The sequence below is a fragment of the Calidithermus timidus DSM 17022 genome (assembly GCF_000373205.1).
Lineage (GTDB): Bacteria > Deinococcota > Deinococci > Deinococcales > Thermaceae > Calidithermus > Calidithermus timidus.
This window is the reverse complement of record NZ_KB890700.1, coordinates 1-53289: the sequence shown is the minus strand read 5'-3', so window position 1 is coordinate 53289 and position 53289 is coordinate 1. Positions and strand designations below refer to the sequence as shown.

General features: G+C 66.3%; 62 protein-coding genes, 1 tRNA gene and 1 riboswitch (1 of these 64 only partly in view). Of the genes, 30 read left to right on the top strand and 33 right to left on the bottom strand.

The features are described from left to right. Positions 1-340, top strand: the 3' portion of a protein-coding gene (locus B047_RS0113245; protein ID WP_018467451.1) for a DUF6812 domain-containing protein. Its footprint begins 230 nt before the window's first position; the window shows 340 of its 570 coding nt (coding positions 231-570); its start codon lies off the left edge, out of view; its stop codon occupies positions 338-340. 8 nt (positions 341-348) lie between these two features. Here B047_RS0113245 and B047_RS0113240 read toward each other — a convergent pair whose 3' ends face one another. Then, on the bottom strand, positions 349-1107 hold the full coding sequence (locus B047_RS0113240) for a carboxypeptidase-like regulatory domain-containing protein (protein WP_026234882.1): 759 nt from the start codon (positions 1105-1107) through the stop codon (positions 349-351). Between the two features lie 119 nt (positions 1108-1226). After that, positions 1227-1333, top strand: a riboswitch (TPP riboswitch). A 59-nt stretch (positions 1334-1392) separates the two neighbouring features. On the opposite strand from B047_RS0113240, the gene thiE reads away from it, so the two are divergent. The 10 genes from thiE to dxs all read left to right on the top strand — a co-directional run bounded on the left by thiE (position 1393) and on the right by dxs (position 10059). Next, positions 1393-2019, top strand: coding sequence for a thiamine phosphate synthase (gene thiE / locus B047_RS0113235; RefSeq protein ID WP_018467450.1), 627 nt, complete (start codon positions 1393-1395; stop codon positions 2017-2019). Continuing rightward, positions 2006-2212, top strand: a complete 207-nt coding sequence (gene thiS, locus B047_RS0113230) for a sulfur carrier protein ThiS (RefSeq protein ID WP_018467449.1) — start codon at positions 2006-2008, stop codon at positions 2210-2212. Before thiE ends, thiS begins: the two co-directional genes overlap by 14 nt. 2 nt (positions 2213-2214) lie before the next feature. Further along, positions 2215-3003: a thiazole synthase gene (locus tag B047_RS0113225; protein WP_018467448.1), complete on the top strand. Its 789-nt coding sequence runs from the start codon at positions 2215-2217 to the stop codon at positions 3001-3003. After that, on the top strand, positions 3000-3929 hold the full coding sequence (locus B047_RS0113220) for an NAD(P)/FAD-dependent oxidoreductase (RefSeq protein ID WP_018467447.1): 930 nt from the start codon (positions 3000-3002) through the stop codon (positions 3927-3929). Before B047_RS0113225 ends, B047_RS0113220 begins: the two co-directional genes overlap by 4 nt. Then, entirely contained in the window at positions 3926-5233 is a 1308-nt protein-coding gene (gene thiC, locus B047_RS0113215) for a phosphomethylpyrimidine synthase ThiC (protein ID WP_018467446.1), read from the top strand. Before B047_RS0113220 ends, thiC begins: the two co-directional genes overlap by 4 nt. After that, positions 5230-6006 (top strand): bifunctional hydroxymethylpyrimidine kinase/phosphomethylpyrimidine kinase, encoded by a 777-nt coding sequence (gene thiD, locus B047_RS0113210; protein ID WP_018467445.1) that lies wholly within the window; start codon positions 5230-5232, stop codon positions 6004-6006. Before thiC ends, thiD begins: the two co-directional genes overlap by 4 nt. Positions 6007-6082: 76 nt before the next feature. Next, positions 6083-6745, top strand: coding sequence for a PspA/IM30 family protein (locus tag B047_RS0113205; RefSeq protein WP_018467444.1), 663 nt, complete (start codon positions 6083-6085; stop codon positions 6743-6745). Positions 6746-6802: 57 nt separating this feature from the next. Then, positions 6803-7264, top strand: a complete 462-nt coding sequence (locus tag B047_RS17985) for a hypothetical protein (RefSeq protein ID WP_018467443.1) — start codon at positions 6803-6805, stop codon at positions 7262-7264. 217 nt (positions 7265-7481) lie between these two features. After that, complete coding sequence (locus tag B047_RS0113195; RefSeq protein WP_018467442.1) at positions 7482-8159, top strand: hypothetical protein; 678 nt, start codon at positions 7482-7484, stop codon at positions 8157-8159. A gap of 37 nt (positions 8160-8196) precedes the next feature. Continuing rightward, positions 8197-10059 carry a 1-deoxy-D-xylulose-5-phosphate synthase gene (dxs, locus tag B047_RS0113190; RefSeq protein WP_018467441.1) on the top strand — a complete coding sequence of 621 codons (1863 nt, stop codon included), beginning with the start codon at positions 8197-8199 and terminating at the stop codon, positions 10057-10059. Positions 10060-10081: 22 nt separating this feature from the next. Here the strand turns inward: dxs and fmt are convergent, their stop codons facing one another. The 4 genes from fmt to cdaA are packed head-to-tail and all read right to left on the bottom strand — an operon-like array spanning position 10082 to position 13325. Continuing rightward, positions 10082-11089 (bottom strand): methionyl-tRNA formyltransferase, encoded by a 1008-nt coding sequence (gene fmt, locus B047_RS0113185; protein ID WP_052606142.1) that lies wholly within the window; start codon positions 11087-11089, stop codon positions 10082-10084. A 14-nt stretch (positions 11090-11103) separates the two neighbouring features. After that, on the bottom strand, positions 11104-11700 hold the full coding sequence (def, locus tag B047_RS0113180) for a peptide deformylase (protein WP_018467439.1): 597 nt from the start codon (positions 11698-11700) through the stop codon (positions 11104-11106). Between the two features lie 6 nt (positions 11701-11706). Next, entirely contained in the window at positions 11707-12552 is an 846-nt protein-coding gene (locus tag B047_RS0113175) for a CdaR family protein (protein WP_018467438.1), read from the bottom strand. Beyond that, entirely contained in the window at positions 12549-13325 is a 777-nt protein-coding gene (cdaA, locus tag B047_RS0113170; protein ID WP_018467437.1) for a diadenylate cyclase CdaA, read from the bottom strand. The genes B047_RS0113175 and cdaA overlap by 4 nt, the downstream gene beginning before the upstream one ends. Before the next feature lie 102 nt (positions 13326-13427). Between cdaA and B047_RS0113165 the strand changes: the two genes are divergently transcribed. Continuing rightward, positions 13428-14576, top strand: a complete 1149-nt coding sequence (locus tag B047_RS0113165) for an MFS transporter (RefSeq protein ID WP_018467436.1) — start codon at positions 13428-13430, stop codon at positions 14574-14576. 8 nt (positions 14577-14584) lie between these two features. Continuing rightward, positions 14585-15466: a pyridoxal kinase PdxY gene (gene pdxY / locus B047_RS0113160; RefSeq protein WP_018467435.1), complete on the top strand. Its 882-nt coding sequence runs from the start codon at positions 14585-14587 to the stop codon at positions 15464-15466. 5 nt (positions 15467-15471) lie between these two features. Here pdxY and B047_RS0113155 read toward each other — a convergent pair whose 3' ends face one another. Together B047_RS0113155 and B047_RS0113150 are read right to left on the bottom strand one after the other, a co-directional pair. Further along, entirely contained in the window at positions 15472-16647 is a 1176-nt protein-coding gene (locus tag B047_RS0113155) for a hypothetical protein (protein ID WP_018467434.1), read from the bottom strand. Next, positions 16647-17153 carry a DUF4384 domain-containing protein gene (locus tag B047_RS0113150; protein WP_018467433.1) on the bottom strand — a complete coding sequence of 169 codons (507 nt, stop codon included), beginning with the start codon at positions 17151-17153 and terminating at the stop codon, positions 16647-16649. Before B047_RS0113150 ends, B047_RS0113155 begins: the two co-directional genes overlap by 1 nt. A 71-nt stretch (positions 17154-17224) precedes the next feature. Here B047_RS0113150 and crcB point away from each other — a divergent pair, with 71 nt between their 5' ends. The 3 genes from crcB to B047_RS0113135 are packed head-to-tail and all read left to right on the top strand — an operon-like array spanning position 17225 to position 18591. After that, positions 17225-17599: a fluoride efflux transporter CrcB gene (gene crcB, locus B047_RS0113145; RefSeq protein WP_018467432.1), complete on the top strand. Its 375-nt coding sequence runs from the start codon at positions 17225-17227 to the stop codon at positions 17597-17599. 2 nt (positions 17600-17601) lie between these two features. Then, positions 17602-17934 (top strand): DUF190 domain-containing protein, encoded by a 333-nt coding sequence (locus B047_RS0113140; protein ID WP_018467431.1) that lies wholly within the window; start codon positions 17602-17604, stop codon positions 17932-17934. A 57-nt stretch (positions 17935-17991) separates the two neighbouring features. After that, a complete protein-coding gene (locus tag B047_RS0113135) occupies positions 17992-18591 on the top strand; it encodes a sulfite oxidase-like oxidoreductase (RefSeq protein WP_018467430.1) in 600 nt (199 codons plus the stop codon). A gap of 79 nt (positions 18592-18670) precedes the next feature. Here B047_RS0113135 and B047_RS0113130 read toward each other — a convergent pair whose 3' ends face one another. Further along, positions 18671-19132 (bottom strand): hypothetical protein, encoded by a 462-nt coding sequence (locus B047_RS0113130; protein ID WP_018467429.1) that lies wholly within the window; start codon positions 19130-19132, stop codon positions 18671-18673. Between the two features lie 79 nt (positions 19133-19211). On the opposite strand from B047_RS0113130, the gene B047_RS0113125 reads away from it, so the two are divergent. Next, the gene (locus tag B047_RS0113125; RefSeq protein ID WP_018467428.1) at positions 19212-20303 is read left to right on the top strand and encodes a BMP family lipoprotein; all 1092 of its coding nucleotides are present in this window, start codon (positions 19212-19214) and stop codon (positions 20301-20303) included. 45 nt (positions 20304-20348) lie between these two features. On the opposite strand, the gene B047_RS0113120 is transcribed toward B047_RS0113125, so the two are convergent. The 3 genes from B047_RS0113120 to B047_RS0113110 form a co-directional block, all read right to left on the bottom strand. Beyond that, positions 20349-21479, bottom strand: a complete 1131-nt coding sequence (locus B047_RS0113120; RefSeq protein ID WP_018467427.1) for an ABC transporter permease — start codon at positions 21477-21479, stop codon at positions 20349-20351. 59 nt (positions 21480-21538) lie between these two features. Continuing rightward, positions 21539-21922, bottom strand: coding sequence for a 3D domain-containing protein (locus B047_RS0113115; protein WP_018467426.1), 384 nt, complete (start codon positions 21920-21922; stop codon positions 21539-21541). 416 nt (positions 21923-22338) lie between these two features. Beyond that, positions 22339-23109 (bottom strand): hypothetical protein, encoded by a 771-nt coding sequence (locus B047_RS0113110; RefSeq protein WP_018467425.1) that lies wholly within the window; start codon positions 23107-23109, stop codon positions 22339-22341. Positions 23110-23198: 89 nt separating this feature from the next. Here B047_RS0113110 and B047_RS0113105 point away from each other — a divergent pair, with 89 nt between their 5' ends. Beyond that, on the top strand, positions 23199-23843 hold the full coding sequence (locus tag B047_RS0113105; protein ID WP_018467424.1) for a hypothetical protein: 645 nt from the start codon (positions 23199-23201) through the stop codon (positions 23841-23843). 36 nt (positions 23844-23879) lie between these two features. Here the strand turns inward: B047_RS0113105 and phnE are convergent, their stop codons facing one another. The 3 genes from phnE to B047_RS0113090 all read right to left on the bottom strand — a co-directional run bounded on the left by phnE (position 23880) and on the right by B047_RS0113090 (position 27259). Then, positions 23880-25526 carry a phosphonate ABC transporter, permease protein PhnE gene (gene phnE, locus B047_RS0113100; RefSeq protein WP_018467423.1) on the bottom strand — a complete coding sequence of 549 codons (1647 nt, stop codon included), beginning with the start codon at positions 25524-25526 and terminating at the stop codon, positions 23880-23882. After that, entirely contained in the window at positions 25523-26281 is a 759-nt protein-coding gene (gene phnC / locus B047_RS0113095; protein WP_018467422.1) for a phosphonate ABC transporter ATP-binding protein, read from the bottom strand. Before phnC ends, phnE begins: the two co-directional genes overlap by 4 nt. 87 nt (positions 26282-26368) lie before the next feature. Then, the gene (locus B047_RS0113090; protein WP_018467421.1) at positions 26369-27259 is read right to left on the bottom strand and encodes a phosphate/phosphite/phosphonate ABC transporter substrate-binding protein; all 891 of its coding nucleotides are present in this window, start codon (positions 27257-27259) and stop codon (positions 26369-26371) included. A gap of 189 nt (positions 27260-27448) precedes the next feature. Here B047_RS0113090 and B047_RS0113085 point away from each other — a divergent pair, with 189 nt between their 5' ends. After that, complete coding sequence (locus tag B047_RS0113085) at positions 27449-28114, top strand: HAD family hydrolase (RefSeq protein WP_018467420.1); 666 nt, start codon at positions 27449-27451, stop codon at positions 28112-28114. Between the two features lie 13 nt (positions 28115-28127). Here the strand turns inward: B047_RS0113085 and gltX are convergent, their stop codons facing one another. The 5 genes from gltX to B047_RS0113060 all read right to left on the bottom strand — a co-directional run bounded on the left by gltX (position 28128) and on the right by B047_RS0113060 (position 33965). Beyond that, positions 28128-29558, bottom strand: a complete 1431-nt coding sequence (gene gltX, locus B047_RS0113080; RefSeq protein WP_018467419.1) for a glutamate--tRNA ligase — start codon at positions 29556-29558, stop codon at positions 28128-28130. Between the two features lie 29 nt (positions 29559-29587). After that, a complete protein-coding gene (locus B047_RS0113075) occupies positions 29588-30796 on the bottom strand; it encodes an MFS transporter (protein WP_040779924.1) in 1209 nt (402 codons plus the stop codon). 62 nt (positions 30797-30858) lie between these two features. Next, positions 30859-32355, bottom strand: coding sequence for a bacillithiol biosynthesis cysteine-adding enzyme BshC (gene bshC / locus B047_RS0113070; RefSeq protein ID WP_018467417.1), 1497 nt, complete (start codon positions 32353-32355; stop codon positions 30859-30861). Between the two features lie 96 nt (positions 32356-32451). Beyond that, complete coding sequence (locus B047_RS0113065; RefSeq protein ID WP_018467416.1) at positions 32452-33090, bottom strand: Crp/Fnr family transcriptional regulator; 639 nt, start codon at positions 33088-33090, stop codon at positions 32452-32454. 62 nt (positions 33091-33152) lie between these two features. Further along, complete coding sequence (locus tag B047_RS0113060) at positions 33153-33965, bottom strand: menaquinone biosynthesis family protein (protein WP_018467415.1); 813 nt, start codon at positions 33963-33965, stop codon at positions 33153-33155. Positions 33966-34013: 48 nt separating this feature from the next. On the opposite strand from B047_RS0113060, the gene B047_RS0113055 reads away from it, so the two are divergent. Further along, a complete protein-coding gene (locus tag B047_RS0113055) occupies positions 34014-34277 on the top strand; it encodes a hypothetical protein (protein ID WP_026234876.1) in 264 nt (87 codons plus the stop codon). Here B047_RS0113055 and B047_RS0113050 read toward each other — a convergent pair whose 3' ends face one another. Further along, complete coding sequence (locus B047_RS0113050; protein WP_018467413.1) at positions 34278-35168, bottom strand: diacylglycerol/lipid kinase family protein; 891 nt, start codon at positions 35166-35168, stop codon at positions 34278-34280. Positions 35169-35277: 109 nt separating this feature from the next. Between B047_RS0113050 and B047_RS0113045 the strand changes: the two genes are divergently transcribed. Together B047_RS0113045 and tgt are read left to right on the top strand one after the other, a co-directional pair. Then, positions 35278-36141 carry a GNAT family N-acetyltransferase gene (locus B047_RS0113045; protein WP_026234875.1) on the top strand — a complete coding sequence of 288 codons (864 nt, stop codon included), beginning with the start codon at positions 35278-35280 and terminating at the stop codon, positions 36139-36141. Positions 36142-36266: 125 nt separating this feature from the next. Continuing rightward, positions 36267-37421, top strand: coding sequence for a tRNA guanosine(34) transglycosylase Tgt (gene tgt, locus B047_RS0113040; RefSeq protein ID WP_018467411.1), 1155 nt, complete (start codon positions 36267-36269; stop codon positions 37419-37421). Between the two features lie 82 nt (positions 37422-37503). Here tgt and B047_RS0113035 read toward each other — a convergent pair whose 3' ends face one another. The 3 genes from B047_RS0113035 to B047_RS16830 form a co-directional block, all read right to left on the bottom strand. Beyond that, positions 37504-38745, bottom strand: coding sequence for a glycerate kinase type-2 family protein (locus B047_RS0113035; protein ID WP_018467410.1), 1242 nt, complete (start codon positions 38743-38745; stop codon positions 37504-37506). Positions 38746-38902: 157 nt separating this feature from the next. Continuing rightward, positions 38903-39433: a DUF4384 domain-containing protein gene (locus B047_RS0113030; RefSeq protein WP_018467409.1), complete on the bottom strand. Its 531-nt coding sequence runs from the start codon at positions 39431-39433 to the stop codon at positions 38903-38905. 28 nt (positions 39434-39461) lie between these two features. Further along, positions 39462-40091 (bottom strand): ribonuclease HII, encoded by a 630-nt coding sequence (locus tag B047_RS16830; RefSeq protein ID WP_018467408.1) that lies wholly within the window; start codon positions 40089-40091, stop codon positions 39462-39464. 98 nt (positions 40092-40189) lie between these two features. Between B047_RS16830 and B047_RS0113020 the strand changes: the two genes are divergently transcribed. The 3 genes from B047_RS0113020 (at position 40190) to B047_RS17680 (ending at position 41248) form a co-directional block, all read left to right on the top strand. Further along, positions 40190-40618 carry a CBS domain-containing protein gene (locus tag B047_RS0113020; protein ID WP_026234874.1) on the top strand — a complete coding sequence of 143 codons (429 nt, stop codon included), beginning with the start codon at positions 40190-40192 and terminating at the stop codon, positions 40616-40618. A 202-nt stretch (positions 40619-40820) separates the two neighbouring features. Beyond that, a tRNA-Pro gene (locus tag B047_RS0113015) sits at positions 40821-40897 on the top strand. Positions 40898-40939: 42 nt separating this feature from the next. Continuing rightward, positions 40940-41248: a hypothetical protein gene (locus B047_RS17680; protein ID WP_084784995.1), complete on the top strand. Its 309-nt coding sequence runs from the start codon at positions 40940-40942 to the stop codon at positions 41246-41248. Here B047_RS17680 and B047_RS18470 read toward each other — a convergent pair. From B047_RS18470 to B047_RS0112990, 6 genes are all read right to left on the bottom strand, one after another. After that, positions 41245-41397, bottom strand: a complete 153-nt coding sequence (locus B047_RS18470; RefSeq protein ID WP_018467406.1) for a hypothetical protein — start codon at positions 41395-41397, stop codon at positions 41245-41247. The two genes, B047_RS17680 and B047_RS18470, sit on opposite strands and share 4 nt — an antisense overlap. After that, positions 41387-41683: a PIN domain-containing protein gene (locus tag B047_RS17975; protein WP_157205932.1), complete on the bottom strand. Its 297-nt coding sequence runs from the start codon at positions 41681-41683 to the stop codon at positions 41387-41389. The genes B047_RS18470 and B047_RS17975 overlap by 11 nt, the downstream gene beginning before the upstream one ends. Before the next feature lie 137 nt (positions 41684-41820). After that, positions 41821-42321, bottom strand: coding sequence for a hypothetical protein (locus B047_RS0113005; protein ID WP_018467405.1), 501 nt, complete (start codon positions 42319-42321; stop codon positions 41821-41823). 6 nt (positions 42322-42327) lie between these two features. Next, on the bottom strand, positions 42328-42558 hold the full coding sequence (locus B047_RS0113000) for a type II toxin-antitoxin system antitoxin (protein ID WP_018467404.1): 231 nt from the start codon (positions 42556-42558) through the stop codon (positions 42328-42330). 72 nt (positions 42559-42630) lie between these two features. Continuing rightward, positions 42631-43527: an SPFH domain-containing protein gene (locus B047_RS0112995; RefSeq protein WP_018467403.1), complete on the bottom strand. Its 897-nt coding sequence runs from the start codon at positions 43525-43527 to the stop codon at positions 42631-42633. 43 nt (positions 43528-43570) lie between these two features. Continuing rightward, a complete protein-coding gene (locus B047_RS0112990; RefSeq protein WP_018467402.1) occupies positions 43571-44542 on the bottom strand; it encodes an alpha/beta hydrolase in 972 nt (323 codons plus the stop codon). Between the two features lie 93 nt (positions 44543-44635). Between B047_RS0112990 and B047_RS0112985 the strand changes: the two genes are divergently transcribed. Beyond that, complete coding sequence (locus tag B047_RS0112985; protein ID WP_018467401.1) at positions 44636-44851, top strand: hypothetical protein; 216 nt, start codon at positions 44636-44638, stop codon at positions 44849-44851. Between the two features lie 48 nt (positions 44852-44899). Here B047_RS0112985 and B047_RS0112980 read toward each other — a convergent pair whose 3' ends face one another. Beyond that, the gene (locus tag B047_RS0112980; protein ID WP_018467400.1) at positions 44900-45481 is read right to left on the bottom strand and encodes a Uma2 family endonuclease; all 582 of its coding nucleotides are present in this window, start codon (positions 45479-45481) and stop codon (positions 44900-44902) included. A 195-nt stretch (positions 45482-45676) separates the two neighbouring features. Here B047_RS0112980 and typA point away from each other — a divergent pair, with 195 nt between their 5' ends. Beyond that, the gene (typA, locus tag B047_RS0112975; RefSeq protein WP_026234873.1) at positions 45677-47461 is read left to right on the top strand and encodes a translational GTPase TypA; all 1785 of its coding nucleotides are present in this window, start codon (positions 45677-45679) and stop codon (positions 47459-47461) included. Between the two features lie 76 nt (positions 47462-47537). On the opposite strand, the gene B047_RS16825 is transcribed toward typA, so the two are convergent. Beyond that, positions 47538-47966: a VOC family protein gene (locus B047_RS16825; protein WP_018467398.1), complete on the bottom strand. Its 429-nt coding sequence runs from the start codon at positions 47964-47966 to the stop codon at positions 47538-47540. A 110-nt stretch (positions 47967-48076) separates the two neighbouring features. Between B047_RS16825 and B047_RS17970 the strand changes: the two genes are divergently transcribed. From B047_RS17970 to B047_RS0112955, 3 genes are read left to right on the top strand one after another with little or no spacing between them, the layout of a single operon-like run. Then, a complete protein-coding gene (locus tag B047_RS17970; protein ID WP_018467397.1) occupies positions 48077-48235 on the top strand; it encodes a hypothetical protein in 159 nt (52 codons plus the stop codon). Continuing rightward, on the top strand, positions 48232-49212 hold the full coding sequence (locus tag B047_RS16820) for an amidohydrolase family protein (RefSeq protein WP_018467396.1): 981 nt from the start codon (positions 48232-48234) through the stop codon (positions 49210-49212). Before B047_RS17970 ends, B047_RS16820 begins: the two co-directional genes overlap by 4 nt. A gap of 7 nt (positions 49213-49219) precedes the next feature. After that, complete coding sequence (locus tag B047_RS0112955) at positions 49220-50953, top strand: glycoside hydrolase family 125 protein (protein WP_018467395.1); 1734 nt, start codon at positions 49220-49222, stop codon at positions 50951-50953. Positions 50954-50975: 22 nt separating this feature from the next. On the opposite strand, the gene B047_RS0112950 is transcribed toward B047_RS0112955, so the two are convergent. Beyond that, on the bottom strand, positions 50976-51506 hold the full coding sequence (locus B047_RS0112950) for an LOG family protein (protein WP_018467394.1): 531 nt from the start codon (positions 51504-51506) through the stop codon (positions 50976-50978). Between the two features lie 82 nt (positions 51507-51588). Further along, positions 51589-52920, bottom strand: coding sequence for a hypothetical protein (locus tag B047_RS0112945; protein ID WP_018467393.1), 1332 nt, complete (start codon positions 52918-52920; stop codon positions 51589-51591). Positions 52921-53289 lie beyond the last annotated feature (369 nt).

Genomic DNA, 53289 nt, shown 5'->3' with positions numbered 1-53289 from the left:
ACAGCTGCGTTGGCTGGTGGGGGGCCGACCGGCCACGCTGCGCACCTCCAGGGCCATGCTGGAGAAAAAACGGCTGGCCCTGCTGTATGGCTCGTACTTGCTGGCCGGAGATCTGGAGATCCCTAAGGGAGTGCGGCTTTCGGACTATCTTTCCTCCACCAAGCCCTTCCAGACGCTCTACGCGGCGGGCCTATACCTTTTGCAGCCACAAAAACCCGTCGTGGAGCTCGAGCCCTACGAGACCTTCGAGTTCGTGACGGTCAACCTACACCAGACGGCGGGGGTGATCGAAGCCCCCGCCCCTTCCGGTCAGGATACGCGGCTTACCCTGTTTGGCTGAGTGGCCGGCTACTGGCGCTTGAGCAGGTAAACGGTCAGCTCGCGGTTGTTGCGCAGCTGAAGTTGGAACTCGAAGGGCTGGTACCCGGCGGCCTCGATGCGAAGGGTGTATTCGCCGGCCTCGAGCCCCTGAAACACCACCTCCGCCCCGCTCCGGGTGTCGACCGCGAGGCCAGCGCGGCTCAGCTCGACCTGGGCACCCTCAATCCCCGTGACCACCTTGAGCAAGCAGGGGCACAGCGCGTCGCTGCTGACCACCCCCACCCGCTCTTGCGGCATCGTGGGCTCAGGGGCGGAGGTTTCGTCGGTGGGCGGTGAGGTCTGCGGGGTTTGGGCAGGGGTTTGAGGGGCTGGCGCGGGCGGCTCGGTGAGAGTGGGCTGCGTGGGGGGCGGGGTCTGGGGTTCTGTCGCGGTGGCGGGGGGGTTCTCGAGCAAGGCCACCGGGTTGGTGTTCCAGGGCTGGGCGACGTTGAGAGCGGGAAACAAAAACAAAGCCAGCACCAGACCCACGAACATGGTGGTCATTTTTCCCCGCACCCTCGAGGGCAGAAACAGCGCCAGCAGGAAAAGACCCACCCCCGCCAGGCCCACGATCAAATAGGCCTGGCCTTGACGCCACAGGCCCAGCGAGGGGATCAGCAGCGAACCCAGGGCCAGCCCGATCAACAGGAGCACCGCCCCCACCCTGGGATTGCGCGAGAGCGTGAGCAGGCTGACGAGGAACAGGAGCGCTCCGAGAATTCCACCGAACCAAAAGACCATTTCCATGCGCAACCTCCTCGAATGGCCGCTGGTTTACTTATAACACACAGCAGCTCGGGTGAAACTCTTGCTGGTTACAGGGTTGCCATCCTTGACGGGGGTGTTGACGGCCTGATAACGTTGATCTGATCGGCTAGGGGTGCCCCCGCGGGGGCTGAGAACAGGGTGACCCCTGTAACCCTTGGAACCTGATCCGGTTAGTACCGGCGGAGGGAAGCCCATGGAGAAATCTTTCCAACCCAACATATACCCCATTCCTCCTGGCCCTTCGCCGGTCCAGGAGGTGGTTTTTTGTTAGGAAAGCTGTATCTGGTCGCGAGCCCCCGACCCGGCCAGCCGGAGGCGGAGTTGCTGGGCCGCCTCGAGGCCGCCCTGGACGGCGGGGTCGAACTGCTGCAGCTGCGGGCCAAGGACCTCGAGGCCCAGGCTATCCTCGAGCTCGGTGAAAAGCTGCGGGAGCTGTGCGGGCGTTACCGGGTGCCGCTGGTGATCAACGACCGCCCCGACCTCGCCACCGTACTGGAAGCCGAGGGGGTGCACCTGGGACAGGGGGACCTGAGCGTGGCCCAGGCTCGGCGCTTCTTCGCGGGCTGGATTGGTCGCAGCACCCACGCAGCTGAGCAGGCCCTGCGGGAGCAGGCCGCGCTCGAGGGGAGTGAGGGCTATCTTTCGGTGGGGCCGGTTTGGGAAACCCCCACCAAACCCGGGCGGCCTGCCACGGGCCTGGCGTACGTGCGGTGGGCGGCGCAAAACCTTCGGGTGCCCTGGTTTGCCATCGGGGGCATCGACGAGCACACCCTACCCAAGGTGCTGGAGGCTGGAGCCCGACGGGTAGCGGTGGTGCGGGCCATCCTGGACGCCCCTCATCCCCAGCAGGTCGCCGCGCGCATGCGGAGGTGGCTGGATGGTCTGGATTAACGGCAAGGCCGTGGAGGCCGAGGGAAAGAGCCTGAGCGAGGTCGTCGAGGCCGTGTGCGGCCAGCGGGGAATAAGCCTCGAGGCGGTCGCCGTGATGCTCAACGACGAAATCTGGGTCAAAGGCCGCTGGCCCAACCGCCCCCTGGCGGCGGGGGACGTGGTGGAGGTCGTGGCCATGATGCAGGGGGGCTAGCCGTGAGTGAGCTGGTGATCGCAGGTCAGCGCCTGAGGGGCCGCCTGTTCGTGGGCACGGGCAAGTACCGCGACTTCGCGCTGATGCAGGAGGCGCTCGAGGCCGCCGGGGCCGAGGTGGTGACCGTCTCGATCCGGCGCGTCGAGGTGGGGGCGGCGGGGCACCAGGGCCTGCTGGAGGCGCTGGACTGGCAGCGCTACCGGGTGCTCCCCAACACCGCCGGAGCCCGCACGGCCGTCGAGGCTTTGCGCCTGGCCCGGCTGGGGCGGGCCATCACAGGGAGCGACTGGGTGAAGCTGGAGGTGATCCCTGACCCCACCTACCTCCTCCCCGACCCCCTGGAGACCCTAAAGGCGGCGGAGATCCTGTTGCAGGAAGGTTTTGTCGTCTTACCCTACATGGCCCCCGACCTGGTCCTGGCCCGGCGCCTGGCCGCTTTGGGCACGGCCACGGTGATGCCCCTGGCCGCCCCCATCGGTTCGGGCTGGGGGGTGCGGACCCGGGCCCTTCTAGAGCTTTTCGCTCGGGAAAGGACGGCTTTGCCCCCGGTGGTGGTGGATGCGGGACTGGGCCTCCCTTCCCACGCGGCGGAGGTCATGGAGCTGGGGTTGGATGCCGTGCTGGTCAACACCGCCATCGCCGAGGCGGAGGATCCCCCGGCCATGGCCGAGGCCTTTAGGCTGGCGGTGGAGGCGGGAAGGAAGGCCTTTCTGGCGGGGCCCATGCGGCCGAGGGAAGGGGCAAGCCCATCCAGTCCCACGACCGGCGTTCCCTTGGGGAGGGAGGGGTGAGGGCCGAGGTGGCCGTGGTGGGGGCGGGGATCATCGGGGCCCTTACGGCCTATGAGCTGGCCAAGCGGGGCCTCGAGGTCCTCCTCCTGGATGCGGAAAAGCCCGGGGCCGCCACCCTGGCCAGCGCCGGCATGCTGGCCCCCTACCCCGAGGGGCTTTCAGGGGAGCTCTTACAGGCGGGCCTCTTGGCCCTTACCCATTACCGAGACCTCGTGGCCGAGTTGGGGGAAAAGGGCTTCCCCGTGGAGGCGGGTTTTTCCGGCACCTACGTGGCCGCGCTAACCCCGGGGGAGAAGGAGGCCTGGGAGGCCGAGGCCCCCCTACCCTACCCGGTGCGGGGGGGCCTGGGGGCCAGGGCCTTTCCTGGAGGGTACGTGCACCCTAAGGCCCTAAGGGAGGCCCTCCTTGGGGTCCTGAGGGGCATGGGGGTTCCTTACCTGAAGGCCGAGGCCACGGGGGTTGGGGAGGGAAAGGTCCTCCTCGCCGAGGGGGAGGTACGGGCCCGGCGCATCCTCCTGGCCGTGGGGGCCTGGGGGGAGCGGTTCGGTCTCGGGGTGCGCCCCCTCAAGGGGGAGGCCCTTCTCCTGGAAGGCCCCTCCCCACCCGCCCCCCTTTTCGCCGGGGAAGGCTACCTCCTGCCCCGGGAGGGTGGGGTTTACCTGGGGGCCACGGGGAGGGAGGAGTGGCAAGAGGGTGTGGACCTCTTTGGGCTGAGGTGGCTTGCGGATTACGCCCACGAGCGGTTCCCCGCTTTGGGAGGGTCCCGCTTCCGGGGGGTGGTCTTCGGCTACCGGCCCCTGGGGGAGGTTTTTGTGGGGGAGGTGGGGGAGGGCGTCTACGCGGCCACGGGCCACGGTAGGAACGGCGTCCTCCTCGCGCCCTGGACGGCGAAGCGGCTTTTGCAGCTCATGGGGGTGGAGGGATGACGCAGCTGGAGGCGGCGAGGAAGGGCATCGTCACCGAGGAAATGGCCTACGTGGCAGAGCGAGAGGGGGTTTCCCCCGAGTTCGTGCGGGAAGGGGTGGCCCGGGGGAGGATCGTGATTCCCCGGAACCCCAACCACCGCACCCTCACCGACTTCAAGGGCATCGGGGAGGGTTTGGGCGTCAAGGTGAACGCCAACCTGGGCACCTCCTACGATTACGTGGACCTGGAGGCCGAGGTGGAGAAGGCCAGGGTAGCCATCCGCTATGGGGCGGACACCCTCATGGACCTCTCCACCGGGGGGGATCTGAAGGAGATTCGGCGGCGCATCCTCGAGGTGGCCAGTGTTCCCTTGGGCACCGTGCCCATCTACGAGGCGGAGTTTAGGGCGGCCAGGCGCAAGAACTTCTTTGACCTGTCGGCAGGCGAGCTTTTCCAGGTCATAGAGGAGCACGGGAAGGAGGGGGTGGACTACATCACCGTCCACGTGGGAGTGACCCTGAAGAACCTGGAGGTGTACCGGCATAGCCCCCGCACCACGGGCATCGTGAGCCGGGGCGGGGGGCTTATGGCCGCCTGGATGCTCCACCGGGGGGAGGAAAACCCCCTCTATGCCCGTTTTGACGACCTTCTGGACATCGCCCGCACCTACGACATGACCCTTTCCCTGGGGGATGGCCTGCGGCCGGGTTCGTTGGCCGATAGCACCGACCGGGCCCAGATCGCCGAGCTCCTCACCATCGGCGAGCTGGTGGAAAGGGCCAGGCGGGCCGGGGTCCAGGCCATGGTGGAGGGTCCGGGGCACATTCCCCTGAACGAGGTGGCCACCAACGTCCAGATCCAGAAGAAGCTCACGGGCTATGCGCCCTTCTACATCCTGGGCATGCTGCCCGTGGACACCGCCGCCGGTTTTGACCACATCGCCGGGGCCATCGGCGGGGCCTTGGCGGGTTGGATGGGGGCGGACATGCTCTGCTACCTGACCCCCGCGGAGCACCTGGGCCTGCCCACCGCCGGGTACGTGAAGGAGGGGGTCATCGCCTTCAAGATCGCGGCCCACGCCGCGGATGTGGCCCGGGGGAATCCCCAAGCCCTACAGCGGAACCGGCGCATGTCCGAGGCCCGCTACCGCCTGGACTGGGAAGCCCAGTTTGCCCTCTGTCTTTTCCCCGAGGAGGCGCGGCGGCTTAAGGAGGAGCGGGGCTCCCGCACCAAGGCCTGCAGCATGTGCGGCCCCTTTTGCCCCATGAACCTGGTGGAGGCGGTGCTCAGGGGCAAGGAGCGTCTGGAGCTGCCGGTGGCATGAGGGTGGCCCTGACCATCGCCGGTTCGGACTCTGGGGGCGGGGCAGGGGTGCAGGCGGACCTCAAGGTCTTCTTCCGCTTCGGGCTCTACGGTACGAGCGCCCTCACCCTGGTGACCGCCCAGAACACCCTGGGGGTAGAGCGCCTCCACCTCCTTCCCCCGAGCCTGGTCTACCAGCAGATTCGGAGCGTGGCCGAGGACCTACCCGTTCACGCGGCCAAAACCGGGGCCCTGGGCAGCGCCGAGATCGTAGAGGCGGTGGCCGCAGGGATAAGGCGCCACGGGATCGCCCCCTTGGTGGTGGATCCGGTGATGGTGGCCAAGGGCGGGGACCCCCTCCTGGCCCCCGAGGCGGTGGCGGCTCTAAAGGAGAGGCTTTTCCCCTTGACCGACCTCATCACCCCGAACCGCCTCGAGGCCGAGGCCCTCCTGGGCCGCCCCATCCGCACCCTTGAGGAAGCGGAGGAGGCAGCTTTGGCCCTTTTGGCGCTAGGACCTAGGGCCGTGCTCCTCAAGGGGGGGCACCTGGAGGGGGAGGAGGCGGTGGACCTCCTCGCCACCCGGGAAGGGGTGCGGGCCTTTAGCGCCCCCAGGGTCGCCACCCGCAACACCCACGGCACGGGCTGCACCCTTTCCGCCGCCATCACCGCCCTCTTGGCCTTGGGCAAACCCCTGGCCGAGGCGGTGGCCGAGGCCAAGGCCTACCTCACCCGCGCCCTTAGGAGCGCGCCCCCCTTGGGTCAGGGGCATGGCCCCCTCAACCACTTTGCCTGAGCTCGAGGCCTCGCGCTTCACGCTGGTTGTAGCCTCTTCAGCGTGTGCGCTAGACTGAGGCTAAGGAGGCAATGCAATGGGTATTCTCGATCGCCTGAGCCGGCTGATCCGGGCCAACATCAACGACCTGCTCAAACGGGCTGAGGACCCCGAGAAAATCATCGAGCAGGCCCTCGAGGACATGCGCGCGGCCCTGCGCGATGCCCGCGAGGAAGTGGCCGGTGCCATAGCCGAGCAGAAAAAGCTCGAGCGCGAACAACAGAGCTACGCCGAGCAGGCGCGGGCCTGGGAGCTCAAGGCTGCCGAGGCCCTCAAGGGCGGGCGCGAAGACCTGGCCCGCGAGGCCCTCAAGCGCAAGCAGCAGGCCCAAACCCTCTCCGAGGGCTTTGCCCAGCAGCTAGCCCAGCAGAGCAGCTTGGTGCAGCAACTCATGACCCAGCTCAAGGCCCTCGAGGCCAAGATTCAGGAGGCCGAGGCCAAGAAGGCCCTGCTCCTGGCCCGAAAGAAGGGCGTAGAAGCCGCGGAAACCGTGCGGCGCTTCGAGTCCAAGGTGGATGCTCACAGCGCCGTGGAGGCCTTCGAGGACATGGAACGCCGCATCGAGGCGATGGAGGACCGCCACCAGGCCATGGCTGAGATGGACAAGAGCGACATTGAGAAGGAACTGGCCGAGCTGGGTACCGACAAGGCCGTCGAAGACGACCTTACCCGCCTCAAACGCGAGCTCGGCATGAGCTGAACATGCTAACGTGAGCCCCGACCGGACGAATGACCCGGTCGGGTGCACAATTGAGCCATGCTGGCTTTGGGAGAGATCCTGCTCTTGCTGGGGGTGTTGGGGGTGGTGTTGTGGGTTCTGTCCGCGCCCGGCAGTACGCCCCAGGATGAGCGCCTGGAGCGTGCCCTGGCCGAATTGCGCCGCCAGCGGACCCAGCTGGGCAAGCCTTTGCGGAGGTTGGTGTCCCAGGCAATTCGCTACGGCCAGGAGCTGCGTGGCCTACGCCGGAGCATGGCCGAACTCGAGCGCCGCCTCGCCGAGCGTCAGACCGCCGACAGCGCGAGCATCTCCACCACCCGCGAGCGGCTGCAGAGCCGCTATGAGCAGCTAGCCCGGGCCTACGAGGGGGGGGTGGAGTTGCTGGAGAACCTGGGGACCGAACTCCTGTTGTGGCAGGGGCCGGAAGCCCCCAGGGGGTTCGAGGAACTCGAGGCCCTGCGCTCGAGCCTGCGTGAGCTGCTGAGCCGCCCTAAGGAGTGATACCGGATTCAAAAAGATAATCACCCAAACTAAAGACCTTCAGAGGCTATCTTTTTGAATCCTAGAGCACTCCCTTCGGTCGGGTCAGTTCGTCCCCATTCGGGAACGAACTGACCGAATCTGGTATGAGCAGGGACTCCGCATCCCAAGAAGCCCCCTCCCTGCTCTCACACCAAGCTGAACTCTCGGGGCGGGTTAGGAAAGTAAACTGATGGGCATGAAGTTGGCGTCCGTACCTTGGGCCATGCTCACCCTTCTGCTGGCCGTGCTGAGCGCTTGCGTGCCCCAAACTGATCAGAACACCCAGAGCAACCTCGGGCTCTCCTCCAACCAGGCCTACTTGCCCTTCCAGACCGGGGTGCAGTGGGCCTACCTGCCCCAGGATGCCGCTCCCAACGACCCACCCTACCGCCTCACCGTGCTGGGACCCGCCCCCTTCGGCGACCAGATCGCGGTGAAGTACCGCTTCGCCGGGCGGGGTGTACAGAAGGACTACTACCGCCAGATCGGCCCGGCGGGGGTCAGGCTGCTGGGTTACGAGGACGCGGTGAGCACCGCCGTGACCCGCTTCAACCCACCCATGCTCGAGTACCCCCCGGAAAGCCAGATCGCCACGGGTAGTCGCTGGGGTGGCGTCACCACGGTGGAGACCACCCTGTACCCCCCCAACGCCAGGCCCCAGGTGATCTATAAGGAGACCATCGAGTACAACTACCGCATCCTGGGCAAGGAGAAAGTCCGGGTTAGGGGTGGGGAGTTCGAGGTTTTCCGGGTGCAGTTCGAGGCCAAGGGCGGCACCGGAGCGGTGGACAGCCGCGAGATCTGGTTCGTGCCGGGGGTGGGTGAGGTTCGTACCAAGGAAGGCTTTGTGTTGGTTGCACGCAATTTCGGTTAGGCGCAGGCCCTAAAGTCTTAAGGGGAAGGGGGCTCCCTTGGTACTCGACAAAGTCAATAGCCCGTCTGACCTCAAGGCTCTTTCCGAAGCCGAGCTCTTGGCCCTGGCCGAGGAACTGCGCAGCGAGATCATCCGAGTGTGCGCTCAAAACGGTGGGCACCTGGCCTCTTCGCTCGGCGCCGTCGAGCTGATCGTGGCATTGCACAGGGTCTTCGACTCACCCCGCGACCGCATCCTCTTCGACGTAGGACACCAGGCTTACGCCCACAAACTCCTCACCGGGCGCAAGGGGGTCTTCCACACCATCCGCCAGGAAGGGGGCATCTCCGGCTTTACCAAAGTCAGCGAGTCGGAGCACGACGCCATCACCGTGGGCCACGCCAGCACCTCGCTGGCCAACGCCATCGGCATGGCCATCGCCCGCGACACCCTGGGCGAGAACTACCACATCGTGAGCGTCATCGGCGACGGCGCGCTCACCGGGGGCATGGCCCTGGCCGCGCTCAACGTCATCGGCGAGCAGCAACGCAAGATGCTGATCGTGCTCAACGACAACGAGATGAGCATCAGCGAGAACGTGGGCGCCCTCAACCGCTTCTTCAAGGAGTTGCAGGTCAAGAAGTGGGTACAGGACACTGAGCGGTGGGGCCGGGGGGTGCTCGAGACCATCTCCCCCAGGCTGTTCAACCTCGTCGACCGGGCCAAGGAAGCCGCCAAGCTGGTGCTGCACCAGGAGAACCCCTTCTATGCCTGGGGCCTGCGCTACGTGGGGCCGGTCGACGGGCACAACCTCAAGGGCCTGGTTCACCTCCTGCAGGAGCTCAAGGAACTCGACGGGCCCACCATCTTGCACATCGTCACCCAGAAGGGCAAGGGCTACAAGGTGGCCGAGGCCGACCCCATCTACTGGCACGGCCCACCCGGCTTCAACCCCGCAAAGCCCGAGAAGGTCTCCAAGGGCTACTCCTGGTCGGCGGCCTTCGGGGATGCGGTGACCGAGCTCGCCCACCTCGAGCCCCGCCTCTTCGTCATCACCCCGGCCATGCGCGAGGGCTCGGGGCTGGTAAAGTACTCGCAGACCCACCCCAGCCGCTACCTCGACACCGGCATCTGCGAGGACGTGGCCGCCACCGCCGCCGCGGGGATGGCTCTGCGCGGCCTCAAACCGGTGCTGGCGATCTACTCCACCTTCTTGCAGCGGGCCTACGACCAGGTGATCCACGACATCGCCATCGAAAAGCTGGACGTGGTGCTCGCCGTGGACCGCGCGGGCATCGTGGGCGGCGACGGCGCAACCCACAACGGTGTGTTCGACATCGCCTATCTGCGCACCGTTCCCAACGTGCAGATCGCGGCGCCTAAGGACGCCCTCGAGCTGCGGGCTATGCTCAAAAAAGCCCTCGAGCTTGGTGGTCCCGTCGCCATCCGCTACGCCCGTGACAACGTGGAGAAAGCTCCCGAAGGGAGCTGGCCCGACATCGCGTGGGGCAGGTGGGAGGTGCTGAAGGAGGGTTCGAAAGCCTACATCCTCGGCTTTGGCAAAACCCTCAGCTACGCCCTCGAGGCCGCGGGTGACAACCCCGAAGTCGGCGTGGTCAACGCCCGCTTCCTCAAGCCGCTCGACCGCGAGATGCTGGAAAAGCTGGCCCTGGAAGGCTACAAGCTGGTCACGGTGGAGGACCACCAGAAGATGGGCGGCTTTGGCTCGGCGGTGCTCGAGGCCCTGAGCGAGATGGGCTTCAAGCCCGACATCCGGGTGCTGGGCCTGCCCGATGTGTTCTTCGACCACGGCTCCATCGCCCGCATGCACCGCGAAGCGGGCATCGACGCTTCGGCCATCCTCGAGGCCCTGGCGCAGATGGGGGTGCGGGTGCGCAGGGTGGGGGCTACCGATAGCTGAATGCCCGAGACCCCCTCCTCTCTCACCGCAGCCTCGAGCCCACGCCGATCCGCGCCCCCCGAGCCCAGTCGGCGGCGGGCATGGGTTTCTTGCCCTCCGGCTGAACCTGCTGAAGCAGGATGGCTCCCTCTCCGGCGGCCACCGTGACGCCGCTCGAGTCCACCCCGAGCACCACTCCCGCCTCTCCCCTGCCCTCCACGGGCCGCATGGACAGCACCTTGACCCGTTTTCTCGGAAGCTCGAGCCGCGAAGCGCTACCCCCCGAATCGAGCCGCGAAGCGCTACCCCCTGGAAGTTCGAACCAGCTCCCCGGCCAGGGCTGCACTCCCCGGTGGCGGTTGTAGATCGCGCGGGCCGGACGCTCCCACACGATGCGCCCGTCTTCCTTCCCGAGCATGGGGGCGTGGGTGCCCTGGGCGGGTTGGGGGGTGAGGGTGAGGTGCTCGAGCCTGTCCAGCGCCTCCAGCAGCAGCTCGATGCCCTTGTCGCGCAAGCGCTCGGAGAGTTCTAGGGCCGTCTCATCCGGGTCTACGGGGGTGTGAAACTTGCTCACCACCGGCCCGGTGTCCATCCCCGCATCGGTTTGCATGATGCTCACCGCCGTCTGGGTGTCGCCGTTGATGAGGGTCCACTGCACCGGGGCGGGGCCACGGTACTTCGGCAGGTCGGAGGGGTGCAGGTTGAGAAAGCCATGGCGGGGCAGCTCGAGCAGCTCGGGGGGCAGGATTTTGCCGTAAGCCGCCGTCACCGCCACCTCCAGCTCCAGCTCGCGTACTTGCTCGAGGAATTCGGCGTTTTTCTTCAGCCTAGTGGGTTTCTCCAGCCGTAACCCCAGCTCGGTGGCCCGGCGGGCGACCGGGCAGGGGGTGAGCTCCAGGCCCCGCCCCGCGGGCTTGTCGGGCTGGGTGACCACCAGCAGCACCTGGTGGTGCCGGTGCAGGGCTTCGAGCACCGGCACCGCCCAGGCGGGGGAGCCGAAGAAGGCCACCCGGCGCCGGGGGCTGGAAGCTGGCGGCTGAGGAGGGTTCACCGCAGCCCCCGCTTTCAGCCCTTGACCTTCAGTTCCTTGAGAAAGGCCTTGGCCTGCCTCTGCAGGCGGGCCAGCTCCTCACGGTTGTCCTCGAGCCATTTGGCCTTGAGCTCCTTGGGCAGGCGCTCGAAGTAGAGCACCCCGTCGAGGTGATCGAGCTCGTGTTGGATCACCACCGCGTTGTAGCCCTCGGCCTCGTACACTTTGGGCTCGCCCCGCTCGTCTTGGTACTCCACCCGCACCCGCAAGGAGCGGGGCACGTTCTCGGCGTAGAGACCCGGTATCGAAAGGCAGCCCTCGGTGCTTGCTTGCTCTCCCTCGCGGAAAGTGATCACCGGGTTGACCATCACGTGCGTCTGGCGCACCCGGGTCCTGAGGTCGGCGTCCTCGCCCTCCTCCTCGTCCTCCTCGGAGTCGAGGTACTCCGCCCACACGAACAGGCGCTGTGACAGGCCCACCTGGGGGGCGGCCAGGCCCACCCCACGCGCTTCGAACATGGTCTCGAGCATGTTCTGAGCGATGTGGGGAATCTGGGAAAAGTCCGTGACCCTCAGTGCCCGCTTGCGCAGCACCGGGTCGCCAAACAAGCGCACGGTGTAGAGTTCAGCCATCCCGCGTCATTGTACGCGCTCGATGCGGAAAGTTCCCGTAACCCCGTTCACCACCTGCACTCCCTCAGGCAGCAGTAGCTCCAGGGGGGCCTCGAAGCGTCCGGTTTTGAGGGGAACCTTGGCCTCGATTCGCTCCAGATGTCGCAGCACCTGGGGGTCGCCCTGAACCTCGACGCTGGGGGGGAGGCTGGCCTCGAGCACCCGCCACCCCTGGGGAGCCGGCTGCAAGCGCAGGGGAAGCGTCCTGCGGGTGAGTAGAGGGCTCCGCTCGGTGATGCGCACCCGGTCGGGGGTGAGGATGAGGTCGCTCAGCGGTCTACCCTCGATGTCCACGGCCGTAAGCAGCACCACCTCGCTGCCGCCCTCCGCGTAGCCGATGGCCCTGTAGGCCTGGGTCACCAGGCTCGTCGGACCCCTGGCCTCGACCAGGCTCGGCTCCACCATCAACGACTGACTGGGGCTGTAGACGAAGACCGTGAGCGTCTTGGTCTCGTAGCGCTCCACCCTCGCTTCCACGCGGGCGGGCTCGAGGCTCACCAGCTCGACTCCGGTGGGCAGCCCCACCCGCACGTCGCGGATAAAATCCCCACTGTCCACGCCCGAGAGGTCGACGTAGGCGTTGACGGGGGTGAGGTTGCTGCCCTCCAGGAGCCTCGAGGGCCCCCGCAGCCGCAACTGCACCTGGGCGGGCAATCCCACCGCCACCCGGTCCCCGGCCAGGCCCAGCACCTGCAAGGGCCTCGTCAGGGAGCGCTCGGTCACCGGCTGGCTCTCACGCAATTGCAGCCATAGCAGCGCCGAGGCCAACAAGGCCAGCAGCTTGGCCGGGAGGTTGTGCAGCAGGCGGCTCACCCCTCACGCTCCTTCGGTCGCCAAAACCTGAACCCCGCTTCGGAGAGGTTGGCGGAGACCTGCAACTCCTCGCGGATACGCTCGCGCAACTCCACCGGCTGCAAGGGGGGAGAAAGCCGCCCCCCTTCGGCGATCCGCATGGTGCCACGCTCCTCGCTGACCACGATCACCAGCGCATCCGAGACCTCCGAGAGGCCGATGGCCGCTTTGTGGCGGGTGCCCAGGTACTTCTCCTGCTTCTCCGACAGCGGAAAGACGCACCCCGCTGCCAAAACCCGGTCACCCCGGAGGATCACCCCGCCGTCGTGTAGGGGGGTTTTGTTGACGAAAAGGCTCTCCAGCAGCCGCGCCGACAGGCGAGCATCGAGGTTTTCCCCGGTCGCAGCGAACTCACCCAAGGGGGTTTGGCGCTCGATGGCGATGAGGGCTCCGTAGCGCAGGGCACCCAGCCTCTCCACCGCCCGCACCAGCTCGCCTAGCTGGGCATCGGCCAAAGGCTGGCGCTGCAAGCGGCCCCGCCCGATGCGCTCCAAAGCCCCCCGCAGCTCCGGCTGAAACACCACGATCAACGCGAAAGCCCCCAGCGTGGCGGCATTCCCCAGCAGCCAGGAAAGACCGTTGAGCCCCAGGCGGGTCGCAATAAACCACACCAACAAGTACACCAGCAGGCCCCGCACCAGGTTGAGCGCCCGCGATTCCGCGATGAGAACGTATAGGTAATAAAACACCGTAGCAACCGCGAGAATATCCAGAGCATCGCGCCACGTGAGCACTCCTACAGGTTACAGTCATAAGCCCCGCAAAGTCTAAGCCCAACCTGAGTGGCCGCGCGGCCACTCGAGCCGGGGCCCGCTCCGAGCTTTATACTTGCTTTCGTGGTGTTGGATCCCGGCTTGGTGCGGGCTCGAGGGACGATCTCGAGCCTGTTTTTGCTGCACGGCTTCATCGCCGCTTCCTGGGTGGCCCGCATCCCGGCGGTGTCGGAGAGGCTTGGGCTGGAAGCGGTGGTGCTAGGCACCATCCTGATGGGCAACATGGCGGGGTCCTTGGCCGGGAGCATCACCAGCGGGGGCCTGGTAGACCGCTACGGCAGCCGCGCGACGGCGCGGTACGCGGCCCTGGCCTCGCTGGGGGGGCTGCTGTCGCTGGCGCTGGTGCCCAACGCCGTGTTGCTGTTCGTAGGGCTGGCAGTTTATGGCCTGCTGATGAGCTACCTCAACATCGCCATCAACGCCCAGGCCACCGCCCTCGAGGCCCGCTACGGGCGGCCCATCTTCTCCTCCTTCCACGCCATGTGGAGCCTGGGGGCACTGCTGGGGGCGCTCTCGGGGGCGGGGCTGGCGGGGTTGGGGCTCCACCCCCGCCTGCACTTCGCCCTCGTGGGGCTGGTGGGTGCGCTGATCGTGGGCGTGGGATGGCGGTGGCTGCTCGAGACCCCGACCCTCCCCATCCGCCGCGTCTTCGCCCTGCCCACCGGGCCACTGCTCTTCCTGGGGCTGATGGGTTTCTGCACCGCCATCAGCGACGGCTCGATCCCGGGCTGGAGCGGGGTCTACCTGCGCGGCCTAGGGGCTCCCGAGTCGGTTGCGGCCATGGGCTTCGCCGTGCACCAGAGCGTGATGATGCTGGGCCGCCTGAGCGGGGACTGGCTGGTCGCCCGTTTTGGCGCGGTCAAAGTGGTGCGCTATGGAGCGCTGTTCGGGGGCCTTGGCCTGGGGATCGGGGTGCTCAGCCAGAGCATAGAAGGGGCGTTGCTGGGCATAGCCTGCATGGGCTGGGGCATGGCCACGCTGTTTCCTATGATGTTCGCCGCGGCCTCCAACATCCCTGGGCTCTCGGCAGCCAGCGCCATCGCCAGCGTTTCCACCATGAGCACCCTCGGAGGCTTGGTGGGCCCACTGCTGCTGGGTGCGGTGGCCGAGGTGGGCGGCGTGCGCAGCAGTTTCCTGCTGGCGGCGATGCTGGCCGGAGCGGTGAGCTGGCTGGCCTTCTCGCTGTCGAGCTACCGGCCTAGGTCGCTATGATTGAGCCCATGCGCGCGCCGCTCAACATCCTCTCGATCCAGTCGTGGGTCTCCTACGGCCACGTGGGCAATGCCGCGGCGGTGTTTCCCTTGCAGCGTATGGGTTTCGAGGTATGGGCGGTCCACACCGTGCAGTTCTCCAACCACACCGGCTACGGGCAGTACAAGGGCAGCGTCTTCACCCCTGAACACCTCACCGCGGTCGTGCAGGGCATCGCCGAGCGGGGGGCGCTCGAGGCCTGCGACGCGGTGCTTTCGGGCTACATGGGCTCCGGCGCGACCGCCGAGGCCATCCTCTGGGCGCTGGAGCGGGTGCGCGAGGCCAACCCCCAAGCGCTGTACTGCTGCGACCCGGTGATGGGCGACGTAGGGCGCGGGGTCTTCGTGCGGCCCGAAATCCCCGAGGTCATGCGCTCGCAAGTGGTGCCACAGGCCGACATCCTCACCCCCAACCTCTTCGAGCTCGAGCTGCTCAGCGGCCATAGGATAAAGACCCTGGACCAGGCGCTCGAGGCCGCTGACGCCTTGCGCGAGCAAAGCCGCCCGCAGGGCCCGCGCATCGTGCTGGTGAGCAGCCTGCTGCGCCAGGATGTACCCAGCGGCCACATCGAGACCCTGGCGGTGGCCGAGGGCGGGGCCTGGGTGGTTCAAACCCCCATGATCCCCCTCGAGCCCCCCCGCAACGGCGCCGGCGACGTCCTCGCCGCGCTGTTCCTGGGCAACTACCTCAAGACCCAGGATCTGGTGGTGAGCCTGGAAAACAGTGTATCGGCGCTGTACAACCTGCTCGAGCTCACCCACCGGCGTGGCACGCGGGAAATCCAGCTCGTGGCCGCGCAGGAGGAGTACGTCAACCCCTCGAGGCGCTTCTTGGCCGAGCGGGTAGGGTGAGGGCTCTACTGGCAACTGCTCGCGCTGCAGCTAAAGTCCCTGCCCTTGTCGTAGGTGAGGGGGCTGGTGCCGAGCTCGAGGCCTTTCCCCAGCACCTTGAACCCGGCCGAGACCGCCGCGCTGGCCCCCAGGCCCGCCCGCACGGTGGCGGTGGCCGGGGAGGGGTTGAAGGTCATACCCACGTAGGGCTTGGCCTCGAGGGTGGGCCCCGCCACCCCGTAGAGCTTCACCTCCAGCACCATCTTGGCGTAAAGCTGGCCGTTGCCGCTGCTGGGCACGCTGTAGCTGAAGGAGGGGTTGAGGTTGAAGCTGGGCGGCGTCCACACCCCCACCCACTTCTGCGCCCCGTCGCGGTCGTACTTCACCCCGGCGTTGACGCTGAGCGTGGGCTGGATGCCGGCCTGGATGGTCACCTGGTTGTCGGCCCCGCCGGAAGCCCCCACCACCAGGCGCGGCGTGACCACCACCACCACCGGCACTGCCCCCACCAGGAAGGTCTGGCGCAAGGGGGCGAACTGCGCGACCGGCTGCTCGGTGCCCGCCGCCAGGCTGAACTTCTTGTCGGCCACGATCTTGGCCTGGAGCGAGGCGGTGAGGCTCCCGGCGAGCGCGGCCTCGAAAACATCCACGCTGGGCACGCTGCTGCCGCTGGCCTTGTTGATGACCAACCGGAACTTCGGGCTGAGCTTCTGCTGCACGAAGCCGTTGAGGGTCACGGTCACCCCAGCCACCGGCTGGAAGCTCACGTTGCTGATGTTGATCTTCCCGGTCACGTCCTGCACGCTCACGCCGGGCAGCGCCTGCACCAGGCTGTCCTGCCCGATCTGCAGGGTGCCGAAGTCCAGGCCGGCGTCGCCCGCGGCCACGGCCTCCTCGAGGCTGGCCTCCTCGGTCTTGAGGTACACCTTGCGCACGATCTGGGCGCCCACCTGCCGCGACTCGAGGGTGGTCACCTCGGTGATGCGGCGCACCAGCCCGTCGCCCTCGTCGCTGATGACGACTTGGCCGCTCTTCAGCTCCTTGTCGGTCTGCACGTACATCTCGCTGGCGGCCACCGAGTCCACCTCGGCCTCGGGGAGCACCACCGCGTTGGGGTCGAGGCTGAAGCCGCCCGGCTCGGCCGGGGTGCAGCCGGCGAGCAGGGCCAGCAGGGCTACCGTGCCGATCAGGAATCCGCGCATCACTGCACCGCCTCGAGGGTGGTCTCCGCCACGTCGCGCACGGCGGCCTGGCCGAGGTAGGCCTGGGTCTGTTGGTCGAGCTCTTCAGGGCTGAGCTTGCCGCGGAAGAGGCCCGGCGCCGAGACCGGCACGTCGGTGAAGAGCAGGCGGAAGCGCGAGATCCCAGTAGGCGGCAGCACCAAGTAGGTGGCCTGCCCCTGGGCGGTGACGTCGGTCTTGAGGGGGAGGGTGTGGGCGCCCGCCTCGAGCCGCACGTTGCGCTCGAGCACCACCGTGGTGGTGTCGGGGTCGACGGTGATCAGGGTGACGTAACCCGGTCGGCTGAGGGTGAAACTGAAGAAGACCCGCTCGCGCAGCTTGTACTTCCCGCCCACGCCGCGGTCGGGGGCGAAGCCGCCGATGACAGGCTGCAAGCCCCACTCGGCCCGCTGGGCGTCGCTCACGCCCAACCTCGGGGCGCAGCCTGCGAGAAGCGCCGCCAGGATCAGTCCGCTGAAAAACCTCATCATCAGAGTTTAGCAGCAAGGGCGCGAAGCCCGGCTTAAGCTGGCGTTGAGCTTGTTGCTATACTCCGCCCATGAAGCTGCTGCTGGTGATGCTGGGTGGGGCGCTGGGCTCGGCCCTGCGCTACGGCCTGGGGGCCTGGATCCAGGGGTGGGCCGGGCCCGGCTTCCCCTGGAGCACTCTCCTGATCAACGTCAGCGGAAGCTTCCTCATCGGCATCGTGCTCGAGCTCAGCTTAAAAGGCGCGCTGTCGGGGGAAGCCCGCTTGTTCCTGGCGGTGGGCTTCCTGGGCGGATACACCACTTTCTCCACCTTTAGCTGGGAGACCCTCACCCTGGCGCAGGGCGGCGAGTGGCTGCGGGCTATGGGCTACGTCCTGGGCAGCGTTCTGCTGGGCTTCGCGGCGGTGTGGGCAGGGTACTGGCTGGGCGAGCGACTCGGAGGTTAGGGATGAAACTCGAAGGAGAAGCCAAGCTTTTGCGCATCTTCATCGGCGAAAGCGACAAGTGGCAGGGTCGCCCGCTCTATGAGGCCATCGTGCTCGAGGCCAAACAGCATGGCCTGGCCGGGGCCACCGTGTTCAAGGGCGTCATGGGCTTCGGAGCCCACTCGCGCATCCACAGCGCCAAGGTACTCCAGCTCTCCGAAGACCTCCCCCTCATGATCGAGATCGTCGATAGCGAGGAGAAGATCCGCGCCTTCCTCCCCCTGCTCGACGCGATGGTGCGGGAGGGGTTGGTGACGCTCGAGCGCGTCGAGGTGATCCGCTACCAGTCCCGTTGATTCGGAGTGTGGGAATGCTTACCCGCCGATGGCAGGGCGGGGTCTAGACTCTGAGCCATGTTCGGCAAATTCCTCAAGAGGTCTCGCGACGCCGAGGAGGGACGGGTGCCGCCGGGGCAGGTGCTCACCGAGAAGTTCCCCGTGCTGACCTATGGCCCCACGCCCAGCCTGAAGCCCGAGGAGGTCAGGATTTTCCTCGACGGCTTGGTAGAGCAACCCCTCGAGCTCTCTTGGCAAGACCTCCTGAGCCTGCCCCAGTCCGACCTCACCGCCGACTTCCACTGCGTCACCCGCTGGAGCAAGCTCGACGTGCAGTGGCGGGGGGTAAAGGTGCTCGACCTGATGGAGCAGGTCAAGCTCAGACCGCAGGCCAGCGCGGTTTTGATCCACTGCTACGGCGGCTACACCACCAACCTCACCCTCGACGACTTCCTGCGCCCGGAAAACCTGCTGGCCCACACCCTCTTCGGCGAAGCTCTCCCCCGCGAGCACGGCGGCCCCCTGCGCCTCATCGTGCCCCACCTCTACGCTTGGAAGAGCGCCAAGTGGCTGCGGGGCTTCGAGTTCACCGGGCGCGAGAAGCTGGGTTTTTGGGAAGTCAACGGCTACCACCGCCGGGGGGATCCCTGGAGGGAAGAGCGCTTCAGCGACGAGTGATAATCCTCCAAACCAACGAGGCTATCTTTTTGAATCCTAGAGCACACCCCTCCCTGACAGGCGGCCGCCCCGTTCTATCTCAACGCAAATTGGGGCCCAGGCGCAGGCGCAAGCCGAAGACCGCCGAGCCGTTGGCTAAGTAAAGCGAGGGGGCCAGCTCCGCGGCCAAGCTGAGGGTGGGGTTGATGAAGAACTCTCCGCCCACGAGGCCCTCAAAGCCCCACAACGCCACCCCGCCGCCGAAGACCACGCCAATACCGCCACCGCCGTAGGGGAAGAAGCGCCCCTGACCGAAGGTGCTCAAGGCGTGCATGCCGAACTCAAAGAAGCTCACCGGCCCCTGCCCAAATCCGACCTGGGCCCGTAGGCCCAGGCCGCCCAGGAGGTCATAGTCGCCCACCTGGAAGAACAGCGCGGGATAGCTCGAGCCCGCCAGCCAGTTGAAGTCCAGGCCCGCCCCGACGAAGAGGCGGTTGGGTTGATGGTTCTGGGCCAAAGCCATCCCCCACAACAGCGCCAGCGGCACAAGGTAACGACGCATACAGCCTTAGCCTAGCGCTTGGAGTGGGCCAAGACCCTCAATCCAACCTTGAGACAGGCCAGGCGGCTATACTCCGTGCATGAAACACTGGATCGCGCTGCTCGTGTTGTGCTCGCTGGCCTCGGCTCAGCTTCGGGTGGGCATCGCCTTCGACACCGGCGGCAAGAACGACCCCACCTTCAACGGGGTGGCCTATGCCGGAGCCCAGCGGGCTGCCCAGCAGTTCAAGGTTCAACTCTTCGACTTCGAGCCCGGCGACCCTTCACAGGTGCTTCCAGGGGTGCGCAAGTTCGCCGAGGAGGGCCTCGACCTCATCATCGGGGTGGGCTTCGCCACCGAAGCGGGCATCACCGCCACCGCCAAAGAGTTCAAAGACACCAAGTTCGCCCTCATCGACAGCGTCTCCGAAGCACCCAATGTGCAGAGCCTGGTGTTCCGCGAGAACGAGGGAACTTTCCTGGTGGGCTACATCGCAGGCCGCCTGACCCAGACCGGGGTGGTGGGCTTTGTCGGGGGCATGGACATCCCCCTCATCCACAAGTTCGAGGTGGGCTACCGCGAGGGGGTCAAGAGAGCCTGCCCAAGCTGCCGGGTGATCGCCAACTACGTGGGCAACACCCCAGCGGCCTTCAACGACCCGGCCAAGGCCAAGGAGATTGCCAGCTTGCAGAAAACCCAGGGCGCCGACATCATCTACGCGGCGGCAGGAGCCAGTGGGCTGGGCGTGTTCAACTACGTCAAGGAGACCCGCTGCCTCAAAGCCGGCGAGTTGCCCAGAGGGCTTCGCTTCATCCGCGACCCCTTCCGCAGCGTGCCCAAGTACGCAGCCTATGCCCAAGCCTGCGCCGGCAACACCCGCCCGATGTTCTTCATCGGTGGCGACGGCAACCTCAACTTCCTGGGCGACACCGACTCCAACCCCCAGACCCTCAACCACGCCCTGACCTGTATGCTCAAAAAGGTCGACGTGGCTGCTTTCCGCGCCGTGGAAGCCGTGGTCAAGGGAACCTTCAAGGGCGGCATTTTGAGCCTGGGCCTCAAGGAAGGCGGCCTGGACTTCGCCCTCGACGCCTTCAACCAGGCCCTCATCCCCGATACCCTGCGCCGTGAACTCGAGGCCCTAAAGAAGGCCGTGATCGGCGGACAGATCAAGGTACCGGACAGCCGGTAGCGGTGGATGGGAAGCCAGGAGCCGTCGGGCTTATCCACCGACCCCCTAGCGCAACACCTCCCCCGGCTTAACGCGCAGCGCCCGCAAGAGCGGCAGCAGCGAGGCCAGGATCACTACCAGCAGGCTCATCAGCGAGACCCATGCGAAGTCGCTGGCCTTGATGTCCACCGGCAGGCTGGTGAGGAAGTACAGCTCGCCGGGAATGCCGATGGGCCGCCAGGCGAAGTAGCTCGAGAGCCCCCAACCCAGCAGGTTGCCCAGCACCACCCCAGCCACGCCCAGCAGAACACCCTCCAGGGCAAAGACCCCCGCCACCTGAAGCCCGCTGGCCCCCAACACCCGCAACAGTGCGATGTCGGGGGTTTTCTCCACCACTGCCAGCACCAGCACGTTGGCCATGCCCAGCGCGGCCACCCCCACGATCAGGAAGACGATGATGCCGCTGACACGTTTTTGCAGGGCCAACTGCTCGATGAGGGTGCGATAGTTGCTCTGCCAGGGCTGGGGCAGGTAGTCCTCGCCGCTGATGGCCCTCCCTACCTCGTAGGCGCGATCGGGGTCGCGCAGGCGCACTTGATAGCCGCTGATGGCCTTGGGCATACCCAAAAGCCTGCGGTTGTCCTCGAGGGTGGTGAAGGCGTAGCCCGCGTCGAGCAGGGCATTGCCGGTGCTGAAGGTGCCGACGACCTCGAGGGTGACGCGGGTCTGTTCGACAGAAAGGGCGATGAGCTCGTCGCCGGGGAAAGCCGCCAGGCTGCGGGCCAGCATGCTGCCCAGCACGATGGTGCCAGGTTTGAGCCGATGCAGGTCGATCTGGGGATAAACCCCCGCCCCCCCCTCCCCCAGCCCCACCAGGGTGGCGAAATCCACCCCCGCGCTGCGCCCTTCCCCGGCCCGTCGGGTCAGCAGGGCTTTGGCCGCCAGAAACGGGGCCTGGGCCACGACTTCGGGGTTAGGGGCCGGCGGGGTGTTGGGCGCCTCGGGGTTGACCTTGAGCAACAGGATGTGAGGTGCGGCCTTGAGGGTGGCGTCGATGAGGCCCTTACTGAAGCCGTTGAACAGCGACAAAGCGGTGGTGAGCACCATGATCCCCACCGCCACGCCCAGCAGGGTGATGAGGCTCTGGGTGCGGCGGTAGCGCAGGTGGCGCAGGGCCAGGAAGCAGACGAATCGCATAGGCTCAAGCAGCAAAATTGCAGAGAGCAGGCGCTCTCTGCAACCAGCTTTAAACCATTTTAGCCCCGACCTATGCGCAAAACAGTCACCCTCAGTTTGCGCACGCCAAAGCTGATGGCGGTAGAGCGGTTGGGCATCCAGATGTCCATGCGCCAGCTAAAGCGCGGGTGCATGGTGTCCTCGACGACGAAAATCGTGTTCCTGAACAGGTAGTCGAACTGCCCCCGGCCCCGGCCGCTCACGCTGCCCAGGTCCTCCAAGCGCACCTGCGAACCATAGGGCAAGCCGGGCAGGAGGTCGCGACTCACCGCCACGATGCCAAAGCGGGTGCGCGCGCCCGTCGCGGTGATGAAGGGGGTGCTGTCGGTCTCGCGCGGCGAAGAAGTGTAGGCCGTGGCGGTCACCACAAAGGTCGAAGCTGCCCACGCCGATGAAAAAGCCATCAACACGGCAAATGTCAACAGCAAGGAAAGGTTACGGCGAATAGACCCTCTCATATCTGCCCGAGGGTAGGGAGGCTTTCAGAGAAGAATCTTAGAACTGCCTGTGATTTCTCTCATCTTTCAAACCTTTGTCGAGACCTGGCTATACTGCATAAACGTAAACCCGGTGTCAGGTGGGGGATAAAACCAAATGCGCCAACATGAGAGCTGTCTCAAGCCGGTGCTTTATTTTCTAATGAAGTCCGAGGTGTGTTCTGGATTATAAAAGCCGTTTTTCGTGCCAACAAAGCCCATGTGGTTCGGATTATCCCCGACCCACAATGAGCAAACGCCGTCCCCGTCGAATAATAGGCTCAGTTTATCGGTGGCGGTATGACTCCATCACCCCCTTTTCATGCCCGATCCGTCGGGTTCGGCTATTCGATCCAAAGGGTATAAATTCCGCTGTTCACGCCGTCGGTGCAACCTAGCGCCTGGTCGCAGAATCCGGCCAGCCCCCCATTGCTCTGCTCACGCACGAAGATCTGATCGCCGGGCTCGAGGTCGAAGCTCACCCCCGGCTCCCCCCTGAACACCCGGCTGCCGCCCCGCACCACCTCGACGAGCGGGCGCAGGCTGCCGCCGGGGTAGCTGAGGGTGAGCCGGGCCTTCTTGCCCCGGTAGACATAGCTGTCGAGCTGGCCCAAAAAGAGCAAGGCCCCTTGGGTGCTGCCCACGATCTCCAGCCCGCTCGAGCCCTTATACCCCGCTCGAACCACCGCCCGCACCCGCACGCGGGTGGGCTCGTTCAGGCGGTTGCGCACGCGAACGTAGGCCTTGCCGAAGTTGGCCGGGAGGTTGAGGCTGAAGGGCAGGTTGGGGTCGATGAGCTTGGGGTTGCGCTGTGCCGGGGAAAGGGCCAGGCCCGGCGCAACAAACCAGCTTCGGCTCACCGAGCGGGCGTAGGGCAAGCGGTTACTGTCGAAGACGGTAACCTCGAGCTGGGCTGCTTTCGGGTTATCGAGCGCGAAGGCATCCAGGCGCACCGCGGCACCCCCGACCTCGAGGTTGAAGAAGGCGGCTTCGTTTTCCCCCAGTGCCGGCGTAATGACCTCGGCGCCATCGACCCTGATCACGCTGCCCGTGGGAATGCCGGGGGATCCGCAGGCGGCGAGCAAGAGAATAAAAAAGATGAATACAAGGCGCATATGCTCGAGGGTAGCGCATTGGGAGCCCCGCTGGGTGAGCGGAGCCGCTCTAAGCAAACCCTCGCTCCGGCGGTCTATGCTTGGAGCTGATGCGCGCGCCCCTGGTGGCCGCCCTGCTGGGCTTCAGCCCAGCCCTGGCTCAGGGCATTACCTTTTATCTGGGCTTCAGCTTTCCCTCGCCTACCGACTTGCGGGTGGTGCAGGAGGGCCATCCCGAAGCCAGCGTGAAGCAGGCCCACTTTTCCGGCCAGGATCTCCGCTACCCCCTCTACTACGGGGTGCGGGTGTGGTGGGGCGACTTGGATGGGCTGCGCTACGAGCTCGAGCTCATCCACCAGAAGCTCTACTTCGAAGGGGCTGAGGAAAACGGCGAGCTCTTCGATTTCTTCTGGGTCACCGACGGCTTCAACCTGCTCACGTTCAATCTGGCCTACGCCCTGCCCGCCAATCCACTGCGCCTGGTAGGGCGGGTGGGAGCGGGCATCGTCATCGCCCACCCCGAGACCATCGTGCGCGGCAGGGCTTACGGGGTGGACGGCGACCCGCTGTACTACCACTTCGGCGGGCTGGGCTTTCAGGGTGCTCTGGCGCTCGAGGTGCCCGCCGGAGGCTTCGCCGCCCTGACCGAGGGCAAGTTCACCTTCAGCCACAGCCGCATCCAAATCGCGGGAGGCTTCGTGGAGGGGGACTTCTCTACCTGGCACGCGGTGTTCGGCGGGGGCTACGGCCGCTGACGGAGCCGTCGCCGGGGCACAACTTTTGACAAGCCTCTACACCAGCCGGCTGCGCAGCCAGCTCGAGGCGAAGTCGATGAGGTTCACCACGATCACGATGGCGATGACCCCGATGATCATCTGGTCGTAGTTTCCCCCGTCCATCGCCCCCTTGATGAAGTAGCCAATGCCCCCCGCACCCACCAGCCCCAGCACCACCGAGACACGGAAGTTGATCTCGAAGCGGTAGAGGGTGTAGGAGACGAACAAAGGCAGCACCTGCGGTAGGATGGCCCAGCGCAGCACGTTGACCCCGGCAGTGCCGGTGGATTCCAGTGCCTCGATAGGCCCGCGGTCGACGTTCTCGATGGCCTCGGAGTAGAGCTTGCCCAGGTCGGCGATGGAGTGGATCGCCATCGCCAGCACCCCGGCGAAGGGCCCCAACCCTACCGCCGCCACGAAGACCAGGGCCAGGATCAGGGTGTCCACCCCGCGATCGACGTTGTAGAAGGTGCGCATGAAGGCGAACAGGCCGCGCATCAGCGGGCTGCCCTGGGTGAGGTTGCGCGCGGCGAGGAAGCTGGTGGGAACGGCGAAGATGGCCGCCAGGAAAGTGCCCACCAGGGCAATCTCGATGGTGAGCGCCATCTCCGAGAGCACGCTCTGAAGCGGGAAGATACTGCGTTCCGGGTCGAGGGGGTTGATCTGGGCTAAGTTGGGAGGCCAGGCCTTGTCCATGAAGCCCACCAGAAAGGGCCAACCCCTGACCAGCTTTTGCAGCGCGAACTCGGTGGCGTCGAAGGCAGGGAGCAGCACCCCCACCAAAGCCGCCAGGATCAGCCCGGCGCGCAGGTCGCCCGGCTCCTGAAGCTGCGGGCGGCGCAACTGGGCCAGCCCTGCGCCCAGCATCAAGCCCGCGAGGAGGAATACCGCGAAGGCCCCGTACTGAAGCTGGCTTGGCTGCAGCAGGCGGTAGCCCTGCGCCGCGGTCTCCTGGGGGAGGCGGCCTTTGAAATCGGCCAGGCTCTGCACGGGCTTCTCCTCGGGCTGACCGATCTCGCGCAGGATGGCGTTGCGCTCCTCGAGCCCGGCGTTGTACTCCTCGACGATGCGCTGCTCGAGACCGCCTTCCACCCCGCCCAGCAGGCGGTAGTAGCCCGCCATCTTGGGCAGGTAGAGGTGGCCGCCGCTGCTGGAGTTGAGCCAGAAGAACACGAGCCAGCCCAGCAACACCCCCGCCCCGATCAGCGGCCAGCGCAGCTTAGCCCGCCTCCAACCCAGCAAGGCCAGGAGCAGCGGGAGGGTCAGCGCCACGAGCAGCTCCATCAGCCCCTCGAGGGGGATCAGCCGCACCAACCCCGCGGGCTGGCTGATGAGAAACAACCCCGTGAACAGGGCCAGCGCCCCGCCGACGAGCCCACCCAGCGCGGCCACCTGCCCACCTCGGCGGGCCAGCGCTACCGCCGCGACCACCCCCAGGGGTACCAGTGCCAGCAGCGGGTATCTGGGCAACAGGCCCAGCAGCGTGGGCGCAACCGTTTCCCGCGTCAGGTAGCCCAGCGACTGCACGAAGGGAAAGGCCACGAAGGCGATGGCGATCCCGAAGGCCCCGCCGTAGATCAGGCGGCGCATGGAGCCCCTGGCCACGCTGAGGAGCAGGGCGAGGCCGAGGCCCAGCAGGGCATAGATCAAGGCCGCGCTCACGCCACCATCTCCTTTCGCTCGTAGATCGCGTCCACGAGCTCGTCGCTCAGCTCGGCGGCGCTGCCGTCGAAGACCAGCTCCCCCTTCTTGAAGGCGATGATGCGCCGGGCATACTCGAGGGCTAAGTCCAGGGCGTGAATATTGATCACCACCGTCATGCCGAGCTGCTCGTTGAAGCGCCTGAGGATGCGCATGACCTCTTCCGAGAGCACCGGGTCGAGGTTGGCGGCGGGTTCGTCGGCCAGCATGAGCCGGGGCTCCTGGGCCATGGCGCGGGCGATGGCCACGCGCTGCTGCTGTCCGCCGGAGAGCGAGTCGACGCGGGCGCTCTCTTTGGCCGTGAGGTCGACCCGCTCGAGCTGTGCCCGCGCGATCTGGTAATCGCGCTCGGTGTAGAGCCCCAGCAACCCTCGCCAAGTCGGCAAATAGCCCAATCGCCCGTGCAGCACGTTGTCCAGCACGCTCAACCGGGTGACGAGGTTGAACTGCTGGAAGATAAAGCCCACGCTGCGGCGGTACTTCTGCAACTCGTGCTTGGAGAGCCGGGTGATCTCCAGCCCCTCGACCCTGATCGAACCCTCGGTGGGGATCAGCAGGCCGTTGAGGGTGCGCAAGAAGGTGCTCTTGCCCGCTCCCGAGCGCCCGATGATGGCGACAAAGTCCCCCTTGGGGATGTCGATGTTCACGTTTTTGAGGGCCTGAAAGGGCCCGTTCTTGGTCTGGAAGACCTGACTCACTCCTCTGACTTCGATCATTACGGACTCCGCTCGATGGCTAACAGCCTAACCCAAGAAAGGGCCTCCAGGCGAACCCGGAGGCCGATGGCGCAATTTTGGGCTGATTCAGTCCTGACCGGCCACCTTGCGGGCCTCACGCACCACGTCGTAGTCGGAGTCCTTGGCCGGGATCATGTAGTCGATGCGGTAGAGGTTGAGCAGCAACTTGCTCTGAGGGGTGCGGATGCGCTGGATGGCCGCAGCGATGCCCTTGGTGAGCGAGGGGTACTTCTCCTGGAACTGCTTGGAGACGCTGAAGGTATCGCCGGGGATGGGCTTGGAGTAGAAGATGGCGGTGAGCTGGGCGGCTTCCTCGGGCTTGAGGAACTGGGTCCAGGCCCCGCTCTTGTTCTTGTCGTCGTTGGCGAAGGTGGCGGCCGCGTCTACCGACTTGTTGAGCACGGCCAACACGGCGGAGTCGTGCTTGCCGGCGAAGATCTGCTTGGAGAAGAGCTTGTCGGGGTCCAGGCCAGCGCTGACCAGCGCGGCGCGGGGGAAGACGTAGCCGGCGGCGGAGTTCTTGTCCACCCAGGCGATGGTCTTGCCCTCGAGCTGCTTGACGTTCTTGATGCCGGAATCCTTGCGCACGATGATGGCCGACCAGTAGAAGGGGCTGTTGCCACGCACCGACTTCAAGAGCACCTGCGCCCCCACGTCGCGGTGGGCGATGACGTAGCCATCGGGCGGGTAGAAGGCGAAGTCGAGGTTGCCCCCGCGCATGGCCTCGATGAGGCCGCGGTACTCGGTGGGGATGAAGATCTCCACCTCGACCGTGCCCTTGAACTCCTTCTCGATGAAGTCGGCGATGGCCTGAGCCGCCGGGCGGAGCTGGTCGGAGTTCTGGGTGGGGTTGAAGCCGATGCGAACTTTGATCGGGGCCTGGGCAAAGGCGAAGGACACCACGATCAGGGTGGCGAGCGCCACCAAGCCAAGGATTGCCGCTAGCGTACGTTTCATACCGCAACCAGCCTACTACGAATTGTCAAAGTTGTATCAGGTCAAAACACCTTCTGGAAGGCTTCTCATGTACCCAACGGGAACACGGGCCGTGTGCCTGCGACCCGACAGGTTTTGCGCGTATCCGGCCCGGTGTACCGGTGGAGCAACCGTTGACCCAGATCTGCTCAGGCGCTAGGCTCAACCCCAATGAAAGCCCTGGTCTTCGACTTCGACGGCACCATCCTCGACACCGAGCAGGCCGAGTACACCGCCTGGACCCAGGCCTACGCCCGCTACGGCGGCGAGCTTACCCTGCACGACTACCTTCCCCTCATAGGCACCGCCGAGCCGGTCTTCGACCTCTACGCCCACCTCGAGGCCCAAATCGGCCCCTACGACCGCGAGGCCTTCGACCGGGAGCGCCAGGAAGTGCTCCACAGCCTGCTCGCTCAGCTCGAGCCCCTCCCCGGCGTGCCGGAGTGCCTCGAGCAGGCCAGGAAACTGGGGTTGAAGCTGGCGGTGGCCTCGAGTTCCTCCGCCGCCTGGGTGCTCGGACACCTCGAGCAGCACCACCTCCTCCAGGCTTTTGACCACGTGATCACCCGCGAGTACGTCGCGCGTACCAAACCCGACCCCGCGCTGTTTCTGAAGGCAGCGGAGGCTCTGCAAGTCGCTCCGGCAGAGTGCGTGGCCGTGGAGGACTCCCTCAACGGGGTCAGGGCCGCAAGGGCCGCAGGGATGTTCACCATCGCCGTTCCCAACCCCCTCACCCGTCACCAGGACCTCCGCCAGGCCGACGTGCTGTTGCCCAGCCTGGCCGGACTGGAGCTCGAGCCTTTCCTCTCGAGCCTGAAGCCTGTTCATCCTCGCTGAGAGCTGCTGGGTGCTACGCTTTTAGCGCCCTTGCCAGCCGCTCGAGCACCCGCTCCTTGCCCAAGATCATCAGCAGGTCGAACATGCCGGGGGTCTCGAGCGATCCGGTGAGGGCGGCCCGCAGGGGCTGCATCACCGCGGCGGCCTTGAGGCCCTTGGCCTCAGCGAAGCCCTTGAGCGCAGGCTCGGTGGTCTCGGGGAGGAAGTTGGGCAAGGAGGCGAGGAGTTCGCGCAGCTCACCCAGAAAAGCGCGGCCTTCCTCGAGCTTGGCCTTGGCCTTCTCTTGCATGGGGTAGTCTTCGCGGAAGAAGTAGACCGCCTTCTGCACGAACTCCGACAGCGTCTCGAAGCGGGCCCGCATGGCCGTGATGACCTGCTCGAGGTAGGCCTCGGAGGGGTAGGTGTAGCCGGCGGCCTCGAGGAAGGGCTTGAGCCGCACGGCCAGCTCCTGCAACGAGAGCACCTCGCGGATGTACTTACCGTTCATCCACTTGAGCTTGGCCAGGTCGAATACCGGGCCGCCCAGGCTGATGCGCCGCAGGTCGAAGTGCTCGATCATGTCGGCCACGCTGAAGATCTCCCGCCCGTCGGGCATGCTCCAGGCCATGGTGCCCAGGTAGTTGAGCAAAGCCTCGGGCAAAATGCCCTGAGCGCGGTAGCTGTCCACGCTGGTGTCCATCTTGCGCTTGGAGAGCTTGGTCTTGTCGGGATTGCGCAGCAGCGGGGTATGGCACCACACCGGCTCCTCCCAGCCGAAGGCTTTGATGAGCAGGACGTGAAAGGGCGTGCTGGTGAGCCATTCCTCGGCCCGGATGACGTGGGTCACGCCCATGAGGTGGTCATCTACCATGGCCGCGAGGTGGTAAGTGGGGTAGCCATCGGCCTTGAGCAGCACCTTGTCGTCGAGCTGGGCGTTGTCGAACTCTATTGGCCCGCGCAGCAGGTCGTTGACGACAGTCTTGCCCTCCAGGGGCACCCTGAGCCGGATGACGTGGGGCTCCCCGGCCGCCGCCCGGCGCTCAGCCTCTTCGCGGGGGTAGTCGCGGTAGCGGCGGTTGTAGCCCTGCTCCTGCCTTCCAGCCTTGCGGGCCTCCTCGCGGGCGGCGGCGAGTTCTTCTGGGGTGTCGAAGGCCCGGTAGGCAGCCCCCGACTCCAGCAGCCGCCGGGCGTGTTCGTGGTAGATATGAAGCCGCTGCGACTGCACGTAAGGACCATTGGGCCCGCCCTTGAGGGGGGATTCATCGGGGGAAAGCCCGAGCCACTCGAGCATCTCCAGTATTCGTCGCTCAGAGGTTGGGTTGTAGCGCGTGCGGTCGGTATCCTCGATCCGCACGATGAACTTTCCGCCGTGCTGCTTGGCGAAGACGTAGTTGAACAGCGCCTGGTAAGCCGTCCCAACGTGGGGGTCGCCCGTAGGAGAGGGCGCAATGCGGGTCACGACCATAGCATCAAGATTATTACCTCAGCTCCTGGCTATCGACCATCAGCCCTTCTCAGCCACAGCAAATACCCCACCGCCAGCGTCCTGAGCACGATGGAAGCTGCGATGGGAAGGTGGTAGGGGCTAGGGCCCAGGTGCAAGCTGCCCAGCGCTCCGCCCAGGGCTGAGCCCAGCATCCCGCACACCCCCACCACGATGCCGAACACCGCCAGGTATGCACCCCGGTGGACGGCGGGAGCTTGTTGCAGGGCCGCGTTGGTCTGGGCAGCCCCCAAGCCGCTCCAGCACAGCGCGTCGGCCACGGCGGCGAGCCAGATGGGAAAGGTGTGCCCCGGCCCCCCCAACAGCCACAGCCCCGGCAGCACGATAGAACCCACCAGTCCGGTCCAGACCAGCACCACCCCATGCCCGTAGCGATCGGCGAAGCGGCCCCACAGCGGGCCGAACAGCAGGCCGCAGGAAGCCGAGATAAGCGTCCACAGGCCCACTTCGGTGAAGTTGAGTTTGGCGTATTGTAGAAAGTAAGGGAAGGCGAAGGGACCTCCCACCATCACCGCCATCCACCACAAGCCGATGAAGCCCAAAAACCCCAGGAAAACGCGGTCGCTCAGAGCCGTGCGTAGCGAACCGGAGGCGCTCGAGCTCACGTGGGGCGGTTCGTGCTGCCAGCGCAGCACCTGCGAAGCCATGATCCCGAGCAATACCCCCAGCCCCAGCACGATCAGGAAGCCCCAGGGATCGGGCATGGCGTCGATGAAGGCCCCCGCGCTGAGGTTGCCCACCGTGCCCACCAGCCCCAGTACCGCGTTGCGAAAGCCGAAGTAGCGCCCTCGCTCCCTGGGGGGCACCAGGTCGGCCATCCAGCTCGTCCACAGCACATTGACCGGGGCGACCACCAGCTGGCTCAGCGCCGCGATGAGCAAAAAGGCGGGAATGCGCAGGGGCTCGGGAAGCAGGGGCACCAGCAGCACCAGGGCAAAGAGGGCCCGCCCCCAACCGGCGAGCAAAATGGTGTAGGGTTTGCGCTGGCCTTTGAACATCAGGGCGAAGGGCGCAGCCAACTGGCTGAGCAAGGGGATGGCCCCCAGCACCGCCAAGGCGGCGGGGCTAGCCCCCAGCCACAGGGCATAGCCGGTGACCACCACCCCGGTACTCCAGTTGATGAACAAGATCGCCAGCGCACCCTCCCAGACCGAGAGGCGCAGCGAGCGCAGGGGTTCTTGGCTTCCGAGTCGGAGCATGACGGGGATGGGCACAAAAAAGCGGACTTTTGCAGCCCACCCAACAGTCTTGCATCCTTTGGCTAGATCTCCAAGATCGCCCGTCCGGTGGATGAAGCTTGCTTCAAGGCCCTCAAGGGAACTTCCCCGTGTTTGAGCAAGTACATCAGAAAAGGGTAAACCCGCTCCTGAGGCACGCCGTCGGGGGTGAGGTGCAAGCGCAGCCGCTCGAACTGGTTGTGGGCGATGCCCTCACGGCGCAGTTCGGTCTGCAGCACGATGTGCCTGAGCCGCTCGAGCTCGTGAGCGATGCGCACTTGGGCGCGGTGGGTGGGGCGCTGGAGAGGAGCTTCAAGGAGGTGGGACCTCAGCCGCTCGAATTCGTCCCGGATGCGGCCCAGGGCTTGCTCGATGGCGGCCACGCGGGCGTCGTCTTTAGCCAGAACTTCCAGGAAACGCGTCTCGGGGTCGTCCTGAAAAGCCCACGCATCGAGGCCGTACTTCTCCAGGATGCGCCTGACGGGGGGCTCGAGCACCACCGCGCTCAGGCGTCGGACCACGGCGGGGGGCTCGAGGCCGTGCAGCCGGTAGACTCCGCCCAGCTCGGCCACGTACTTCAGCTCGCCCGGCCCCACCACGAAGGCGGCGGTGGGCAGCACCGCGTCCTGCAGCACCGGGCGCAGCCCAGCGGCAGGGGTCAGGCGGGAGGGGTCGTCCTCCAGCAGGGCCTCGAGGTCGGCGCGGCTGTAACATCGCCGCCCGTCGTCGAAGTATCCCTCGCGGTAGCGCAGCAGGCGGCGCTGACCGTCCTCACCCTCGAGAAACAGGTTGGTGGCGGCCTCACCCCGCCCCAGCACCGGGTGCAACCCCTGCGCGCGCATGGCCTCGGCGGCCTGGTTGATGGCCACAGAGGAGGCCAGCGGGTCGCTCAGTTCCCGTCGCAGCGCCCCGGCAAACAAAGGCGCCAGCTCGGGGGCCATGGGGTCGAGCAGCACCAAGCCTTCATAGCCCAAGAACTCCAGCATCAACCGCGCGAAGACCTCGGCATAGGTCCACTCCCCCTTGAGGGCTACGCAAACGCGCCGCTGCACCGAGGTCACCCCCTTGAGGCGCTCGAGCAGCCCACACACGGCGGCGACATGCGGCGCGAAGGGAATGCGCCCGGTGGGGCGGGCGTGGGGCAGCTCGAGGCTCAGCGTATGCACCTGCTCGTCGAAGCCGAGCATCCGCACGCTACGCACCTCGTCGGTGTCGTGATCCTGCGAGGCCACCCAGAACACGGCCACCACCGGTCGGTCGGGGCGGTCGTACTCTTTGGCGAGGGCCAAAGCGGTGTGAGCCTTGTAAAAGGTGAAGCCGGGGCCGGTGAGCAGCCCGGCCTGCTGCCCGGTCACGATGACGCGGCTGTTGGGATGGGCCAGCCTACGGGCGGCCTCGAGCGCCTCACGCGGGGCCCCCAGTCGCTTCAGGTAAGCCAGCAGCCCCGCCGAGAGCGCTGGGCGATCTGCTGCGCGGGGCTGCTCCAGCAGGCGCGGCAAATCGGCCAGGCCGTAGGGGAGAAAGCGCGTGATCTCGGACATGTGGCAACTAAGCTACCCTAGCTGCGCGAGCCAGATTGAGGAATGGGGCATTATTGGGGCTATAGTCGAGGGCTTAGGGTCTAGGGTCGCCTAGCCTCACCTCGAGATCTCCTGCAAAGCCTGCGGCTTGAGCACCAGGATCCGACGGTAGCCCAGCTCGAGCACATCCTCCAAAGCCAAGTCGGCCAGCACCTTGCTCACCGTCTCACGGGTCGAGCCGATGATGTGGGCCAAGTCCTGATGGGTGAGCACGATCTCCAGCCCCTCCTCACCCTTCTGCATGACCTCGAGCAGCGTCTTGGCCAGACGTGGCAATACCTCCTTAAAGCGCAGGTCGCGTAGGCGCTCCTCGGCCCGGTGTAGCCGGCGGATCAGCATGATCAAAAGCGCCCGCTGGGTGTCGGGGAAGCGGCTAGCCACGCGCGCGAGGTCTTCACGCGCGGCGGTGAGCAGTTCGCAGTCGACCAAAGGCTCGGCGAAGACCCCATACTTGTGCCCGGTGAACAACGCCGCCTCGCCGAAGATCTCTCCCTGCCCCACCACGGTGAGGGTGATCTCCTCCTCCTTGCCCCCAAGCTGGAACAGTCGGACCCAGCCCTCCTTGACGTAGTACAAGGTCATCGCCTCGTCCTCGGGATAACACAAATACCCTCCCCGGCGGGCGGTGTAGGGGTGGAAGATCTGCTCGAGTTCGGCACGGGCCTCGTCGCTGATGCCCGCTAACTCCGGAATCATACGTCTTACTTTATCGGCTTTGTCACAATTTGGTACGGGGTGCGGGGATACAAAAGCCACGCTTAAATCAGGAAAGCTGGCTGGGACTGTCTGGGCAGCAGTCCCCGCCCCTCCGCCCGCCGAAACAGCTCGCGCACCGCGCGCTCGCCCTCCTCCCCCACGTCCAGCGAGAAATCGTTGACGTAGGTGCGGATGTGCGCCCAGATCACCTCGTCCTCCAGCTCGAGGGCGTGCTGCTTGATGTAGGCCACGGTCTCCTGGGGGTGGGCGTAGGCGTACTCGAGGCTCTGCCTCACGGCGCGGTCGAGGGCGCGAATGGTGGGCTCACCCAGGTCGCGCCGGGCCAGGATCGCGCCCAGGGGGAGCGGCAGACCGGTTTCGCCCTCCCACCACTCACCCAGGTCGAGCACCTTGACCAGCCCGTAGCGAGGGTAGGTGAAGCGCGACTCGTGGATGATGAGGCCGGCGTCTACCTCGCCGGCCTGCACGGCGGGCATGATGCGGTCGTAGCGCATCTCGACGGGGATGAAACCCTCGTCGCGCAAGCTCAGCAGCAGGAAGGCCGTGGTGTGGCGCCCGGGAATGGCGATGCGCTTGCCCCGCAGGTCGCCCAGCGGTTCCCTAGCCACCAGCAGCGGCCCCACCCCACGCCCCAGCGCCCCGCCCGAGCGCAGGGCCACGTAGCGCTCGCGCAGGCGTCCGTAAGCGGCGTAGCTGATCTTGGTCAGGGGCAACCTGCCTTCCATAGCCCAGACATTGAGGGTTTCGACGTCCTCCAACACCTCTACCACCGGGGCGGGTGTGGCGATCTTGCCGTGGGAAAGGGCATAGAAGATGAAGGTGTCGTTGGGGCAGAAGGAGTAGCCGAGCTGCATCAGCCCTATCCTACACAGCCCGGCCTACCCGTGCGCCACAATAAGGGCATGATCGACGTGAAGCAGGCTGTGCAGATCGCCAACGACTACATTCAGAGCCTTTTTACCGAGCGGCAGATCCCCGAACTGCGCCTGGAGGAGGTGGAGCTGAGCCAGGACGGGAGCTTCTGGGAGGTGACGCTGAGCTTCGTGGTGCGCGAGCCCACCGCCTACTTGAGCCTGGGCGACGCGGCGCGCACACGGGAGTACAAGGTGTTCCGCATCAACGCCGAAACCGGGCAGGTGCAGAGCATGAAAATTCGGAAGGTCTGATCAAGGCACCGCCACCCGCAGCGCAGCGGGGTGGATGCGCACTTCGTAGGTGCTGTGGGTCTGCAACAGCTCTCCGTCGGCGTGGGCGGGGGTTGCGCGGTCGTAGCGCACGGTGAAGCTTCTGCCGCTGAACTCGTAGACGTGGGGATGTCCCAGGTGCTTTCCGGCCAACAGGCGGGGCAGGATGCCCAGCACCCCGATTTTGGAGAACTCGCCCGCTACCAACACGCTCAAAAGCCCGTCGTGAGGGGAGGCTCCGGGCGTGATGGGGATGCCTCCGCCGTAAGTACGGGCATTCATCAGGGCCGAGAGCAGGGCCCGGCCCTGGAAGAGGACCTTTCCCTCGGCCTCGAGCGTCAACTCCGGCAGCTTCAGCTCGCGCAGCACGGCGAAGAGGGAGTAGAGGTAGCGGGGCATCCCGCGCAAAAAGGTGGGGGCCGAAAGGGCCTTGTGGGCCACCTGGGCGTCGAAGCCGATACCCACACTGGCTCCAAAGGCTTCGCCGTTGACCTCGCCCAGGTCGAAAGCCTGGGTCTTGTCGCCCAAGGCTACCCTCAGGCTGTGCTCGAGGCTCAGCCCGTGCAGGCCAACCATGCGGGCGAAGTCGTTGCCGCTGCCGATGGGCACCACCCCCAAGCTTCTGTCGCTGTGGGCGATACCCCGGATCACCTCGTGAACCGTGCCGTCCCCGCCCACCGCCACCACCCGGCTTCCGGCGGGGGCTTCCCGGGCCAGGATCACCCCATTGCCGGGGGCCTGGGTGTGCAGCAGTCTCAGCGGCTTTTCGCCGGCCACCTCGCGCAGGGCGGCCTCGAGCTGGGAGGCCATGCGCCCCACCCGCCCCCGACCAGCGGCAGGATTGAGGATGACGGTGATGGAGGAGGGAGCCATGGGGTTGTGGCTGCATTGTAACGCTCGAGGCCCGCTGGGCAAGGGCTTTGGCGCCAGTGGGGCAGGAGGCCCTAACGGGAGGGGGGAAGCCCGGTGCTACACTGGTTTCATGATCCGTCCGGTTGCGCGAAAGGATATGCCTCAGATCCTCGAGCTGCTGCGCTGGATGGACGAGGACCCATCCAGGCGCGTGCTGGCTCCCGAGGCGCGGCAAGAGGAAGGGCTCTCCTGGGAGATCCTGGGGATGTCCGGAGATGGCGACACGGCCTGGGTGCTCGACAAAGACGACAAAGTGCAGGGCTACCTAGCGCTGCACCCCCTCGACGATGAGATGGCCCTGGAAGGCCCGCTGCTGCTCAAGCCCGACGATGGCCTGCTCAAAGCCGCCATCGCCGAGGCCAAGAGGCAAGGCTGCCGCACCCTGCTGGCCTTCCCCGACGAAGCCAACAAACCCCTGCGGGCCATGCTCGAGGCGGCGGGCTTCGCCCCCCAGCACACCACCTACTTCTACAGCATCGGCCCCACCAACCTCTCCTACCCGCCCCCCAAGGGTGTGAAGATCGTCCTGGCCGAGCCGGTGAACCCCGAGCACTACCGTGAGGTTTACAGGAAATGCGAGGACGGCTGGAGCCAGCGCCTGGGTTGGGAAGACGACGAGCTCGAGGCCTACTTCGCCGACCCCGAGGTCAGCTTGTTCATGGCCTACCAGGGCAACAAGCCCGTGGGGATGGTAGAGCTCGAGATGGACGAGGACGAGGCCGAAATCGCCTACATCGGCACCATCCCCGAGGCCAGGGGAAGGGGAATTGGCCGGGCCATGCTGGGCCTAGCCGCCGGCGAGGCTTTCAAGCACGGAGCCAAGCTGCTGCGGGTGCGGGCCCACGACCACGAGAAGGCCGCCCAGGAGCTCTACCGCAGCCTGGGCTTCGCGCTGGAGGAAGTGGTGGTGACCTACGCGCTGGATTTGGACTGAAACGGGCGAGGGCTGAGCGTTCGGCGCGGGCCCTACGTCGTACGCAGGGCCAAAGACGGCGGCCCCCCTCGAGCCCCTCAGCAGCCCTCTCGCCGAAGGCGCCCGGCGTTCGGCTAGAATACCGGGTGTTTTCTTTCGCGATCACCGCTCGAGCCGGCCGCGCCCGCACCGGCGTGTTCGAAACCCCCCACGGCCCCGTGCAAACCCCGCTGTTCATGCCGGTGGGCACCCTGGGCAGCGTGAAGGGAATCAGTCCACGGGAATTGCGGGAGATCGGCAGCCAGGTCGTTCTGGGCAACACCTACCACCTGCTGCTGCGCCCCGGCCCCGAGCGGGTGCGGGCCCTGGGCGGCCTGCACCGCTTCGCCGCCTACCCTGGCCCCTGGCTCACCGACTCCGGCGGCTTCCAGGTGATGAGCCTGGGCCATATGCGCCGCATCGGCGAGGAGGGGGTGGTGTTCCAGAGTCACATCAACGGCGACCTCATCGAGCTTTCGCCCGAGAAGAGCGTGGCCGTGCAGGAGGCGCTGGGCGCCGACGTCATCATGGCCTTCGACGAGTGCCCACCCTACCCCGCCACCCGCGAGTACCTCGAGGAGTCCATCGAGCGCACGCTGCGCTGGCTCGAGCGCTGCCTAAAAGCCAAGACCCGCCCGGATCAGGCCCTCTTCGCCATCGCGCAAGGTGGGGTGGATCTGAGGTTGCGCCGCCGGAGCGCCGAGGCCACCGTGCCCTTCGACACCCCCGGTTTCGCCATCGGCGGGCTGGCGGTGGGGGAGCCCAAGGAGGCCATGTACCCGGCGGTGGAGCTCTCCACCCGGCTCCTTCCCGAGCACAAGCCCCGCTACCTCATGGGGGTGGGCCACCCCGAGGATTTGGTGGCCTCGGTGGCGCTGGGTGTGGACATGTTCGACTGCGTGTACCCCACCCGCACCGGGCGCTTCGGCTACGCCCTCATCCCCGAGGGGCGGCTCAACCTCAAACTCACCCGCCACCTCGACGACCCCAACCCCATCGACCCGGAGTGCGACTGCTACGCCTGCCGCCACTTCAGTCGGGCCTATCTGGCCCACCTGGTCCGCGCCGACGAGATGCTGGGCTTGCGCATGCTCTCGCTGCACAACCTGCGCTACCTGCACCGCCTGATGGAGCAGGCCAGGGCCGCCATCCGGGAGGGGTGCTACGGCGCGTTCGCCCGCGAGTTCGCCCACAGGCGCTTCGGCGGCGAGGTGCCGGGCTGGTTCCGGCGGGCGCTGGAGGAGGGTGGGCACTGGGCGTAGCCGAGCCTCGATCCGCTTAATCCGCACGTTCGGCGAGCTTCCACAACCCCCAAGCCCGCTTTGCGCTCGAGGTTCGGCGTATCTACTCGACGACGATCACCCGGTAATCGTTGAGGTTGTTCTGGGTGGGCCCGCTGATCACCAAGCCGCCGTGGGCCTTGAAGAATCCGTAGGCATCGTTGTTGGCGAGGCGCTCTTTGGCCTCGAGGCGTCGGCTTCCATGCAAAAGCTCCGGATGAATCACCGCTCCCGCCGCCTCGGTGTTGCCGTCGATGCCATCGGAGTCGCAGGCCATGGCCCACACTCCACCCTCGTCCAGGCAGTAGGCCAGCCACAGCAAAAACTCCTGGTTGCGCCCCCCTTTGCCCAAGCCCCTGACCGTCACCCCGGCCTCGCCACCGGAGAGCAACACTACAGGTGGAGCGACCGGTTGCCCCGCCTCGCGAATGCTCTGCACCATCGCCGCGTGGAAGCGGGCCAGTTCGCGGGCCTCGCCCACGAAGCGGTCGCAGAGGGTCAGCACGGGGTAGCCCTGCCCCTCCCAGTAGGCGCGGGCCGCCGCCAACAGGTGCCGCGCCGCCCCGATGAGCCGGTTCTCCACCCGCGCGAAGAGGGGATCGCCGGGCTTAGGGGTCTCGGGCAGCTCGCCGCGTGCGCCGCGCTCGAGGTGTCCCCGCGCCGGGCTCTCGATGCCGTAGCGTTCCAGCACCTCGAGGGCTTGGGCGAAGGTGCTGGGGTCGGGCACGGTGGGCCCGGAGGCGATCACCGAAGGATCGTCGCCGGGCACGTCGGAAAGGAGCAGGCTACTGACGCGCGCCCGGGTAGCCGCCGCCAGCCGCCCACCCTTGAGCCTCGAGAGGTGCTTGCGCACCGCGTTGACCTCCCGGATGTCGGCCCCTGAGGCCAGCAGGGCCCGGCTGAGCGCCTGCTTCTCCTCGCTCGAAACGCCCCAAGGAGCACTCACCAAAGCGCTCCCGCCGCCCGAGATCAGCACCAGCAGGTGGTCGGAAGGGTGGAGCCGCCCTACGAACTCGAGCACCCGTTCCCCCGCAAGCAGGCTCTGCTCGTCGGGCACCGGGTGGCCCGCCTCGAGCAACTCGATTCCTGGCAAGTGGACACCGGGCTCGAGGTGCCCGTAACGCGTGACGCCCAGGCCGGGCACCCTCCCGTAGGCGTCGCTGACAGCCTTGAGCATCGGGAAGGCCGCCTTCCCCAGCGCCAGCACGTGGGTGGGCGGGGTCTGGGGCAGTGCCTGGCGGGTCAGGTGGTAGGGGTGGGTGGCCTCCAGGGCGAAGCGGAAGGACTCGAGCAGCTTCTGGCGCATCGACTTAATGTAACGAAGCGGCTCTCCCCCAGGGGCGAGCGGCTATTCCCCCGGCCATTGCCCGGCAACAGCCCCATGACGCTTCCGGGCAAGGTAGTGAAAGGCCATCCGGCCCCCGGCGATGCCGGTACTCAGGGGACGGTACAGTTCCCGATCTTCAGGGGCTGACGTAAAAGTACGACTCGGCTACGTCGCGGATCTGGGCCAGGTTGCGCTCGAAGTAGATGCGGATTTGGTTGTTGAACTCGTCATTGCTGAAGGTGCCCCGGATGCTCAGATACCCCCTGGGCTGGGTGTTGGTATAGATGGCGCGGATGCGCTCGAGCCCATAGGGCGAGCCGGGATCGACGAGGTAGTAATCCGCCCCCTGTCCGGGTGGGGGGAGCAGGGTGGTTCCGGCCTCGAGGTAGTAGGTGCCCAGGGTGTTGCTGTAGCCACTGGCCTCGGTGCTGACCAGGGTGACGTAACCCGCTTGGGTCAGGCTGATCACGAAGCGGATGCGCTCGCCGGGGCGGTAGCTGGCGCCGGTACCCCGGTCGGGCTCGAGGCGGGTGATGATGGGGATTGGGCTCAGGTCGAAGCTTCCGCGAAAGCCAAGGCTGAGGCTGCTGGAGCGAAGGTAAATGGTGCAGGCCGACAGCAGACCCAGCAGCGATAGCGCAAGAAAGATACGAACGAGCGTTTTCATGCTGCCTCCGTTCTCAACCATAAGCGGCTCAGATGAAATCTGGCTCATTTCTCCCTGAGCTTCGTGTGCCAAACAGCCTTGCTTGGGCTACCGGGGAAAAGCTTTTGCGGTGAAGCGGGCAGGGGCCGTGCCGGGCGAGGGCCTCGAGGTGATCGGCGGTGCCATAGCCCTTGTGGCGGGCGAAGCCGTAGTGGGGATAGAGTTCGTCGAACTCGAGCATCAGCCGGTCGCGGGCTACTTTGGCCAGGATGCTGGCTGCCGCCACGGTAGGGGAGTCCCGGTCGGCCTTGGCGGGAGCCCGCAGCGGCAAGGGGATCGAGAGGTGCAGGTAATCGGTGATGAGGGCCTGGGGTGGGGGGGTAAGCTGCTCGAGGGCTCGCGCGGCGGCCAGGTGGGTAGCCTGTAGAATGCCCACGGCATCGATCTCGTGGGGCTCGGCCAGTCCCACCCCCCAGGCCAAGGCCACCCACCGGACCTGGGCCTCGAGGTGCTGACGCTGCCGGGGGGAGAGGGTCTTGGAATCGCGAAAGGGATACCTGCCCGGTGGCAGGATCACCGCCGCGGCCACCACCGGCCCCGCTAGGGCTCCGCGCCCGGCTTCATCCACACCTCCGACATGCAACCCCACCGCCCACCAGTCGGCTTCCGGAACGTCCATACCCCCAATCTACTCGAGGGCTGGGGCGTTTGGCCCTATGGCCCAGCCCGCCCGGAGCGCACAGTATGAATTGATCACGACCTGAGGAGGTGGGTTTGATGATCAGTGAAAAATCGACGTCCATCCGGCAGTGGATGACCCTCAATCCCGTCTGCATCACCCCCGAGACCACCGTGCCCGATGCTGCGCTTCTCATGCGACAGGGAGGCTTCCGGCGCCTTCCGGTGCTGGAGGGTGGCAAGCTGGTGGGCATCGTTACCGACCGCGACCTCAAGGAAGCCATGCCCTCCGATGCCACCTCGCTTTCGATTTGGGAGCTCAACTACCTGGTGGCCAAGTTACCCGTGCGCGAGGTGATGAGCTATCCGGTGATCACCATAGGCGAAGACGCCACCCTCGAGCAGGCCGCCAAGCTCATGCTGGAAAACAAGGTAGGTGGGCTGCCGGTGATCTCAGGAGAGAAGCTGGTGGGCATCGTCACCGTGAGTGACGTACTGCGGGCCTTCGTACACTCCGGGGCTAACTGAGCCTCAGCTCAACGGGCATACAGCCGTCAGAGGCCGCACAGGACCCCAGATGGCTTTGCGTTGTGCCCCTGGAGTACCCGGCTAAGCTAGACTACGCGTCGGCTCCCCACTCTTAGGAGTTTCGGATGTCTTGACCGATTACAGGCTTGTCGCTAGACTATGGGACGCGCGGTAAGCATGGAGCTGCTGCGCGAAAGTGCGTCGGGGTGTAGCGCAGCCTGGTAGCGCACACGCTTGGGGTGCGTGTGGTCGTGGGTTCAAATCCCGCCACCCCGACCAGAAAAACCGGGGGCCTTTGGGCTCCCGGTTTATTGTTTTTTTATGAAAACCCCCTCCTCTTACCCACCAGCAACCACCTCAGATGAGGCACTCAGCCAATTTTTTCTCAACCCAGAGAACTACGCGGCGCAATCAGAAGAGGTGGTCTTCCGTGCTGTAGGACGCCCAGATATTTACGATGACTGGGACTGGGGTCGACTTGTTTATCGGTGGGATGGTCAGCGCATTGCGATAAGGGTCATCATGCAAGGAGGGGTGGTTATTTGTGTCGAGCGTTTGGATCCATCGGACAGAAGCCGCTTCGCTGAGGCCCTCGAGGTGCTGTGGCAGCGACCCTCCGGCCTGATTTAAGGGGAAGTGCTCGCCCAGCGCCCGCACGTGGATGGCCCCTTGCAAGGGTCACCCTCCTCGCGCACCGTGTAGCGCCCCTCGGCCAGCTCGGCAAACTCACGCTTGCGGTTGACGATGATGAGGATGCGGAAGGTCTGTCTACCGGCCACGTCCAAACTCCGGGACCACTACGACCGGAACTTTTTCTTTTTTGGCGGCTTGGTACAGGGTTTTGTCTAGGGTAAAGAACAGCAATTTACGAAACGTTTGCATGGCCAGAGCAGCGGCCAGGTGAACGGCATCCGCCCCTTTTAGGGGGTGTTTTTGGCATAGGTCAAAGGCTTTTTGGCAAACGGTTTTTGATACCCGAAGCACCATCCAGTTTTCTAAGTTGTTCAATAAGAAGGATTGGATTTTCTCCCTATCGGATTTGCTCAGATTTCTGTTTCTTACCATAGCCCCTGTTGCGCCAGCTATTTCAGGTACGACCAGGGCGAACTTTTTGAAGCACTCGGCGCAGGAATAGTCCCTTCGCCGTCCTGGAAGGCGAGGTCAAAGGCGAGAGCAGGGCCTTGAGCCAGACCATGACACCCTCAGCTGGAGGCGGCAACGCTGAAGCTGTGGTTCTGCTCGAGTGCGAGTGCATAGAAGGCGATCACGGCGGCCAGGGCGGCGATCTCGAGCGGCGCGGTGCTGCTGAGGTGCACATCCTTGCCGTCCCAGCGCCCCCCAATGCGCCCACTGAGGCGGTTGGGCACGGTGGCCTTGAGGCTCACGTCGTGCCCGATCTTCAGGCCGCCCAGCCGCCCGGTGAAATGGGTGCGGCCAAGCTCAAGCCGCAGGTCCTTGCCGAGGATGGCCCCGCCCAGGCGCAGGTTCAGGGCCCGCGATCCCAGAGTGCCTCGCACCTCGAATCCGGCGCGCTTGCTCCCAACCCGCCCGCTCACCCGACCGTCGCCGAGGCTGAGGCAAACGTCCTTGCCCTGGTGCGCCCCGCCGACGCGGCCTGTGAGGCAGGTGCCGTCCCAGGTTAGGTTGACGTCATAGCCGGCTCTGAGGCCGCCGACCCTCCCGCCGATGCGCTGCTTGGTCATCTCGCTTCAGTCCTCCTTCGCATGAGTACCGGCATCGCCGGGGGCCGGATGGCCCTTCGCTGGATCCTCGGGCTCGGGCTGGGTTTTCGTTCTGAACCGTCCCGCCCTGCGCACCGACTCCCGCAGCACGAACTCAATCTGGGCGTTGACACTGCGGAACTCGTCGTTGGCCCAGCGCTCGAGCGCCTCGTAGAGCTCTGGGTCGATGCGCAAGAGGAACTTCTTCTTCTCGGCCATAGAAGGCAGTCCGTAGCCCGTGGTGTGTGACCTGTGGCTTAGCGGGGTATGTGCTCCCCGAGCCGCCAGCGCTCAGTACAGGCTGCCCGTGTTGATGATGGGCGAGGCCTCCGACTCGGAGACCAAAGCCACCAGCAGGTTGTTGACCATGGCGGCCTTGCGCTCCTCGTCGAGGTCCACCACTCCCTCGTTCCTGAGCTGCTCGAGGGCCTGCTTGACCATGCCCACTGCGCCCTCGACGATCTTCTGCCGTGCAGCGATCACCGCCTGGGCCTGCTGGCGGCGCAGCATGGCCTGGGCGATCTCGGGGGCGTAGGCCAGGTGGGAGATGCGGGCCTCGAGCACGTCGATGCCGGCGATCTCGAGGCGCTTATGCAGCTCCTTGCGCAGCTCGTCGCCCACCTCGTCGGGGTTGCCGCGCAGAGACTCGGTGCTGTCGTGGGTGTCGTAGGGGTAGCGGCTGGCCAGGGCACGAATGGCAGTCTCGGACTGGATGGCCACGAACTCCTGGTAGTCCTCCACGTCGAAGGTGGCGCGGGCGCTGTCGGTGACGCGCCAGACGATCACCGCCGCGATCTCGATGGGGTTTCCGGCGGCGTCGTTGACTTTGAGCCGCTCGGAGTTGAAGTTGTTGACCTTCAGGCTGAGTTTGTGCTTCTTGGCAAAGGGGTTGACCCAGTACCAGCCGTCGCGGGTGATGCTGCCGGTGTACTTGCCCAAGAAGGTGAGGACGCGCGCCTCATTGGGCTGCACCACCAAGAAGCCCCCCATCAGGATGAAGCTCAGCACGATGGAACCTACCCCGTACAGCAGTGTGGGCAGCTCGGCCGGCTCGTTCGCGCGGCTGCCGATGACCTCGAGGGCGAAGTCACGCAACTGCAAGCCGCCCCAGGCCAGCAGCCCCAGTACCAGGATCAGTCCCAGAATCCCCGGCAGCGCCAGGGCCCTCTTCTCGCGGGTGATGTTCATTATGGCCTCCTATAAGCGTTGGTGATAGGCAGTGTGGGTGTGTTTAGAGCGAAGCCTGCAGGAAGCCTACCACGACCGCCAACAGGCCCTCGGCCAGCGGCAGCTTGGGGTCGCTGTAGGCGGCGAGGTTAGCTTGGGGGTCGGCGGGAGCGCGCTTGAGCACGTGGTTCATGCCCTCGACGAGCACCTTCTGGGCCTTGGGGTTGGCGGCGGCCAGGGCCTCGGCCTCGGCGGGGCTCACCTGGAGGTCGGTGGTGCCCTGCACGACGAGCACCGGGACGTTCAGCTTAGCGAGTTCCCGGGCGGGATCGTAGCGGAAGACCGAGATTAAGTAGGGCTGCACGCTGGCGCGGAAGAGCTGCGCCGTGAGCTGCGGGGGGAGCTGGATGCCGGCCTCGGGCACGGCACGCCCGGCCGTGAGCTCCTTCACCACCCGCTCGGCCTCCTGGTACATGGCGGGGGGAAGCTGTGGCTTGAGCTGCTCGAGCAGGATCTGCCCCAGCGGGCGGCCCGGCCCCGCCAGCGAGACGAAGGCATCGGCCCCGGCCCGCTGGGCGGCGAGCATCCCGATGAGCGAGCCCTCGCTGTGCCCGATCACCGCTCGCTTGCCAAAGCGCCCGTCGCGACGCAGCCACTCGAGCCAGGCCGCCGCGTCCTCGACGAAGCCCTCCAGGCGCACGTCCTCCTCGCTGGCCAGTGCGCCGGCGCTCTTGCCGATGCCCCGCTTATCCACGCGCAGGCTGGCGATGCCCTGTGCGGCGAGTCCCTCGGCCAGCAGCTTTAGGCTGTCGTTCTTCCCGGGAAGCAGCGGGTTGTTGCCGTCGCGGTCGGTGGGACCGGAACCGGGGTGGATGAGGGCCACCGGGTACGGCGGGTTGGCGGCGGGCAGCTCGAGGGTGGCGTAGAGCTTTCCGGTGGGGGTCTCGAGCACCACCTCCTGGGCGGCGGCCTCACCCCCGCCCAGCAGCCCCGTAGCCGCGGTGATGAATCCTACGACGATGGGGATAGGTGTCATGGTGCCTCCTGTTAGCAAAATGATATCACTTTGAAAGCAGAAGTCAATGCTAGGCACAAAGGGTCGGGCGGGGTGGGTGTAGGCTAATTCCCTATGGAAAAGCTACTGGCTGTCTTGCCCCACACCGAAGACCCCGAACAGGCGCTGAGCCAGTTGCTGCCCAAGCTCGCCAAGACCATCGCCTCGGAGATCCGCCAGGGTGAAGCGTCTTCCACCGAGACCTTCCTGCTGATGCTGATGAGCTTTCGGGAAGAGAACACCGAAGCGCCCAAGGCGGATTCTCCCGACCCCTGCGTTTACCTCGGGTAGCGACGGGTCCAGCTTGCCGGGCCCCTTCAGCCGCGGGGGCTCAGGGGTTCAGGTTGCTCGCCCGATAACCTCAGCAACGGCCAGCCCGGCGTAGATCTGCTCGAGGCTGAGGGCCTCCCCCAAACAGGCGACCTCGAGTTCACCGTCGTTGATCAACTCGCTCCACACCAAGTTCCAGCGGGTTCGCTGATAAACCCCCACCCGCTTCTCGTCCTGCGAGACCAGCACGTAGGTCTCGAGGGTGGGGATTTTGAAGTAGGCCTCGAGCTTCTCCCGCCGGTCCTTGTCGGCGGTGGTCTCCGACAGCACTTCCACGATGAAGCAGGGCTCGTGAATTTCGCTTTCGTGCGCTTCGGTGCCGCAGCTGATCACTACGTCGGGGTAGTAGTAGCGGTTGAGCGCTTTGACCCAGGTCCTCATGTTTTCGACCTGGAGCCGACAGCCCTCGACCCTGGCTTTCTGGGCCAGCGCGAGGGTGATGTTCACGACGATGTCGTTGTGGGTGCGGCTCTCCCCAGCCATCGCGTACACAAAGCCGTCGAGGTACTCGTAGCGCGAACCGGTCTGCTTCTCCAGCTCGAGCCACTCCTCCTTACTCAGCCGGGCGGGACGGGGAGCGCTTGCGGGCATGATCAGTGTGATTATAGTGCGCTGCTGCCGGGCGCCATGAGCCCTACGTCGTAGGCAAGACGCCAAACGCCGTCGGGTGCTCGCCTGTTCTCCCTTCTATACAAACCCCTTTGCGGCCAGTAGACTACGAAGGTTGTGCCGTTGCCGTTCCTCGAGGTCGGGGAGAGGCAACCCAATCCCCTCAAGAGGAGCGGTATGGAACTCAGAAACATCGCGATCATCGCGCACGTGGATCACGGCAAGACCACGCTCGTCGACGCCATGCTCAAGCAGGCCAAGGCCCTCTCCCGTCATGACGCAGCGGGCGAGCGCATCATGGATTCCAACGACCTCGAGCGCGAGCGCGGCATCACCATCCTGGCCAAGAACACCGCCGTCGTGTGGAATGACGTGAAGATCAACATCGTCGATACCCCCGGCCACGCCGACTTCGGCGGGGAGGTCGAGCGGGCCTTGAGCATGGTGGACGGGGTCCTCCTGCTCGTCGATGCCGCCGAAGGCCCCATGCCCCAGACCCGCTTCGTGCTCAAGAAGGCCATCGAGGCGGGGCTCAAGCCCATCGTGGTCATCAACAAGGTCGATAAGCGCGATGCGCGTCCCGACGAGGTCTTGAACGAGACCTTCGACCTCATGGCCGAGCTGGGGGCCTCCGAGGAGCAGCTCGACTTCCCCTACCTCTACGCCATCGGGCGCGAAGGCGCGGCCTGGCTGAAGGAGAAGAAGGACGGGCTCGAGGACCTCTTCCAGGTCATCCTCAGCCACATCCCCGCCCCCAAGGTCGAGGAGGGCCCCTTCCAACTGCGCGTGGCCAACCTCGACTACTCCAGCTTTCTGGGCAAGATCGCCATCGGCAAGGTGCACCGCGGCAGCGTGCGCAAGGGTCAGGTCATCAGCATCGTGGGTGAGCACGGGAGCCGTGACGCCAAGGTGGTGGCGGCCTTCACCCACCAGGGGCTCGAGCGCCTCGAGGTCCTGGAGGTGGCCCCCGGCGACATCGTGGCCATCGCGGGCATGGAAGGCGTGGAGATCGGCGACACCCTCGCCGCCAAGGAGGCTCCCGAAGCCCTGCCCCGCCTGGCGGTGGACGAGCCCACCGTGAGCATCACCCTCACCCCCAACACCTCACCCTTCGCGGGCAGAGAGGGTAAGTTCGTCACCAGCCGTCAGATCCGCGAGCGGCTTTTGAAGGAGCTCGAGACCAACGTGGCCTTGCGGGTCATCGAGGTTACCCCCGATACCTTCGAGCTGCACGGGCGCGGCGAGCTGCACCTGAGCGTGCTGCTGGAGACCATGCGCCGCGAGGGCTTCGAGTTCAGCGTGGGCCAGCCCAGCGTGCTGCTGAAGGAAGTGGGTGGCCAAGTGCACGAGCCCTACGAGTACCTGGTAGTGGACGTGCCCGAGGCTAAGTTCGGCCCCGTGATGGAGGCGCTGGGCACCCGCAAGGCCCAGATGGTGCACATGGAGCAAGACTCCGGTCGGGTTCGCGCCGAGTTCACCGTCCCGGCCCGGGCCCTCTTCGGCTTCCGCACCCTCTTCCTCACCCTCACGGCGGGCGAGGGCGTGATGAGCCACAGCTTCCACGGCTACGCTCCGCACGTGGGCGCGCTCGAGACCCGCACCACCGGCAGCGCGGTGGCGATGGAGGCGGGCGTGGCCTTCGCCTACAGCCTCCACCGCCTACAGGAGCGCATCAGCTTCTTCATCGACCCCGGCACCGAGGTCTACGTGGGTATGATCGTGGGCGAGAACTCCCGCGATAACGACCTCAACGTCAACGTCTGCATCAACAAGAAGCTCACCAACATCCGCGCCGCCGGTTCCGATGAGAACATCCGCCTGATCCCGCCCCGCAAGTTCACGCTCGAGGAGGCCCTGGAGTTCCTGGCCCCCGACGAGCTGCTCGAGGTCACGCCTAAGAGCCTGCGCCTGCGCAAGCGGGTGCTCGACCCCAGCCAGCGCAAGCGGGCTGAGGTAGTCTGATACCGGATTCGGGATGGTCCGCGCAGCGGAGGGCAGTAGCGTCCTTGGAAGGGAGACTGCCTACTCGAGCCTGGTATCAGGCGTTGGGAGCCATGAGTTGGAGGTACATCCCAAAAGGCGTCTGCACGTAGACGAAGCGCTCACCCCTGGGCTTCAGGATGCGCACACCGGGCACGGTGCGCAGGCGGGCGAGGGTCTGCTCGAGCCCACCGGTTTTGAGTGCCAGGTGCCGCCCGCCCCAATCGGGGTTGCGCGGCATTTGGCGCTGCTGGCGCGGCGATGTCCACTCGACGAGCTCGATGGTGTCGCCACCCGCCTTGAGGAAGGCGAAGCGAACGGACTCATCGGGCTCGACATCGAACTGCTCGGCGATGGGGTCGTCGGGGGTAGGCAGGGCGCCGTGGCTGAGGAGTTCGAAGCCCAGGACTTCGGTGAAGAACTGCAGGGCTTCGTCGAGGTTGGGTACGCTGAAACCTACGTGGTGAACGCCGGTGATGAGGCTCATGCGGTTTAGATTACCGCAGAACGGCCGGCGCCGAGCGCGAGACGCAAGATGCCCTGGCCCTTAGCCCTCGACCCTTCCCGCCCGCCGAATCCCTCTGTCACAATAGCGCCATGAACCTCAGCCGCTTCCCCACGCCCGCGCTGAGACCCCTGGTGGGTACTGCTCTGGAGCAGGTCATCCGGGCTTTCATCGGCATGGCCTTCTCTGTGGGGCTGGCCGTACCGACGGACCAGATCCGGCACTTCCTCGAAGGGCAGAAGCGCGCATGAAACTGCCCTTACCCGTCTTCGACATGCATCTGCACCTGCCCTACTCGGGCAGTGAAGGGCCATCCGGCCCCCGGCGATGCCGGTACTCAGAGGACCTGTGGGGGGCGTGGGGAACGCGCCTGGCACAGCGTTACGGGGCCGAGAAGCTGGCACTGTGGAACGAGCGCAACGCCAAGGCGCAGGAGGGCTGGTGGAGGGCCTACGGCTTCCCGCTCCCGGACTCGCCCCAGCCCAGCCCGGCAGAGTGCGCGCGGCGTTACGCGGAGGAGGTGGAGCGCTACGGGCTGCTGGGGCTGGTGTTCCTCACCGGCGGCGGCAACGAGCGCCTGGCCGAAACCCTGAGGCCCTACCCCAAGCTCCACGGCTTCGCCTTTGAGGCCGACCCCTTCCGGCCAGAGGCCGCGGCCGAGCTGCGCCGGAGCGTAGAGGAGCTGGGCCTTAAGGGGCTCAAGCTCTTCGGGAGCGCGCTGCTGCGGCCCCTCGACGACCCCGACCTGGACCCCTTGTGGCGGGTCTGCGAGGAGTTGCAGATCCCGGTGCTTATCCACTTCGGGCCGCTGGGCGGGGGCGGCGGGATCGCCGATGGGGTCAACATCAGCCCCATGCGGCTACACGAGGTGGCCAAGGGCTACCCCACGGTGCCCTTCATCGTGCCGCACTTCGGCTGCGGCTACCTCAACGACCTACTCCAACTGATGTGGGCCTGCGACAACGTCTACGTGGACACCTCGGGCAACAACGAGTGGCGGCGCTACCTGTGGCCCGAACCCACGCTCAAGGACCTCTTCCGCCGCTTCTACGAGCTCTTCGGCCCCGAGCGCATCCTCTTCGGTACCGACGCCTCCTGGTTCCCGCGGGGCTGGGTGCTGAAGTACTTCGAGGAGCAGTACCGCGCGGCGGTAGAGGTGGGCATCCCCGAGGCGCACCAACGCCTGATCTTCGCGGGGAACGCGATGCGGCTGCTCAGGATCGGATGAGTGCCCTATGGCCGAACTCATGACCCCCGCCCCCGTGCTCGAGGACCCCCCCGCCCATCGGCCCACCGGCAACCTCGAGCTCCACCTCGAGGCCCACCCCGAAGCTCCACGCCTGCTGCGGCTGGGGGTGGCCTCGCTGGGCCTCAACGGCCTGCTCGATCTGGTGGGCGAGCCGCTTTTGGAGGTGCAGGGGCAGGGCTGGGAGGGCCGCCTGCTCGACGACTGGATCCCGGTGTGGGAGAGCCTGGCCTGCACCGTGACGCTGCTGGCCCCCTGGGGTGAGCGCGGCTTCGCGCTGCGGCTCGAGCCCAAAGAGCCCGGCCCGCTGCGGGTGCTGGGCCGCGTGGCCCACCTGGGGTTGCGCCGCTTCCGCGAGGAGACGGTAGACGTCTTCTTCCGCGCCACCCACGACCCCTGGACCAGGAGCCACGTGCTCGAGGCCCGCACCGAGCGCACCCTGCTGGCGCTGGGGTTCCAAGCCGACCGCGAGCCCAGCCAGCTCGAGTGGGGGGAACAGTTCGCCATGGAGTGGAGCGCCGGGCCGGCCACGCTCTACGTGGGGGTGGCCCCCGAGGCCGACGGGGCCCGCACCACCGCGCTGCACCTGCGGCGGGTGGGCTGGGAGGGGTTGCTCGAGGCCACCCGGCGCAAGATCTTCGCCCTCACCGGCGGCTACGCGGGGCCGCTGGAGCACGGCTACCGGCGGCACCTGCTGCTGGCCTACTTCTACGCCCAGGCCGACAGCCTCGAGGGCGAGCCCGTGCTCCTGACCTCGCGCAGCCCGCACTACTACGTCTCGGGGGCCTACTGGTCGCGCGACGCCTTGCTGTGGTTCTTCCCCGCGCTCTTGCAGGCCGATCGGCCCCGGGCGCGGCAGGTGCTGCGGGCGGCCTTCCGGCGCTACGCGCGCTGGCCCGGCGAGCACGCGCAGTACCTCGGCGGGCCCCCACTCTACCCCGGCTTCGAGCTCGACCAGGCCGCGGCCTACCCCCTGGCGCTGGCGCGCTACCTCGAGGGCGGCCCCGACCCCGAGCTGCTGGCCGAGCTGCGCGAGCCGCTGGAGTGGGTCTTCGAGCGGGTGCGGCGCGAGCGCCACCCCAGCCTGCCCCTCTACCGCACCTTCCTCTCCCCCACCGACGACCCCGTGCCCCACCCCTACCTGACCTACGACAACGCGTTGTGGTCGGTGGCGCTGAACCGGCTGGCCCCCTTCACCCCCGACCCCGCCGCCCTGCGCGAGGAGGCCCGCCAGATCCGCGAGAGCCTCTACCGCCAGGCGGTGCAGGGCGGGCGCTTCGTGTTCGCCTTCGAGCCGGGCGGGGGCTTCGTTTGGGGCGATGAGCCCGCCGGGAGCCTGATGCTGCTACCCCACCTGGGCTTCGCCAGCCGCGAGGACTTCGTGTGGCAAGCCACCGCCTTGTGGATCATGTCGGAGGAGAACCCCCACCACTACCGCGCCCGCTTCGTGGGGGAGGGCTCGGCCCACTTCCCCTTCCCCTCGGGCTTCAGCCTGGTCAACCGCATGCTCTCGGGGCTGCGGCGCAGCGCGGCGGAGGCGGTGCTGGCCCTCGAGCAGGCCCCCCTCGACCACGGCTACGCCTGCGAGTCCTTCGACCCCCAGACCGGCCTGGCCCGCACTGGCGTGGGCTTCGCGGCCCTGGCGGGTTTCGTGGCCTACGGGCTCGCCCACGCCGGTGCGGCCCTCGCGCCCAGCACCCGCCTCACCCAGCCTGGGCTTTGAAGCCCGTCGCAACAGTCCGGGCTCAGCCAGGCAAGCGACCGAGGAAGCGCTCGACGTCCTCCAGGCTCTCCAGCACGCTCAACAGCTCGAGGTGCTCGGGGGCGATCTCGAGCCGGGGCCGCAACAGCTCCATCCAGCTCGCGTGCACCCCCACGGGGCGGTAGGGCTGGCCGTGCATGTGGGCGATCATGGCCACGTTCCAGGCCGCCATCAGCTCGGTGAGGGTGCCTACCCCACCCGGCAGCACCAGGTAACCCACCGCCACGTCCAACAGCCGCTCGATGCGCGTGAGCAGGGTGGGGGCGGGAATCTCCAGGTCCACATGGGCGTTGGGGCCTTTGCGCGTGGGAAACAGCGGCGGCGCCGTCACCCCCACCACCAGGCCCCCGGCCTCCTTGGCCCCGTGCGAGACGGCCTCCATCGAGCCGTTATAACCCCCGGTGACTACCCCAAACCCCGCTTGAGCCACCGCCCGCCCCCAGGCATAGGCTTCACGATACTGCGGCGTGTGCACAGCCGAACGAGCCGAGCCAAACACGGCAACCAGTCGCATGACCCGAGCATAAGCCCTCGAGGATCGGTGTCGGGTGACGGATGTAGGGAGCTTGTGGCCTGTGGGGAAAAGCTTTCGACACCTACGCCGGAGCAGTCTCCGGGCAGGGGCAGCAGCGGTGCTCCTGGTCCTTGTCCATCAGCTCGATCTGGCGCTTGAGCTGCTCGTTCTTCAGGCGCAAGTTCTCGAGCTCGAGCTTGATCTGCTCCTCGAGTTCGGGCTCACAGATGCTGCACTCGTCCAGACAGCCGCGCACGAAGAGGCCAGGGGTGGGAAAGGAGGTCTTGCGCTCGAAGGAGAACTCGAGCCTGGCCTCCGGGCTGAGTTGCCCGCCCACCTTGTCCAGCAGCCCCGCCCTCACCAGGTCCTGGTCCACCTGCCGCAGGGCCCGCTCCTTGACCGCCAGGGGCAGGGGTTCGACGGCGGGTGCCTGAACCAGCGCGACCGCGCCGAAGGCCGCAGCCCGCGCCCCGACCTCGCCCGCCCCGCTCAGACCTGCCTGTCGCAAGGCGCTCTGGCGCGCGAGCTCTTCGACCTTCAGGCGGTTTTCGTCGCTGGCCAGCACGGCCTGGGGGATCACCGAGAGCTGGCCCCTGGAGACCTGGGGGTTGAGCGCCACCTGGGTATTGACGGCGGGGTCGATCACCCGGCGGCGGATGGCCTCGAGGGTGAAGCGAATGGTCTGGGTCTTGTTGATGCGGTAGAAGTAGAAGGTGATCGCCCGGCAGCGGTTGGGGTTCTTGAATTCCCGGCTGCTGGACTCGAAGTGGTCCTCGGTCTCTCCCTCGGCGTGCGAGCGGGTGCTGACCTCGCCCATCGAAACCGAGCTCGCAGCCCTGGTGGCCATCTCCGAGCGACTGTGCGAGGCCTCGGCGTGCTGCTTCAGCTCGCGCAGGAACTCGCTGGTGGAAGAGGCGTTGTAGCTGCCGCTGACCCCCACCGACGGCCCCGAGAAGATGGTCTCGAAAAAACCGCTGGTCTCGGCATGGCTCTCGGCGCTGCCCTGCGATACGTTCCTCGAGCGGCTGCTGTCGCGAATGGAGAGGTCGGACATGGAGCGGTCCATGCTGGCCATGTAGAAATGTTCCTCCTGGGTCTGCTCGTTGCGGTAACTGAGCTTCGAGGCCGAGTCGAAGGTGAAGCGGGTGCGGCGGTCGGAGGTGAACAGCCGCACCTTCTCTCCGGGAAAGAGGGTGGTGGAGTAGGCCAGGTCGCCCACCTCCAGCGGCCCCGCGCAGCGCTCGAGCCGAGCGTGGATGAGCACCTCGACCTGCACCGTCTGGCGACGGTCGCCCACGACAACGGTGGTGGGGTGAATCTGGCGGTAGTGGAAATCCAGAAAATCACAAGTGGGCTTGGCTTGCAGATCGGGACAGCACGGCACGCCCTTTACACTTTCGTGCTTTTCTACCATAAGCTGCTCCTATTGTGCTAATGCAAGAGAAAATGCCTGAGGGCCCTGAACACAACACAACCAACCTCTCATACCGGATTCAAGAGGCTATCTTTTTGAATCCTAGAGCACTCCCTTCGGTCGACCGCCCCGCCTTGGCGGGGCGGCGTTCCCATTCGGGAACGAACTGACCGAATCTGGTATCACCCCCTCGCCAGGACGGTGTGGACACGATGCTGGCCGCATGCACCTTGTAGGCGGCGGGTCTCAGGCTAGAACACCCAACGTTACCGGAAGGTTACAAAATAAAGGTTGGCTCAAGGGGGAATCGATGGCCCATACCAGAGGGCCTGGGTCAAGCGTCGAGGGCTGGTGACGCGGTGTACGACC

Bases quoted from the DNA above. Each gene is read 5' to 3' on its own strand.
- B047_RS0113240 (WP_026234882.1), bottom strand. From the start codon at position 1,107: ATGGAAATGGTCTTTTGGTTCGGTGGAATTCTCGGAGCGCTCCTGTTC.
- thiS (WP_018467449.1), top strand. From the start codon at position 2,006: ATGGTCTGGATTAACGGCAAGGCCGTGGAGGCCGAGGGAAAGAGCCTG.
- thiC (WP_018467446.1), top strand. From the start codon at position 3,926: ATGACGCAGCTGGAGGCGGCGAGGAAGGGCATCGTCACCGAGGAAATG.
- thiD (WP_018467445.1), top strand. From the start codon at position 5,230: ATGAGGGTGGCCCTGACCATCGCCGGTTCGGACTCTGGGGGCGGGGCA.
- B047_RS0113205 (WP_018467444.1), top strand. From the start codon at position 6,083: ATGGGTATTCTCGATCGCCTGAGCCGGCTGATCCGGGCCAACATCAAC.
- B047_RS17985 (WP_018467443.1), top strand. From the start codon at position 6,803: ATGCTGGCTTTGGGAGAGATCCTGCTCTTGCTGGGGGTGTTGGGGGTG.
- B047_RS0113195 (WP_018467442.1), top strand. From the start codon at position 7,482: ATGAAGTTGGCGTCCGTACCTTGGGCCATGCTCACCCTTCTGCTGGCC.
- def (WP_018467439.1), bottom strand. From the start codon at position 11,700: ATGGCTGAACTCTACACCGTGCGCTTGTTTGGCGACCCGGTGCTGCGC.
- pdxY (WP_018467435.1), top strand. From the start codon at position 14,585: ATGCGCGCGCCGCTCAACATCCTCTCGATCCAGTCGTGGGTCTCCTAC.
- B047_RS0113155 (WP_018467434.1), bottom strand. From the start codon at position 16,647: ATGCGCGGATTCCTGATCGGCACGGTAGCCCTGCTGGCCCTGCTCGCC.
- B047_RS0113150 (WP_018467433.1), bottom strand. From the start codon at position 17,153: ATGAGGTTTTTCAGCGGACTGATCCTGGCGGCGCTTCTCGCAGGCTGC.
- crcB (WP_018467432.1), top strand. From the start codon at position 17,225: ATGAAGCTGCTGCTGGTGATGCTGGGTGGGGCGCTGGGCTCGGCCCTG.
- B047_RS0113140 (WP_018467431.1), top strand. From the start codon at position 17,602: ATGAAACTCGAAGGAGAAGCCAAGCTTTTGCGCATCTTCATCGGCGAA.
- B047_RS0113135 (WP_018467430.1), top strand. From the start codon at position 17,992: ATGTTCGGCAAATTCCTCAAGAGGTCTCGCGACGCCGAGGAGGGACGG.
- B047_RS0113130 (WP_018467429.1), bottom strand. From the start codon at position 19,132: ATGCGTCGTTACCTTGTGCCGCTGGCGCTGTTGTGGGGGATGGCTTTG.
- B047_RS0113125 (WP_018467428.1), top strand. From the start codon at position 19,212: ATGAAACACTGGATCGCGCTGCTCGTGTTGTGCTCGCTGGCCTCGGCT.
- B047_RS0113120 (WP_018467427.1), bottom strand. From the start codon at position 21,479: ATGCGATTCGTCTGCTTCCTGGCCCTGCGCCACCTGCGCTACCGCCGC.
- B047_RS0113115 (WP_018467426.1), bottom strand. From the start codon at position 21,922: ATGGCTTTTTCATCGGCGTGGGCAGCTTCGACCTTTGTGGTGACCGCC.
- B047_RS0113110 (WP_018467425.1), bottom strand. From the start codon at position 23,109: ATGCGCCTTGTATTCATCTTTTTTATTCTCTTGCTCGCCGCCTGCGGA.
- B047_RS0113105 (WP_018467424.1), top strand. From the start codon at position 23,199: ATGCGCGCGCCCCTGGTGGCCGCCCTGCTGGGCTTCAGCCCAGCCCTG.
- phnC (WP_018467422.1), bottom strand. From the start codon at position 26,281: ATGATCGAAGTCAGAGGAGTGAGTCAGGTCTTCCAGACCAAGAACGGG.
- B047_RS0113090 (WP_018467421.1), bottom strand. From the start codon at position 27,259: ATGAAACGTACGCTAGCGGCAATCCTTGGCTTGGTGGCGCTCGCCACC.
- B047_RS0113085 (WP_018467420.1), top strand. From the start codon at position 27,449: ATGAAAGCCCTGGTCTTCGACTTCGACGGCACCATCCTCGACACCGAG.
- gltX (WP_018467419.1), bottom strand. From the start codon at position 29,558: ATGGTCGTGACCCGCATTGCGCCCTCTCCTACGGGCGACCCCCACGTT.
- B047_RS0113075 (WP_040779924.1), bottom strand. From the start codon at position 30,796: ATGCTCCGACTCGGAAGCCAAGAACCCCTGCGCTCGCTGCGCCTCTCG.
- bshC (WP_018467417.1), bottom strand. From the start codon at position 32,355: ATGTCCGAGATCACGCGCTTTCTCCCCTACGGCCTGGCCGATTTGCCG.
- B047_RS0113065 (WP_018467416.1), bottom strand. From the start codon at position 33,090: ATGATTCCGGAGTTAGCGGGCATCAGCGACGAGGCCCGTGCCGAACTC.
- B047_RS0113060 (WP_018467415.1), bottom strand. From the start codon at position 33,965: ATGCAGCTCGGCTACTCCTTCTGCCCCAACGACACCTTCATCTTCTAT.
- B047_RS0113055 (WP_026234876.1), top strand. From the start codon at position 34,014: ATGATCGACGTGAAGCAGGCTGTGCAGATCGCCAACGACTACATTCAG.
- B047_RS0113050 (WP_018467413.1), bottom strand. From the start codon at position 35,168: ATGGCTCCCTCCTCCATCACCGTCATCCTCAATCCTGCCGCTGGTCGG.
- B047_RS0113045 (WP_026234875.1), top strand. From the start codon at position 35,278: ATGATCCGTCCGGTTGCGCGAAAGGATATGCCTCAGATCCTCGAGCTG.
- B047_RS0113035 (WP_018467410.1), bottom strand. From the start codon at position 38,745: ATGCGCCAGAAGCTGCTCGAGTCCTTCCGCTTCGCCCTGGAGGCCACC.
- B047_RS0113030 (WP_018467409.1), bottom strand. From the start codon at position 39,433: ATGAAAACGCTCGTTCGTATCTTTCTTGCGCTATCGCTGCTGGGTCTG.
- B047_RS16830 (WP_018467408.1), bottom strand. From the start codon at position 40,091: ATGGACGTTCCGGAAGCCGACTGGTGGGCGGTGGGGTTGCATGTCGGA.
- B047_RS0113020 (WP_026234874.1), top strand. From the start codon at position 40,190: ATGATCAGTGAAAAATCGACGTCCATCCGGCAGTGGATGACCCTCAAT.
- B047_RS17680 (WP_084784995.1), top strand. From the start codon at position 40,940: ATGAAAACCCCCTCCTCTTACCCACCAGCAACCACCTCAGATGAGGCA.
- B047_RS17975 (WP_157205932.1), bottom strand. From the start codon at position 41,683: ATGGTAAGAAACAGAAATCTGAGCAAATCCGATAGGGAGAAAATCCAA.
- B047_RS0113005 (WP_018467405.1), bottom strand. From the start codon at position 42,321: ATGACCAAGCAGCGCATCGGCGGGAGGGTCGGCGGCCTCAGAGCCGGC.
- B047_RS0113000 (WP_018467404.1), bottom strand. From the start codon at position 42,558: ATGGCCGAGAAGAAGAAGTTCCTCTTGCGCATCGACCCAGAGCTCTAC.
- B047_RS0112995 (WP_018467403.1), bottom strand. From the start codon at position 43,527: ATGAACATCACCCGCGAGAAGAGGGCCCTGGCGCTGCCGGGGATTCTG.
- B047_RS0112990 (WP_018467402.1), bottom strand. From the start codon at position 44,542: ATGACACCTATCCCCATCGTCGTAGGATTCATCACCGCGGCTACGGGG.
- B047_RS0112985 (WP_018467401.1), top strand. From the start codon at position 44,636: ATGGAAAAGCTACTGGCTGTCTTGCCCCACACCGAAGACCCCGAACAG.
- B047_RS0112980 (WP_018467400.1), bottom strand. From the start codon at position 45,481: ATGCCCGCAAGCGCTCCCCGTCCCGCCCGGCTGAGTAAGGAGGAGTGG.
- typA (WP_026234873.1), top strand. From the start codon at position 45,677: ATGGAACTCAGAAACATCGCGATCATCGCGCACGTGGATCACGGCAAG.
- B047_RS16825 (WP_018467398.1), bottom strand. From the start codon at position 47,966: ATGAGCCTCATCACCGGCGTTCACCACGTAGGTTTCAGCGTACCCAAC.
- B047_RS17970 (WP_018467397.1), top strand. From the start codon at position 48,077: ATGAACCTCAGCCGCTTCCCCACGCCCGCGCTGAGACCCCTGGTGGGT.
- B047_RS16820 (WP_018467396.1), top strand. From the start codon at position 48,232: ATGAAACTGCCCTTACCCGTCTTCGACATGCATCTGCACCTGCCCTAC.
- B047_RS0112955 (WP_018467395.1), top strand. From the start codon at position 49,220: ATGGCCGAACTCATGACCCCCGCCCCCGTGCTCGAGGACCCCCCCGCC.
- B047_RS0112950 (WP_018467394.1), bottom strand. From the start codon at position 51,506: ATGCGACTGGTTGCCGTGTTTGGCTCGGCTCGTTCGGCTGTGCACACG.
- B047_RS0112945 (WP_018467393.1), bottom strand. From the start codon at position 52,920: ATGGTAGAAAAGCACGAAAGTGTAAAGGGCGTGCCGTGCTGTCCCGAT.